At 72.9% G+C, this 54566-nt stretch carries 56 protein-coding genes and 1 pseudogene (1 of these 57 running past the window's edge); 34 read left to right on the top strand and 23 right to left on the bottom strand.

Annotated features, from left to right (window positions below; all coding sequences use genetic code 11):
• A protein-coding gene (locus QJ852_25375; GenBank protein WGX96462.1) for a crotonase/enoyl-CoA hydratase family protein crosses the window boundary here: on the top strand, window positions 1-986 show its 3' portion. It extends 52 nt beyond the left edge of the window; 986 of the gene's 1038 nt are visible here — the last part of the coding sequence; the start codon falls outside the window, past its left edge; the stop codon is at window positions 984-986.
• 4 nt (window positions 987-990) lie between these two features.
• Window positions 991-2619, top strand: coding sequence for an acyl-CoA dehydrogenase family protein (locus QJ852_25370; GenBank protein ID WGX96461.1), 1629 nt, complete (start codon window positions 991-993; stop codon window positions 2617-2619).
• A gap of 236 nt (window positions 2620-2855) precedes the next feature.
• Here QJ852_25370 and QJ852_25365 read toward each other — a convergent pair whose 3' ends face one another.
• Window positions 2856-3440: a TetR/AcrR family transcriptional regulator gene (locus QJ852_25365; protein ID WGX96460.1), complete on the bottom strand. Its 585-nt coding sequence runs from the start codon at window positions 3438-3440 to the stop codon at window positions 2856-2858.
• 118 nt (window positions 3441-3558) lie between these two features.
• Between QJ852_25365 and QJ852_25360 the strand changes: the two genes are divergently transcribed.
• Window positions 3559-4722, top strand: a complete 1164-nt coding sequence (locus QJ852_25360; protein WGX96459.1) for a ScyD/ScyE family protein — start codon at window positions 3559-3561, stop codon at window positions 4720-4722.
• 12 nt (window positions 4723-4734) lie between these two features.
• Here QJ852_25360 and QJ852_25355 read toward each other — a convergent pair whose 3' ends face one another.
• Complete coding sequence (locus tag QJ852_25355) at window positions 4735-5208, bottom strand: hypothetical protein (GenBank protein ID WGX96458.1); 474 nt, start codon at window positions 5206-5208, stop codon at window positions 4735-4737.
• 85 nt (window positions 5209-5293) lie between these two features.
• On the opposite strand from QJ852_25355, the gene QJ852_25350 reads away from it, so the two are divergent.
• The 12 genes from QJ852_25350 (at window position 5294) to QJ852_25295 (ending at window position 19106) form a co-directional block, all read left to right on the top strand.
• Complete coding sequence (locus QJ852_25350; protein WGX96457.1) at window positions 5294-6904, top strand: carboxyl transferase domain-containing protein; 1611 nt, start codon at window positions 5294-5296, stop codon at window positions 6902-6904.
• A 5-nt stretch (window positions 6905-6909) separates the two neighbouring features.
• A complete protein-coding gene (locus QJ852_25345; GenBank protein WGX96456.1) occupies window positions 6910-8754 on the top strand; it encodes a biotin carboxylase N-terminal domain-containing protein in 1845 nt (614 codons plus the stop codon).
• Window positions 8751-9704, top strand: coding sequence for a hydroxymethylglutaryl-CoA lyase (locus QJ852_25340; GenBank protein WGX96455.1), 954 nt, complete (start codon window positions 8751-8753; stop codon window positions 9702-9704). The genes QJ852_25345 and QJ852_25340 overlap by 4 nt, the downstream gene beginning before the upstream one ends.
• Window positions 9705-9724: 20 nt before the next feature.
• Window positions 9725-10912 (top strand): hypothetical protein, encoded by a 1188-nt coding sequence (locus tag QJ852_25335; GenBank protein ID WGX96454.1) that lies wholly within the window; start codon window positions 9725-9727, stop codon window positions 10910-10912.
• A 67-nt stretch (window positions 10913-10979) separates the two neighbouring features.
• A complete protein-coding gene (locus QJ852_25330) occupies window positions 10980-12212 on the top strand; it encodes a hypothetical protein (GenBank protein ID WGX96453.1) in 1233 nt (410 codons plus the stop codon).
• A 308-nt stretch (window positions 12213-12520) separates the two neighbouring features.
• Complete coding sequence (locus QJ852_25325; protein WGX96452.1) at window positions 12521-13072, top strand: HD domain-containing protein; 552 nt, start codon at window positions 12521-12523, stop codon at window positions 13070-13072.
• Window positions 13073-13092: 20 nt separating this feature from the next.
• The gene (locus QJ852_25320) at window positions 13093-14073 is read left to right on the top strand and encodes an ABC transporter substrate-binding protein (GenBank protein WGX96451.1); all 981 of its coding nucleotides are present in this window, start codon (window positions 13093-13095) and stop codon (window positions 14071-14073) included.
• A complete protein-coding gene (locus tag QJ852_25315) occupies window positions 14070-15014 on the top strand; it encodes a hypothetical protein (protein ID WGX96450.1) in 945 nt (314 codons plus the stop codon). The genes QJ852_25320 and QJ852_25315 overlap by 4 nt, the downstream gene beginning before the upstream one ends.
• A complete protein-coding gene (locus QJ852_25310; protein ID WGX96449.1) occupies window positions 14995-15837 on the top strand; it encodes an ATP-binding cassette domain-containing protein in 843 nt (280 codons plus the stop codon). The genes QJ852_25315 and QJ852_25310 overlap by 20 nt, the downstream gene beginning before the upstream one ends.
• A complete protein-coding gene (locus QJ852_25305) occupies window positions 15837-17462 on the top strand; it encodes a helix-turn-helix domain-containing protein (protein WGX99505.1) in 1626 nt (541 codons plus the stop codon). The genes QJ852_25310 and QJ852_25305 overlap by 1 nt, the downstream gene beginning before the upstream one ends.
• A complete protein-coding gene (locus tag QJ852_25300; GenBank protein WGX96448.1) occupies window positions 17446-18693 on the top strand; it encodes an FAD-dependent oxidoreductase in 1248 nt (415 codons plus the stop codon). Before QJ852_25305 ends, QJ852_25300 begins: the two co-directional genes overlap by 17 nt.
• Window positions 18694-18710: 17 nt before the next feature.
• On the top strand, window positions 18711-19106 hold the full coding sequence (locus QJ852_25295; GenBank protein WGX96447.1) for a RidA family protein: 396 nt from the start codon (window positions 18711-18713) through the stop codon (window positions 19104-19106).
• Window positions 19107-19193: 87 nt separating this feature from the next.
• Here QJ852_25295 and QJ852_25290 read toward each other — a convergent pair whose 3' ends face one another.
• Window positions 19194-19892 carry an EcsC family protein gene (locus tag QJ852_25290; protein WGX96446.1) on the bottom strand — a complete coding sequence of 233 codons (699 nt, stop codon included), beginning with the start codon at window positions 19890-19892 and terminating at the stop codon, window positions 19194-19196.
• Window positions 19893-19966: 74 nt separating this feature from the next.
• On the opposite strand from QJ852_25290, the gene aat reads away from it, so the two are divergent.
• The 3 genes from aat (at window position 19967) to QJ852_25275 (ending at window position 21988) form a co-directional block, all read left to right on the top strand.
• Window positions 19967-20722, top strand: coding sequence for a leucyl/phenylalanyl-tRNA--protein transferase (gene aat / locus QJ852_25285; GenBank protein WGX96445.1), 756 nt, complete (start codon window positions 19967-19969; stop codon window positions 20720-20722).
• A 163-nt stretch (window positions 20723-20885) separates the two neighbouring features.
• On the top strand, window positions 20886-21320 hold the full coding sequence (locus QJ852_25280) for a hypothetical protein (GenBank protein WGX96444.1): 435 nt from the start codon (window positions 20886-20888) through the stop codon (window positions 21318-21320).
• A 26-nt stretch (window positions 21321-21346) separates the two neighbouring features.
• The gene (locus QJ852_25275; protein WGX96443.1) at window positions 21347-21988 is read left to right on the top strand and encodes a hypothetical protein; all 642 of its coding nucleotides are present in this window, start codon (window positions 21347-21349) and stop codon (window positions 21986-21988) included.
• A gap of 85 nt (window positions 21989-22073) precedes the next feature.
• Here QJ852_25275 and QJ852_25270 read toward each other — a convergent pair whose 3' ends face one another.
• Complete coding sequence (locus QJ852_25270; protein WGX96442.1) at window positions 22074-22412, bottom strand: rhodanese-like domain-containing protein; 339 nt, start codon at window positions 22410-22412, stop codon at window positions 22074-22076.
• A complete protein-coding gene (locus tag QJ852_25265) occupies window positions 22409-23317 on the bottom strand; it encodes a LysR family transcriptional regulator (GenBank protein ID WGX96441.1) in 909 nt (302 codons plus the stop codon). Before QJ852_25265 ends, QJ852_25270 begins: the two co-directional genes overlap by 4 nt.
• 121 nt (window positions 23318-23438) lie before the next feature.
• On the opposite strand from QJ852_25265, the pseudogene QJ852_25260 reads away from it, so the two are divergent.
• Window positions 23439-24170, top strand: a pseudogene (locus tag QJ852_25260) (DMT family transporter).
• Between the two features lie 117 nt (window positions 24171-24287).
• Here QJ852_25260 and QJ852_25255 read toward each other — a convergent pair.
• Window positions 24288-25166, bottom strand: a complete 879-nt coding sequence (locus tag QJ852_25255) for a DNA-formamidopyrimidine glycosylase family protein (protein WGX96440.1) — start codon at window positions 25164-25166, stop codon at window positions 24288-24290.
• Window positions 25167-25332: 166 nt separating this feature from the next.
• Here QJ852_25255 and QJ852_25250 point away from each other — a divergent pair, with 166 nt between their 5' ends.
• A complete protein-coding gene (locus QJ852_25250; protein WGX96439.1) occupies window positions 25333-26565 on the top strand; it encodes a hypothetical protein in 1233 nt (410 codons plus the stop codon).
• Between the two features lie 59 nt (window positions 26566-26624).
• On the opposite strand, the gene QJ852_25245 is transcribed toward QJ852_25250, so the two are convergent.
• The gene (locus tag QJ852_25245) at window positions 26625-26831 is read right to left on the bottom strand and encodes a hypothetical protein (GenBank protein ID WGX96438.1); all 207 of its coding nucleotides are present in this window, start codon (window positions 26829-26831) and stop codon (window positions 26625-26627) included.
• Window positions 26832-26927: 96 nt separating this feature from the next.
• Between QJ852_25245 and QJ852_25240 the strand changes: the two genes are divergently transcribed.
• Window positions 26928-28148: an ATP-binding protein gene (locus QJ852_25240; protein ID WGX96437.1), complete on the top strand. Its 1221-nt coding sequence runs from the start codon at window positions 26928-26930 to the stop codon at window positions 28146-28148.
• Window positions 28149-28361: 213 nt separating this feature from the next.
• Here the strand turns inward: QJ852_25240 and QJ852_25235 are convergent, their stop codons facing one another.
• Window positions 28362-29393: an AraC family transcriptional regulator ligand-binding domain-containing protein gene (locus tag QJ852_25235; protein ID WGX96436.1), complete on the bottom strand. Its 1032-nt coding sequence runs from the start codon at window positions 29391-29393 to the stop codon at window positions 28362-28364.
• A 133-nt stretch (window positions 29394-29526) separates the two neighbouring features.
• Between QJ852_25235 and QJ852_25230 the strand changes: the two genes are divergently transcribed.
• From QJ852_25230 to QJ852_25220, 3 genes are all read left to right on the top strand, one after another.
• Window positions 29527-30495 (top strand): alpha/beta hydrolase-fold protein, encoded by a 969-nt coding sequence (locus tag QJ852_25230; GenBank protein WGX96435.1) that lies wholly within the window; start codon window positions 29527-29529, stop codon window positions 30493-30495.
• A 45-nt stretch (window positions 30496-30540) separates the two neighbouring features.
• A complete protein-coding gene (locus QJ852_25225; protein ID WGX96434.1) occupies window positions 30541-31197 on the top strand; it encodes an SHOCT domain-containing protein in 657 nt (218 codons plus the stop codon).
• Between the two features lie 251 nt (window positions 31198-31448).
• Window positions 31449-33077 carry an ABC-F family ATP-binding cassette domain-containing protein gene (locus QJ852_25220; GenBank protein WGX96433.1) on the top strand — a complete coding sequence of 543 codons (1629 nt, stop codon included), beginning with the start codon at window positions 31449-31451 and terminating at the stop codon, window positions 33075-33077.
• Window positions 33078-33187: 110 nt separating this feature from the next.
• Here QJ852_25220 and QJ852_25215 read toward each other — a convergent pair whose 3' ends face one another.
• Genes QJ852_25215 through QJ852_25195 form a run of 5 tightly spaced genes read right to left on the bottom strand, consistent with a single transcriptional unit; the run spans window position 33188 to window position 38006 of the window.
• Window positions 33188-34681 carry an NAD(P)/FAD-dependent oxidoreductase gene (locus QJ852_25215; GenBank protein ID WGX96432.1) on the bottom strand — a complete coding sequence of 498 codons (1494 nt, stop codon included), beginning with the start codon at window positions 34679-34681 and terminating at the stop codon, window positions 33188-33190.
• Complete coding sequence (locus QJ852_25210) at window positions 34678-35166, bottom strand: hypothetical protein (protein WGX96431.1); 489 nt, start codon at window positions 35164-35166, stop codon at window positions 34678-34680. Before QJ852_25210 ends, QJ852_25215 begins: the two co-directional genes overlap by 4 nt.
• Window positions 35163-36161 (bottom strand): ferritin-like domain-containing protein, encoded by a 999-nt coding sequence (locus tag QJ852_25205; GenBank protein ID WGX96430.1) that lies wholly within the window; start codon window positions 36159-36161, stop codon window positions 35163-35165. Before QJ852_25205 ends, QJ852_25210 begins: the two co-directional genes overlap by 4 nt.
• A complete protein-coding gene (locus QJ852_25200) occupies window positions 36158-36994 on the bottom strand; it encodes an SDR family NAD(P)-dependent oxidoreductase (protein WGX96429.1) in 837 nt (278 codons plus the stop codon). The genes QJ852_25205 and QJ852_25200 overlap by 4 nt, the downstream gene beginning before the upstream one ends.
• A gap of 1 nt (window position 36995) precedes the next feature.
• Window positions 36996-38006: an alpha/beta hydrolase gene (locus QJ852_25195; GenBank protein WGX96428.1), complete on the bottom strand. Its 1011-nt coding sequence runs from the start codon at window positions 38004-38006 to the stop codon at window positions 36996-36998.
• 45 nt (window positions 38007-38051) lie between these two features.
• Between QJ852_25195 and QJ852_25190 the strand changes: the two genes are divergently transcribed.
• Complete coding sequence (locus QJ852_25190; protein WGX96427.1) at window positions 38052-38693, top strand: TetR/AcrR family transcriptional regulator; 642 nt, start codon at window positions 38052-38054, stop codon at window positions 38691-38693.
• Between the two features lie 242 nt (window positions 38694-38935).
• On the opposite strand, the gene QJ852_25185 is transcribed toward QJ852_25190, so the two are convergent.
• Both QJ852_25185 and QJ852_25180 read right to left on the bottom strand, forming a co-directional pair.
• Window positions 38936-39718, bottom strand: coding sequence for a putative protein N(5)-glutamine methyltransferase (locus tag QJ852_25185; GenBank protein ID WGX96426.1), 783 nt, complete (start codon window positions 39716-39718; stop codon window positions 38936-38938).
• Between the two features lie 22 nt (window positions 39719-39740).
• Window positions 39741-39968, bottom strand: coding sequence for a PspC domain-containing protein (locus QJ852_25180; GenBank protein ID WGX96425.1), 228 nt, complete (start codon window positions 39966-39968; stop codon window positions 39741-39743).
• Between the two features lie 120 nt (window positions 39969-40088).
• On the opposite strand from QJ852_25180, the gene QJ852_25175 reads away from it, so the two are divergent.
• Complete coding sequence (locus QJ852_25175) at window positions 40089-40895, top strand: glycerophosphodiester phosphodiesterase family protein (GenBank protein ID WGX96424.1); 807 nt, start codon at window positions 40089-40091, stop codon at window positions 40893-40895.
• 10 nt (window positions 40896-40905) lie between these two features.
• Window positions 40906-41847, top strand: coding sequence for a DUF5926 family protein (locus QJ852_25170; protein WGX96423.1), 942 nt, complete (start codon window positions 40906-40908; stop codon window positions 41845-41847).
• A 65-nt stretch (window positions 41848-41912) separates the two neighbouring features.
• On the opposite strand, the gene QJ852_25165 is transcribed toward QJ852_25170, so the two are convergent.
• From QJ852_25165 to QJ852_25150, 4 genes are all read right to left on the bottom strand, one after another.
• Window positions 41913-42617 (bottom strand): hypothetical protein, encoded by a 705-nt coding sequence (locus QJ852_25165; protein WGX96422.1) that lies wholly within the window; start codon window positions 42615-42617, stop codon window positions 41913-41915.
• Window positions 42618-42722: 105 nt separating this feature from the next.
• The gene (locus QJ852_25160) at window positions 42723-43778 is read right to left on the bottom strand and encodes an adenylate/guanylate cyclase domain-containing protein (protein WGX96421.1); all 1056 of its coding nucleotides are present in this window, start codon (window positions 43776-43778) and stop codon (window positions 42723-42725) included.
• Window positions 43779-43803: 25 nt separating this feature from the next.
• On the bottom strand, window positions 43804-44178 hold the full coding sequence (locus tag QJ852_25155; GenBank protein WGX96420.1) for a cyclic nucleotide-binding domain-containing protein: 375 nt from the start codon (window positions 44176-44178) through the stop codon (window positions 43804-43806).
• 174 nt (window positions 44179-44352) lie between these two features.
• Window positions 44353-45183, bottom strand: a complete 831-nt coding sequence (locus QJ852_25150) for a prephenate dehydratase (protein WGX96419.1) — start codon at window positions 45181-45183, stop codon at window positions 44353-44355.
• 64 nt (window positions 45184-45247) lie between these two features.
• Between QJ852_25150 and QJ852_25145 the strand changes: the two genes are divergently transcribed.
• Window positions 45248-45646 carry a DUF4446 family protein gene (locus QJ852_25145; protein ID WGX96418.1) on the top strand — a complete coding sequence of 133 codons (399 nt, stop codon included), beginning with the start codon at window positions 45248-45250 and terminating at the stop codon, window positions 45644-45646.
• Window positions 45647-45731: 85 nt separating this feature from the next.
• Here QJ852_25145 and QJ852_25140 read toward each other — a convergent pair whose 3' ends face one another.
• Window positions 45732-47315, bottom strand: coding sequence for a diacylglycerol kinase family protein (locus tag QJ852_25140; GenBank protein ID WGX96417.1), 1584 nt, complete (start codon window positions 47313-47315; stop codon window positions 45732-45734).
• Between the two features lie 22 nt (window positions 47316-47337).
• Here QJ852_25140 and QJ852_25135 point away from each other — a divergent pair, with 22 nt between their 5' ends.
• The 4 genes from QJ852_25135 (at window position 47338) to QJ852_25120 (ending at window position 51338) form a co-directional block, all read left to right on the top strand.
• Window positions 47338-48351 carry an aldo/keto reductase gene (locus tag QJ852_25135; protein ID WGX96416.1) on the top strand — a complete coding sequence of 338 codons (1014 nt, stop codon included), beginning with the start codon at window positions 47338-47340 and terminating at the stop codon, window positions 48349-48351.
• Between the two features lie 178 nt (window positions 48352-48529).
• Window positions 48530-49810 (top strand): serine--tRNA ligase, encoded by a 1281-nt coding sequence (gene serS, locus QJ852_25130; protein ID WGX96415.1) that lies wholly within the window; start codon window positions 48530-48532, stop codon window positions 49808-49810.
• Window positions 49807-50670 carry an HAD family hydrolase gene (locus QJ852_25125; protein ID WGX96414.1) on the top strand — a complete coding sequence of 288 codons (864 nt, stop codon included), beginning with the start codon at window positions 49807-49809 and terminating at the stop codon, window positions 50668-50670. Before serS ends, QJ852_25125 begins: the two co-directional genes overlap by 4 nt.
• A complete protein-coding gene (locus QJ852_25120) occupies window positions 50667-51338 on the top strand; it encodes a hypothetical protein (protein WGX96413.1) in 672 nt (223 codons plus the stop codon). The genes QJ852_25125 and QJ852_25120 overlap by 4 nt, the downstream gene beginning before the upstream one ends.
• Window positions 51339-51347: 9 nt before the next feature.
• Here the strand turns inward: QJ852_25120 and QJ852_25115 are convergent, their stop codons facing one another.
• A complete protein-coding gene (locus QJ852_25115; protein ID WGX96412.1) occupies window positions 51348-51974 on the bottom strand; it encodes a bacterial proteasome activator family protein in 627 nt (208 codons plus the stop codon).
• A gap of 210 nt (window positions 51975-52184) precedes the next feature.
• Here QJ852_25115 and QJ852_25110 point away from each other — a divergent pair, with 210 nt between their 5' ends.
• Together QJ852_25110 and QJ852_25105 are read left to right on the top strand one after the other, a co-directional pair.
• Window positions 52185-52775 carry a hypothetical protein gene (locus QJ852_25110; GenBank protein ID WGX96411.1) on the top strand — a complete coding sequence of 197 codons (591 nt, stop codon included), beginning with the start codon at window positions 52185-52187 and terminating at the stop codon, window positions 52773-52775.
• A gap of 13 nt (window positions 52776-52788) precedes the next feature.
• Window positions 52789-53175 (top strand): VOC family protein, encoded by a 387-nt coding sequence (locus tag QJ852_25105; GenBank protein ID WGX96410.1) that lies wholly within the window; start codon window positions 52789-52791, stop codon window positions 53173-53175.
• On the opposite strand, the gene QJ852_25100 is transcribed toward QJ852_25105, so the two are convergent.
• Together QJ852_25100 and QJ852_25095 are read right to left on the bottom strand one after the other, a co-directional pair.
• On the bottom strand, window positions 53176-54153 hold the full coding sequence (locus QJ852_25100; GenBank protein WGX96409.1) for an NAD(P)H-quinone oxidoreductase: 978 nt from the start codon (window positions 54151-54153) through the stop codon (window positions 53176-53178). It abuts the gene before it with no gap.
• 41 nt (window positions 54154-54194) lie between these two features.
• Window positions 54195-54518 (bottom strand): DUF6457 domain-containing protein, encoded by a 324-nt coding sequence (locus tag QJ852_25095; GenBank protein WGX96408.1) that lies wholly within the window; start codon window positions 54516-54518, stop codon window positions 54195-54197.
• Window positions 54519-54566 lie beyond the last annotated feature (48 nt).

The raw sequence follows: 54566 nt of genomic DNA, 5'->3' as shown, positions 1-54566 counted from the left end.
CCTACCGTGCCGTCCCGCAGCCGGCCGATGCGGCGCCGTCGTACCGGACCCTGACCTACGAGGTGGACGGCCGGGTGGCGCGGCTGACCTTCGACCGGCCCGAGCAGGGCAACTCGATCACGCCGGACACCCCGGTCGAGCTCGCCGACGCGGTCGAGCGCGCGGACCTCGACCCGCGGGTGCACGTCATCGTCCTCAGCGGCCGCGGGAAGGGCTTCTGCGGGGGCTACGACCTCGCCGCGAGTGCCGAGCACCTGATGGACGGCGGGATGACCGGCGCCGCGCCGCGCAGCGGCACCGCGCTCGACCCGACCGTGCAGATGCTCAACCACGACCCGGCCGGCACCTGGGACCCGATGGTCGACTACGCGATGATGAGCCGGTTCACGAAGGGCTTCGCGAGCCTGCTCCACGCCGACAAGCCGACCGTGGCGAAGATCCACGGCTTCTGCGTGGCCGGGGGCACCGACATCGCGCTGCACTGCGACCAGATCGTGATCGCCGCCGACGCCAAGATCGGCTACCCGCCGACCCGGGTCTGGGGCGTGCCCTCCGCCGGGATGTGGGCCCACCGCCTCGGCGACCAGCGCGCCAAGCGGCTGCTCCTCACCGGCGACACGCTCACCGGTCGCGAGGCCGCGGAGTGGGGCCTCGCGATCGAGGCACCCGCGCCCGAGGACCTCGACGAGCGCACCGAACGGCTGGTGCAGCGGATCGCCGCGATGCCGCTGAACCAGCTGATGATGGTCAAGCTCGCCCTCAACTCCGCCCTGCTCGCCCAGGGCGTGCAGAACAGCCAGCTGATCAGCACCGTCTTCGACGGCATCTCCCGGCACACCCGTGAGGGCTACGCCTTCCAGCAGCGGGCGGCCGAGGCGGGCTTCCGGCAGGCCGTGCGCGAGCGCGACGGCGCGCCGTACGACGACCACGGCCCGCAGACCAGCAAGGTCACCGACAGCACCGACAGCACCGACAGCAAGGGGTAGCGACATGTCCACCACCCACGAGGTCCTCAACCAGGTTCCGCCGCTCCTCGGTCACGACACCTCCGCCGACCCCGCGCTGCGCGAGGGCCTCGAACGCGAGGGAGCCGGCTGGGCGCTGTCCGAGATCGCGGAGGTCGGCCGCCTGGCCGGCACCGAGCAGGCCCGGGACTGGGGGCGCCTCGCCGAGCGGGTCCCGCCGCGGCTGCACACCCACGACCGCTACGGGCGCCGGGTCGACGAGGTGGAGTACGTGCCGGCGTACCACCAGCTCATGGAGACCGCCGTCTCCCACGGCATCCACGCCGCGCCGTGGGCAGACGACCGCCCGGGCGCCCACGTCGCGCGGGCCGCGAAGTTCTACTCCTGGAACGTCGATGCCGGCCACGGGTGCCCGATCTCGATGACCTACGCCGTGGTCCCGGCTCTGCGCGCGAACCCGGAGCTCGCCGCGCGCTTCGAGCCGCTGCTCACCAACCGCGCGTACGACTTCGGGCTGCGCGACCCCGCGACCAAGCGGGGCCTGATCGCGGGCATGTCGATGACCGAGAAGCAGGGCGGGTCCGACGTACGCGCGAACACCACGACCGCCACTCCGCAGCCCGACGGCACGTACCGGATCACCGGGCACAAGTGGTTCACCTCAGCCCCGATGTCCGACCTGTTCCTCACCCTCGCCCAGGCCCCGGGTGGACTGTCCTGCTTCCTGCTCCCGCGCGTGCTGCCGGGCGGCGACGCCAATCCGATCCGCTTCCTGCGGCTCAAGGACAAGCTCGGCAACAAGTCCAACGCCTCCTCCGAGATCGAGTACGACGACGCCGTCGGCTGGCTGGTCGGCGAGGAGGGGCGCGGGGTCAAGACGATCGTGGAGATGGTCAACATGACCCGTCTCGACTGCGTGATCGGATCGGCGTCGGGGATGCGGTCCGCGCTGGTGCAGGCCGCCCACCACGCCCGCCATCGCGCCGCCTTCGGCAAGCTCCTCATCGACCAGCCGCTCATGCGCAACGTCCTCGCCGACCTCGCGGTCGAGTCCGAGGCCGCCACCACCGCGATGATGCGCTTGGCCGGTGCCAACGACCGTGCGGTCCGCGGCGATGCCGGGGAGGCCGCCCTGCGCCGCCTCGCGCTCGCGGCCACCAAGTACTACGTCTGCAAGCGCGGCCCGGTCCTCGCCAACGAGGCGTTGGAGTGCCTGGGCGGCAACGGCTACATCGAGGACTTCGACCTGGCCCGCATCTACCGTGAGTTGCCGCTGCTCTCGATCTGGGAGGGCTCCGGCAATGTCGCCGCCCTCGACGCGCTGCGCGCCATCGGTCGTGAGCCGGAGTCGCTCGACGCGTTCTTCGCCGAGGCGGAGCTCGCCGCCGGTGTGGACGCGAGGTACGACGACGCGCTCACCTCGCTCAAGAAGGAGTTCACCGACGTCGACGACATCGAGCTGCGGGCGCGCCGGCTCGTGGAGCAGATCGCGGTGATCTTCCAGGCCGGGCTGCTGATCCGCCATGCCCCGACCGCCGTCGCCGACGCGTTCTGCGCCACCCGGCTGGCCCGGGATTGGGGCAGCGCGTTCGGCACCCTGCCCGCCGGTCTCGACCTCGCACCCATCCTGGAGCGCACCGAGCCCGGCTTCTGATCCGGGTCTCGTTGCGGTTCACCTACCGAATTCGTCGTCGATCCGGCGGGTTCACGACAAATCCGGTAGGTGAACCGCAAACATCGACCCCCGCGCCCGTGCCCGGCTTCTGGTCGGCGTGCCGTGCCGTGCTGTAACACGCTGTCCACCCGACTACCTGACACTTTTCCGCGGAAATCACGCCGAAATCGCCCGATTCGCGCAGACAACCGGCGCCCAGTCGGACGGACAGCGTGTTACAGCGCCGCTTGCGCAGCCACATCGACCCCGAGCGCCGCCAGCGCCATCGACCCGAGCAGCTCGCGCAGCGCAGCGTCGGGGATGCCGTGGCCGGCGCGGGGGGTGGAGTTGAGGAGCCCGAACGTCGCCTGGGCGGCGGCGTGGGCGCGGGCCTTGTCGAGGTCAGGGCGCAGGGCGCGGAGCTGATCGGCCCAGAGCCCGACGTACGCGCGCTGCAGGCGGCGGACCTGGGCGCGCGCGTCCTCGGGCAGCGACTCCCAGTCACGGTCCTGGACGATGATCAGCGGGCGGTGGCCCAGGGCGAACTCGACATGCCAGCCGACCAGCCCGCGCAGCGCGGCGGCGGGCTCGCCACCGCTCGCGGCGACCCGCTCGCGGCCGACCTCGAGCAGCCGCTCGCTGATCGAGGTCAGCATCTCGGCGAGCATCGCCTGCTTCGACGCGAAGTGCTTGTAGAGCGCGGGTCCGGAGATGCCGCAGGCCGCGCCGAGGTCGGCGACCGAGACGCCGTGGAACCCGCGCGCGGCGAACAGCTCGGCGGCGGTGGCCAGGATCTGCTCACGGCGGGTCGGCTCGGTCACCCCCGAAGGTTAGGCCACCCGACCTGGCACGTCCCCACGATGGGGCATGACGCGCCCGGTCCGGCGCTGCTAGGCAGGGTGACGGTGCGGTGCGCGCCCACGACCCGAGGAGCAGACCATGGGCAAGGCAGCGATCAGGATCGGTACGGCGGCGGCGGCGTTCGCGCTCGCGGCGACCGGAATCCCGGCGGTGGCGGGGCAGGCGGCGGGCCAGCAGGACGGTGGCCGGGCCGCGCCCAAGACGGTGGCCTCGCTCATGGGGCCCCGCGGTGTCGACGCCCTCGGCAACGGGCGGACCCTCGTCACGGAGACGGGTGGCACCTTCAGCCTCGTGATCGAGCGCCGGCACCGGCCGGCTCGCGTGATCCCGCTCGGCAACCTGCCCACGGACTTCCCGCCCGCGATCGCGAAGGGCCCGCGCGGCACGATCTACCTGCTGACCGGAGCCTCCGGCCCGCCGCCGGAGCAGCGCCCCTCGGTCCTGCGCGGGGCTGCGGCGCCCGCGCCCGCTGCCACGCTGTTCCGCTGGAAGCGCGGCTGGCCGGCGCCCCGGGTGGTCGCCGACATCGGCGCCTACCAGAAGACCGACCCGGACCCGTGGGACCAGGAGCAGTTCCCGACCGACAGCAACCCGTTCGGGGTCGTCGCCCTCGACGACGGCACGGTGCTGGTCTCCGACGCGGCCGGCAACGACCTGCTCCGGGTCTGGCCGAGGACGGGTCGGATCAGGACGGTCGCGCGGCTGATGCCCCGCACCGTGCCGGTCCCGGCCGGCCTGCCCGACGTACCCCCGGAGATGGGCGGACCGCTCCCGCCCGCCGGGACCCCGATCCCGTCCGAGGCGGTCGCCACCTCGGTGACGGTCGGGGCCGACGGCTACTGGTACGTCGGCGAGCTGCGCGGCTTCCCGGCCACGCCGGGCACATCGCAGGTCTGGCGGATCAGGCCGGGCGCGAAGAACGCGACCTGCGACCCCGCCCGCCCGCGGACGGGGTCCTGTCAGCGGTACGCCGACGGGTTCACCTCGATCACCGACCTCGCCGCCGGCCCGAAGGGTGTCTACGCCCTGGAGCTGTCGAAGAAGAGCTGGTTCGCCTTCGAGATGGGCCTGCCCGGCGCGCAGGAGGGCGGCCTGTTCCTGATCCGGCCCCGCGGCACCACGCCCCGGGTGCGCGAGCTGGCTGCGGGTCGGCTGGTGAACCCGGGTGGGGTCGACGTCAGCGATCACGTCTACGTCGCCGGTCCGCTGTTCGGTCCCGGAGCACTGCTCCGGCTCCGCTGAGCGTCCGGGCGCTCACCTGCAGTTGGCGGACAGCCACCCGTCGAGGGCTCTGCCGGTCGCCTGGTCCGCGGCCAGGGCCGCGTCGTAGTCCTCGAGCGAGGTGCTCTGGTGCACCAGCCGGTCGATGTGGGCGAGCTCCTCGACGGCCGCGGCGGGGACGGTGGCCGGGATGCCGCTCTCGTCGATCGCGTCGAAGGCCGCGATGATCCGCGCCCACGCGTCATCCGGGTCGCCGCCGGCAGCGTAGCCCTCGTCGATCGAGGCATCGATCTCCTGCATCACGGCGCAGAAGGTCGCGGGTGCGGCGGTGTGGTGCCACTGCGGTGGGGTGGACTCCTCGTCGACCGGCTCGTCCGTACCCGGCGTCGTGGTCGGGACGTCCGACGGCCTGCCGGTCTCATCGGCGGCACCGGACCCGCAGGCTGTCAGCAGCAGGAGGGGTACGACGAGTACAGGGGCGAGGAGTCGGACGGGGGCGCGGCGCATGGGGCGACCCTAGTTCGGGTCTGCCATGGTCCCCGCTGTGGACGTCCCATTGCGCACGCGGTTAATGATCATTAACCTGACCCCTGTGTCCGAGACCTCCGAGCCCACGCTCCGCGATCTCGCTGCCGACCTGCGCGAGCGGCTCGCCCGCGTGCGCCAGGGCGGCAGCGAGGCGGCCCGCACCAAGCACACCGACCGGGGCAAGCTGCTCGCCCGCGACCGGGTCGACGGCCTGCTCGACCCGGGCAGCCCCTTCCTGGAGCTGGCGCCGCTGGCGGCGTACGGAATGTACGGCAAGCCGGGTGGCCCCGACCAGGATTTCGCGGTTCCCGCGGCCGGCGTTGTCGCCGGCATCGGCCGGGTCGAGGGGCGCAACGTCATGGTCGTCGCCAACGACGCGACCGTGAAGGGCGGCACCTACTACCCGATGACGGTCAAGAAGCACCTGCGGGCGCAGACCGTCGCCGCCGAGAACGACCTGCCGTGCGTCTACCTCGTCGACTCCGGCGGCGCCTTCCTGCCGATGCAGGACGAGGTGTTCCCCGACAAGGAGCACTTCGGCCGGATCTTCTTCAACCAGGCCACCATGTCCGCGCGCGGGATCCCGCAGCTCGCCGCCGTGATGGGCTCCTGCACGGCCGGCGGGGCCTATGTCCCGGCGATGTCGGACGAGACCGTGATCGTCAAGAACCAGGGCACCATCTTCCTCGGGGGGCCGCCGCTGGTGAAGGCCGCGACCGGTGAGGTCGTCACGGCCGAGGACCTCGGCGGCGGCGACGTGCACGCCCGCAAGTCCGGGGTCGTCGACCACCTCGCCGACGATGATGCCCACGCGCTGCGGATCCTGCGCGGCATCGTCGCCACCCTGCCGATTGGGCAGAGACCGCATGTCGGCGGCCGGGAATTGCACGGTTTGGTCCCAAACCGCAACTTTTCTGACGCGCCCGTCGACGATCCTCTGGAGTCGCCCGAGTCGATCTACGACGTCGTGCCGACGAGCACCCGCACGCCGTACGACGTCCGCGAGGTGATCCGGCGCCTGGTCGACGGCAGCCGGCTCCAGGAGTTCAAGCAGCTGTACGGCGAGACGCTGGTCTGCGGCTTCGCCCGGATCCACGGCCATCCGGTCGGCATCGTCGCCAACAATGGCATCCTCTTCTCCGAGAGCGCGCTCAAAGGCGCGCACTTCATCGAGCTGTGCAACCAGCGTGGGATCCCGCTGCTGTTCCTGCAGAACATCTCCGGCTTCATGGTCGGCCGTGAGTACGAGAACCGCGGCATCGCCCGCGACGGTGCCAAGCTCGTCACCGCCGTCGCCTGCTCGGTCGTGCCGAAGCTGACCGTCGTCATCGGCGGCTCCTTCGGCGCCGGCAACTACGGCATGTGCGGACGTGCCTACGACCCCCGCTTCCTGTGGATGTGGCCCAACGCCCGGATCTCCGTGATGGGCGGCGACCAGGCCGCCAACGTCCTGGCCACGGTCGCCGGCCGCGAGGACGACCCCGATGTCGAAGCGTTCAAACAGCCGATCAGGGAGCAGTACGAGACCCAGGGCTCGCCGTACTACGCATCCGCGCGGCTGTGGGACGACGGCGTGATCGACCCCGCCGACACCCGCCGCATCCTCGGTATGGCGCTCGAGATCACGACGGCCGTGCCGACGCCCGCCCCCCACTACGGCATCTTCAGGATGTGATCCCCGTGGAGATCAAGACCCTCCTCGTCGCCAACCGGGGCGAGATCGCCCGCCGCGTCTTCCGTACCTGCCGCGACCTCGGCATCCGCACGGTCGCGGTCCACACCGACCTCGACGCCGACGCGCTGCACGTGCGCGACGCCGACGTCGCCCTGTCCGTGCCCGGCTACCTCGACGGCGCCGCCGTTCTCGCCGCCGCCCGGGAGGCCGGTGCCGACGCGATCCACCCGGGCTACGGCTTCCTCTCCGAGAACGCCGGCTTCGCCGCGGACGTCACCGACGCCGGCATCGCCTGGATCGGGCCGAGCCCCAAGGTGATCGAGCAGATGGGCCGCAAGGACGCCGCCCGCGACCTGGCCGTCGCGGCCGGCGTGCCCGTCGTGCCGTCGTACGACGTCGACGCGGACCCCGCGTCCTTCGCCTATCCGGTCCTGGTCAAGGCCGCCGCCGGCGGCGGCGGCAAGGGGATGCGCGTGGTGCGCGCGGCCGCCGACTTCGACGCCGCCGTGGCGGCCGCGAAGCGCGAGGCCGCCGGCGCCTTCGGCGACGACACGATCCTGGTCGAGAAGTACGTCGAGCGTGGCCGCCACATCGAGGTCCAGGTGCTCGGCGACAGCCATGGCACCGTCGTCCATCTCGGCACCCGCGAGTGCTCCGTCCAGCGCCGCCACCAGAAGGTGCTCGAGGAGGCGCCCGCCCCCGCGCTCGACGCCGAGCTGCGCGAGCGGATCCACAGCTCGGCCGTCGCGCTCTCCGCGTCCGTCGGCTACGAGAACGCCGGCACCATCGAGTACCTCCTCGACGCGAGCACGGGCGACTTCTACTTCCTGGAGATGAACACCCGGCTGCAGGTCGAGCACCCGGTCACGGAGATCCACAGCGGCACGGACCTCGTGGCACTGCAGATCTCCGTCGCCGCGGGCGATCCGTTGCCCTTCGACCAGTCCGGGCTGCGCTTCTACGACCACGCGATCGAGGCGCGGATCTACGCCGAGGACGCCTTCGGCGGCTTCCTCCCGCAGGCCGGTACGGCGACCGTCGTAGCGTGGCCCGAGGGCGCGCGGGTCGACCACGCGCTCGAGTCCGGCCAGGTAGTGAGCACGTCGTACGACCCGATGCTCGGCAAGGTGATCGTGGCCGGCCGGGACCGCCGAGCCGCCCGTCGCGCGCTGGTCGCCGCGCTCGACGACACCGCGATCCTCGGGCTGACCACCAACACCGGGTTCCTGCGGATGCTGGCGGCGGGCGAGGAGTTCGCCGTGCCCGGCGGGATCGACACCGCCTGGCTGGACCGCCACGAGGTCCCGGCGCCCGACCCGGCGCCCGCCCGTGCCCTGGCCGCCCGGCTCTGGCTGGACGCCAACACCGCGCCCGACGGACCGTTCACGGGCGACGGCTTCCGGATGGGCGGCCCCGCGGCGCCGGTCGTGGTGGAGTTCACCGACGGCTCGGTGGAGCTTTCCCCCGCACAACGTCATTCGCCCCGTGGGCTAGAGCCCTCAGAACGTATGACGCAACGCGTCTCGGCCCACCGCGTCGAGCTCGCCCACCAGGGTCAGCGCTACGTATTCGACCGCCCCGACGCCGGCGCCGACCACGGCGCGGCGGCCGGTGACGGGACCATCGTCGCGCCGATGCCGGGCACCGTCCTCGACGTGAGGGTCGCGGTCGGCGACCCGGTGGCCGAGGGCGACGTGCTCGGCGTCGTCGAGGCGATGAAGATGGAGCTGGCGCTCAAGGCGCCGTACGCCGGCACGGTGACCGCCGTCGGCGCGAGCACCGGCCAGCAGGTGGCGCTCGGTGTGACGCTGTTCGTGGTCGAGTCGGTGGAGTCGGAGGAGGTGCGATGACCGGGTTGCCCATGGTCGTGCCCGAGGCCGGGCTGCCGGCGAAGGTCACCATCTACGAGGTCGGCGCGCGCGACGGCCTGCAGAACGAGAAGTCCGTCGTCCCGACCGAGGTCAAGGCGGAGTTCGTGCGGCGCCTGCTCGCTGCCGGCCTCCCGATCGTCGAGGCGACCAGCTTCGTGCACCCGCGGTGGGTGCCCCAGCTCGCCGACGCGGCCGACCTGATGACCGGCCTCACCGCCGAGCTCGGCGACACCGCCCGCGGGCTGCCGGTCCTGGTGCCCAACCAGCGTGGCCTCGACCGTGCCGTCGAGCTCGGGCTGCGCCACGTCGCGGTCTTCGCCTCCGCGACCGAGACCTTCGCGAGCAAGAACCTCAACCGCACCCTCGCGTCGCAGTTCGAGATGTTCGCGCCCACGATCGAGCAGGCTCGGGCGGCGGGCATGGACGTGCGCGGCTACGTCTCGATGTGCTTCGGCGACCCGTGGGAGGGCGCCGTGCCGATCGAGCAGGTCGTCGCCGTCGGTCGGCGACTGCTCGATCTCGGCGTCGGACAGCTCAGCCTGGGCGACACCATCGGGGTCGCCACGGCCGGTCATGTGCGGGCGCTGGTCGCCGCCTTCGCCGAGGCCGGGGTCGGCTGCGAGCGCCTCGCGCTGCACTTCCACGACACCTACGGCCAGGCGCTCACCAATGTCCACGCCGGTCTCCAGTCCGGCGTCACGACGTACGACGCGTCCGCGGGCGGCCTCGGTGGCTGCCCCTACGCCAAGAGCGCCACCGGGAACCTCGCCACTGAGGACCTGGTCTGGTTCCTCACCGGTCTCGGCATCGAGCACGGTGTCGACCTCGACGCCGTCGTCGCCGCCAGCGTCTGGATGGCCGGCCGGCTGGGCCGCCCCAGCCCGTCCGCCGTCGTACGGGCGCTGGGGGCCGGTGCCGCGGATTCCTGACGCCCCCTTAACGTTGGGCCATGAGTCGACGACGCGCCTGGGGCTGGGTGGCCGCCTTGCGGGACGGATCGACGACGCCGTGGCTGGAATGGCCGGCCGACGGCGCTGCCGCTGAGGGCGAGGCCCGCGGCGACGAGCTGCCCGGTGCCCAGCAGCTCGCCCTCCTGCGCCGGCTCAACCTCTACGCCGCCGGGGCCGGGCGCACCGTCCCCACCACCGTCGCCGACCGGGTCCTCGGCGCCGGCGTCTCCGGGCGCGGCCGCAGCGAGCTGGCGCTGGTGGGCGTCGACGATCCCGGGCCGTCCGACCCGCCGGGCCAGTTCGGCCCGCGCCCTGTCGACCCCGACGCACTCGCCGACGACGAGCTGCTGCGGGTCGCCAGCGCCCTGGTCGCCGACGACGTCGCGGTCGCCGCTGCCGTTCCCGACCCCGAGCCGGGTCTCCTCGAACGTGTCCGGTCGGTACGCCGGCCCTGGGTCCGCTCGTTCGTCGTGGTCGGCATGCCCTGGCGCGCCGACGCCGTCCGGGCCGACCTGACCGCGCGGGGCCACCGTCCGGGCGGACGCCGGCCCACGGCGTACCTCCTCGCCGACGACCTCGAGACCGTCCTGGTCCAGGCCTGGACCGCCCGCTGCTTCGACCAGGGCGGGGCGACCTGGCGCGGCTTCGTCCGCGCCAACGCCGGAGCGGGCAACCTGCCGCCGCGCGCCGACGTCGCGCGGATGGCGCGCTCGGCCGCCTACAAGTACGGCGCCGAGCGGGTCCGGGTCGTGCTCGACGACCGGCTGCTGGCCGACGAGCTCGGCGTCCCCCGCCTGGGCGCGCCGCCGCGGCTCGGGGCCCACGCCGTCGACCTGGTCCGCCGGGTGGGGGAGCCCCTCGGGCTGCTCGTGCCGTCGGAGGACCGCCCGGCGCTGCTGCGCGACACTCTCGGCGAGCGCCTCGACGGTCTCGGCGGGCCGCCGCCGAGCCTCCCGCCGCGGTGGGACGGCTGGCTGCGGACCCAGGCCGAGCGCACGCGGCACGACCTCGCCGCCGCTCGCTACCCTGTGCTCGGCGACCTGGACCAGCTGCTGCCGCGCCCGCCGCGGCGCGACCACGACGGACCGGTCGCCCCGGTCGACGCCGAGGTGCTGGCGCTCGCACTGGGCCTGCTCCTCGATCCCGTCACCGGTCGCGGAGGCGCCACGTCCAAGGAGGAAGCGTGAACCACCCGGCCCAGGTCCGCGGCTCCTCCGCCGCACTCCGCCGCCGCAGCCTTCGGTGGGGACTCCGGTGAGCAGGCGGGTCCTTCTGCACGTCGGCACGCCCAAGACCGGGACGTCGTACCTCCAGGACGTGCTCTACAAGAACCGCGGGCGCCTGCTCAAGCAGGACGTCAACTACCCGGCGGACCGGTTCGACGCCCATTTCCTCGCCGCCCTCGACCTGATGCGGCTGCGCTGGGGCGGGCTCGAGGCGCAGGCCGTCGGTGCCTGGGACAGGCTCTCCGCCGAGGTCCGGGCCCATGAGGGCACCTCCATCATCAGCCACGAGATCCTCGCCTCCGCCTCGCGCAGCCAGGTCGCGCGGGCCCTCGCCTCGCTCGGCCACCGGCCGGGCGGCGACACCAGCGACGGCGGCACCGAGATCCACCTCATCCTCTCCGTGCGCGACCTGGTCCGCCAGATCCCTGCCGAGTGGCAGGAGAACGTCAAGCACCGCGCCCGCTTCGGCTACGGCCGCTTCCTGGAGCTGATCCAGGACCCGGAGCGGGCGCACCGGGTCGGCGCCTGGTTCTGGGGCGTGCAGGAGATCCCCGACATCCTCGACCGCTGGGGTGCGGACCTGCCGCCGGAGCGGATCCACCTGGTCACCGTCCCGCCCTCGGGTGGACCGCCCGATCTGCTGTGGGAGCGGTTCAGCACGGCCTTCGGCCTCGGCGAGCTCGACCTCAAACTCACGACGCAGCGTGCCAACCCGAGCCTCGGCGTACCCGAGTCGGCGCTGATCCGGCGGATCAACCGGGTCGCCGCCCGCGACCTGCCCCCGCAGCACTACCGGCCGCTGGTGCGCGAGCTGCTCGCCCACCGCACGCTGTCCAAGCGCACCAAGTCGGCGCGCCTCGGCCTCCCGCCCGACCAGTACCCCTGGGTCACCGACCTGACCGAGCGTTGGATCGCCGAGCTCGCGCGCCGTGGGTACGACGTCGTCGGGGACCTCGAGGACCTCCGGGGCGCGCCCGCGCCGAGCGGCAAATGGGTCGACCCCGACCACCCGCCCGAGCGTCAGGTCGCCGCGGCCGCCGTCGACGCGATCAAGGCGCTGCTGCTGGACAACGCCGAGGCGCACGCCGAGAACGAGCGCCTGCGCCGCAAGCTCGAGGACGCGCGCCGCGAGCTGGTCCGCGCCCGCACCCCGCGGCTGATGCGGTCGATGGAGTGGACCGTGCACAAGCTCGAGAACAGCGGCAAGGGCCGCCAGGCGCTCGAGGTGTACCGCAAGGCCCGCAACCGCGCACCCCGGTAGCGGGAGGTCGGTGCAGGTCCGGCCGCGGATTCATCACGGTAGGCAGGTCAGTCGTTGCTTCCCGTGCGGAGTACCGCTACAGAAGCGGCGGCTCGGCCACATCCCCTGATGAATCCGCGCCGGGAGGAGTCGCCACCTCCCGCTCGGCTTGGCCGATCCGACAAGGAAGGTCGTCCCGGCGACAGCAGGACGGCAACTTGGCCGACCCCCCAAGCAGGACCGGATCGGCTTGGCGATTCGGCCAACGACACCTCCCGACGGCCGTGACTAGCCTGACGCGCACCGAGTCCGACCGTCTGGAGGAGACCATGAACGAAGGACATCTCGGCAGGGCGAGCATCGCGGAGATCCAGGGGGTGGTCCGGTTCGAGGAGGAGGTCTTCGACAACCTCACGAACCGCCTCCTCCACGAGCTGCGCGGCGCGGCCCGGCGCCGCACCCTCAACGTCTCGCAGTTGGAGCACGCCCTGCAGACCGCGACGCGGGCGATGAACGCGGGCGCGGACGACAGGTACGTCGTCGCCGCCCTGCTCCACGACATCGGCGACTCGCTGGCGCCCACGAACCACGGCGACGTCGCGGCCGCGATCCTCCGTCCCTTCGTCGACGACCGGACGTGGTGGGTGGTCAAGCACCACCCGGTCTTCCAGGCGCAGTACTACTACCCCCTGCTCGGCGAGACCTGGGACCCACCGGCAGCCATCGTCGAGCACGAGTTCGCCGCCGCCACGCAGGAGTTCTGCGAGCGGTACGACGAGCCGGCCTTCAGCGAGACCTACACGGCCAAGCCCCTGGAGTACTTCGAGCCCGTGCTGAAGCGGGTCCTCGCCCATCCCATCAATGTGCCGCCCGGCATGTGACGACTGAGAGGTCACCCGGAATGAAGAAGTCAGTCCTGATCACCGTCTCGGCCGCCCTCGCCGTCACCGGCCTCGCCGCGTGCGGCGGTTCGGGCGGTGGCGACGCCGACGGCGTCAAGGTGTGCGTCAACGAGTACGTGACCCTCCCCATCTTCAAGGAGGGGCTCGAGGGTCTGAAGGAGGGGATGGCGGCCTCCGGCTACGGCGAGGACGAGGTCACCTACGACATCCGCAACCCCGAGGGCGATGCCGCGACCCAGCAGACGATCGTCAGCCAGTTCCTGCGCGACGCCGACTGCGACGTGCTGTTCGGCCTGGCGACGCCCGGATCGCAGGCCTTCCTGCAGCCGGGCAGGAAGGCGCCGCTGGTCTTCTTCGCCTCCTCGGCGCCGGTCGAGGCGAAGCTGGTGTCCTCGCTGGAGGAGCCCGGCAACAACACGACCGGGGTCAGCGACCCGCTTCCGGTCGAGCTCGAGCTCGACGCCATGCTGGCGATCGCGCCGGACGTCACGCGGGTGGGCCTGATCTGGAAGAACGGCGACTCGTCGGGCGACGCCCTGGCCGCCCGCGCGATCGCCGCGGCGAAGAAGGCCGGGATCGAGATCGTCGAGTCGCCGATCGCCAATCCGTCCGAGACGACGCAGGCGGCTCGCCTCCTCGTGGGCAAGGTCGACGCGATCCAGGTGGCCGGCGACGGCCCGACGGTCAGCGGCGTCGCCGGCATCCTGAAGGTCGCCGAGGACGCCGGCCTGCCGGTGTTCGGCGGGACGACCGAGTCCGTCGAGCAGGGCGCCCTGGTGGCCGGGATGTACGACTACGGCGCCCTCGGCGTCGAGGCCGGCAAGCTGGTCGCCAAGGTGCTCGACAGCGACGACGCGGGCAGGATCCCGGTCTACGTGCCCGACGCCAGCGCCATGTCGGTCAACGAGGCCGTCCTCGAGCGGCTCGGCCTGCAGGTCCCCGACGGCCTCGAGGTCGAGTACGTCGGGACGTCCTCGTGACGGCGGCGCTCACCGCCCTGGAGATCGGGGCCCAGTACATCCCGTTGGCGCTGGGCATCTACCTCAGCCTGATCGTGCTGAGCCTGCCCGACCTCACGATCGAGGGCTCCTTCGGGCTGGGCGGCGCGACCTGTGCGGCGGTGCTCCAATCGGGCGGGTCGCCGTGGATCGCGGTCGCCGCAGCCATGGCGGCCGGCGGCGCGGCCGGGCTCACGACCGGGTCGCTGCACGTCTTCCTGCGGATGAACACCCTGCTGGCGTCGATCCTGGTCACCGCCGCCTGCTGGTCGATCTGCCTGTTCGTGATGGGCGGTGCGAATGTCGCGCTGATCGGGGTGGAGACGCTGTTCACCCAGGCGCAGGGACTCGACCTCGGGCTGACCGAGGCCAACATCCTGGTCGGCGGGCTCGCCTCGCTCGCGTGCGTCGCCTTCCTCCTGTGGCTGCTCTCGACCAGCTTCGGCGTGTCCATCCGCGCCACGGGACTGAACATCCAGACCAGCAGGGCCATGGGCGTGCGCACCGAGATGCGGCAGTTGGCCGGCCTCGGGGTCGCCAACGCCCTGGTGGGCCTGTCGGGCGCCCTGGTCGTCCAGCAGCAGGGCTTCATGGACGTCTCGATCCAGGTCGGCACGCTCGTCGTCGGCATCGCCGCCCTGGTCCTGGGCAGGACCATCATCCGCAGCGACCGCCCGGTGCTCGCGCTGGCCGCCGTCGTCCTGGGCGTGCTGGTCTACCGCTTCATCGTCGCCTGGACGCTGGAGAACGGCGGCTCGGCGAACAGCCTGCGGCTGGTCACCAGCATCGCGGTGATCGTCGTCCTGGTGGCCCGCAGCCACGGGTCGTCCTGGGCGCGCGGCATCTCGGCATCCGCGCGGGCCCAGCGGCGCCGGATCCAAACCGACTACCTGGAGGCCGATCGTGTCAGCCCCATCCTCTGACTCCCCGCCCAGCCTCGACGTCCGCGGCTGCAGCAAGTCGTTCAGCGGCTCGGGCCGCGACACCATCCGTGCGCTCCGGGGTGCGAGCCTGAGCGTCCAGCCCGGCGAGCTGGTCGCGATCCTCGGATCGAACGGCGCGGGCAAGTCGACCCTGATGAACGTGGTGGCCGGCGGTCTCGTGCCCGACGAGGGCAGCGTGTGGGTGGCGGGACGCGACGTGACCCGCTGGCCCTCGTGGAAGCGGGCCCGCCAGCTGTGGACCATCCGCCAGGATCCCGAGGTCAACGTCATGGGCCGGCTGACCCTCGAGGAGAACCTCGCCCTCGCCCAGGCCTTCACCGGACGGCGTCGGCCCCTGGGGCGACTGCTCACCCGGGAGCGCCGGGAGCGGGGACGAGCGGCGCTCGCCGGGCTGGGCATGGGCCTGGAGGATCGCCTGTCGTCGCTGGGCGCCGAGCTGTCCGGCGGACAGCGCCAGGCGGTGGCCGTGGCGATGGCGAGTGTCGCCGCGCCGACCGTGCTGCTCGTGGACGAGCACGCCGCCGCCCTCGACCCGCGCAGCGGGCGCACGGTGATCGCGGCCACCGGTCGCCTGGTCGCCGAGAACCGGCTGGCCTGCCTGATGATCACCCACAACCTCGATCAGGCCGTGGAGCTGGCCGACCGGGTGGTGATCATGCACCAGGGCAGCATCGCCGCGGACCTGCGCAACCCCGGCCGGGCGCTGACCGCCGGCGATCTCCTCGCGCACTTCGAGGAGGCGACGGGCGGCGACGTACCGGACGTGGTGAAGCTCGCCACCGACGGCGCCGGTCAACGGTGATGCAGCCAGGGGTCTCCGGTGTCCGCCTCGCCCAGCTGGTCCGTGACCTCGGGCCGCTGGTCCGCGACGTCGTGTCCGGCGCGGAGGACCGCGATCCGCTGATCCGCTTCGCCGAGATCGCCGACGGCTCCCTCGCTGCGGTCGAGCCGGCGACGGTGCTGCTCGACGTGGGCGACGGCGCGGCCGACGATCCGTCCGTCGCCGAGACCCTCGGGGTCGCGGCCATCATCGCCAAGCACAGCGCCGAGCTGCGCCGGCGGCTGCTCGCCTCGCCGCGGCTCGGCCGGGCCCATGTCGTGCTCATCGAGCCGCAGGCGTCGTGGTTCCACGTCGCCGGCCTGGTCCGCGAGCGACTGGGTCTGGGGACGTTCGCGGGGACTGCCGGCGGGGACAGCGAAGCCTTCGGCACCGACCTGTTCGAGGTCGCCAACGCCGTCAGCGAGCTCGTCGCCGGTCCGGTGACGATCGAGGATCGCGACTTCACCGTCATCGCGTTCTCCCAGCGCAACCAGGAGGTCGACCCGGCGCGTGCCGCCACCGTGCTCGGCCGCGCCGTACCCCAGGAGTATCGCGACCTGCTCGACGCCGCCGGTGTCCACGAGCGCCTCGCGGAGGCGGAGTCGCCGCTGTACCTCGAGCTCGACGGTCTCCGGCCGCGGCTGGCCATGCCGGTCTGGTCGGGCGGTGTGCTCCTGGGGTCGATGTGGGCCGTCGTCGACGGCCCGGTCGGCCCCGACCGCGAGGCGGCCTTCGCCGACGCGGCCCGCGTGGTGGCGCTGGCCCTCCTGCGTCGGCGGGCGGAGGGGCGCGGTGGCCGCCGGCTGCGCGCGGAGCTCCTGGCCGATCTCCTCTCACGCACGCCCGACGCCGCCGAGGCCCGGACCCGGCTGGGCCTGGCGGACCGCGAGTCCCGGGTCCTCGCCGTCGACCTGACGGGCATCGACGAGGAGGGCCGCTATCGGATCGCCGACGCGGTCGCGCTCCAGCTGACCGCGGCCAGCCCCACGTCGGCCGTGACGACCATGGACGACCAGCTGTACGCCGTCGTACTGACCGAGCAGTCCGCCGTGCGCATCGACGCGCTCGCGTCGCGCATGCTGCGCAGCATCGCGATCCCGGCGGGCTACGTGGCGGTGGGCCGCAGCGCTCGCACCCTGGACGAGCTGATCTACTCCCGCAGGGACGTGGACCGCTCGATCCGGGTCCGGCGCCGGATGGGATCGGGCAGCGAGGTGATGTTCCCCGAGGAGAGCACCCTGGGGGCGGTCCTGATCGCGGCCGAGGACTACCTCCAGTCGGAAGGGGTGGATCCGGTCGACGGCGTCCTCGGCCGGCTGCTGTCCTACGACCGCGACAACGCGACCGATCTGCTGGTCTCGCTGGAGGCCTACCTGGCGGCGATCGGGGATGTCGCGACCGCCGCCCGGCGGCTGCACGTGCACCCCAACACCGTGCGCTACCGCCTGCGGCGAGCTGCCGAGGTGGGCGAGTTCGACCTGCAGGACCCCGACACCGTGCTGCTCACGTGGCTGGGCATCCGCAGGCTGCAGATGACCGGTCCGCCGTCGCTCGCCCGAGGCGTGGGCGGCGCGGCCGAGAGGAGGAATGATGAGGATGGGCAGTGACCGGATCGAACGGGTGGGCGTGGTCGGTGCCGGAAGCACGGGGCTGGCGATCGCATGGTTCCTGCAGCGGGCCGGCGTCCAGGTCGAGGTCCTCGACCGCTCCGGGGTCGCCGCGGGCTCGTCGTGGGGCAATGCCGGCTGGCTGACCCCGGCTCTGGCCGGGCCGCTGCCGGAGCCGGGCATCCTGCGCTACGGCGCCCGGGCGGTCCTGGACCGTCGCTCGCCGCTGCACGTGTCACTGCGCCCGTCGCGGGACCTGTGGTCCTTCCTCGCCCGGTTCGCCCGGAGCTCGACCCGGGCCCGCTGGGCCGACGCGATGGGGCATCTGGCGTCGATCAACGCGGTCGCGCTCGACGCGTTCGACGAGCTCGCCGATGCCGGGGTGAAGGTCGGCGCCAGCGATGTCGACATCCTCGCCGTGGGCCGCACCACCGACGACCTGCATCATCTGGCCGCCGAGGTCGCTGCTGCCGCCGAGGCGGGACTGGACGCGAAGGCGGACGTGCTCACCGGCGCTGCCGCCCGGGAGCTGGAGCCACAGCTGACCGACGAGGTCGGTGCCGGCCTGCTGCTCCGGTCGCAGCGCACGCTCGATCCGGGCGACTTCTGCGAGCAGCTTGCCCACGACATCGTCCGGCGCGGCGGGACGATCCGCCCCGGGGTCGATGTCGTCGCCGTCCATGACGACGGCCGCGGGGTCGAGGTGCGCGACCGGCTCGGACCACCACGGCGCTTCGACGCGGTCGTCGTCGCGACCGGAGCCTGGCTCAGCCGCCTGGTCCGGCCCTACGGCGTCCGGGTCCCCGTGCAGGCGGGGCGCGGCTACAGCTTCACGATGCCCGACCGGCCCGCCGTGGGCCGCCCCGTCTACCTGCCGGCCCAACGGGTGGTCTGCACACCGCTGGCGAACGGGACCAGGGTGGCGGGAACGATGGAGCTCCGCGCGCCCGACGCGCCCTTCCGGGAGGACCGGATCCAGCAGATCGCCGCCGCGGTCGCGCCCTATCTCGCGGGCGAGCTCGGCAGCCGGTCGGACGAGTGGTGCGGGTCGCGGCCCTGCTCGGCCGACGGTCTCCCACTGGTGGGCGCCACCAGGTCGTCGCGGGTGTTCGTCCACGGCGGCCACGGCATGTGGGGCATCACCCAGGGGCCCGCGACGGCCCGGCTGCTCGCCGAGCAGATCCTGGGCCGGCCCTCCGAGATCCTGCGTCCGCTGAGCCCGACGCGATGACCGGGGGAGCGGAGATCATGAGGACCGTGGACCTGCCCGCGCTCGCGGTTCCCGGTGCGCCATTGAGCCATGCCGTCGTCGTGGCGGGCCTGGTCCACTGCTCCGGGCAGGTGCCGCTGGCGCCCGACGGGAGCCTGGTGAGCGACGACGTGGCCGCGATGACCCGCCAGGCGTTGGCGAACCTCGACGCGGTGCTCCGCGCCGCCGGCAGCGCACTGGACCGGGTCGTGCGGACGACGGTGTACCTGACCGACTTCGCCGACTACCAGGAGATGAACCTCGCCTACGCGGAGCTCCTGGCGCATCGGCCCGCGCGTACCTGCGTCCGGGTCGCCGGGCTGCCGTTGGGCGCACGGCTCGAGATCGACTGTGTCGCGGTGGCGGGGCGTGCGGCCGCGGATTCATCACGGTAGGTAGGTCGATCGCCGCTTCCCGTGCGGAGCACCGCTACAGAAGCGGCGGCTCGGCTACATCCCGTGATGAATCCGCGCCCGGCGGGGTCAGGCCTGCGACCGCAACGGCCGGAACTCCCGCCCCGCATAGCGCCCGACCCGGTAGGTGCTCCAGCCGTCGGCGACCGCGCCGACGGCGCCGCCGACGAGCGGTACCCGCTTGCCGACCGTCGTCGCGACCCGCTTGCCGATCACCCGGCCGACCAGCTCGCCCGCCAGCACCGTCGACACGGTCCGGTCCAGGGTCGGGTCGTGCTGGGGCGCGGTCGCGATCGCCATCGGCGGCGCGGGCAGCTGGTGCCGCTTGACCATCGTCTGCACGGTGTCCTCGCCCAGGATGCAGACCAGGATCGCGTTGCGGACCCGGGGGTCGTCGAGGTCGTAGCCGCGGAGGTGGGCGATGCCCGCCACCATCCGGCACTGGATGATCGCGAGCCCGGTGATGCTCGCCGGCGCCACGATGGCAGCCGTGATCAGGCCGCCCAGGTTGGTGGCGAGGCCCTCCACGCCGGCGTACGCGACGTGGTTCTCGATCAGCTCCCGCACCGCCTTGTCGACGTTGCCGTGCTGCTCCTCGAGCTGGATCCGCGCGGCGTGCGCGGCCGGTGGCAGGGGGCCGATGCCCACGAGGGCGCGGTGCAGGGACTCGCGCACGAAGGACTGCGTCAGCCCCGGGGCCAACTGCGTGACCTTCGGGGCGAGCGCCCGCGCCGTCTGCAGCGCCAGACCCTTCTTGAGCGAAGCCATGTCCCGAGACTAGGAGACGCGTCCTAGTCCCCGCGCCCGCCGGCCCTCCCCGCCCGCCCTCCTAGGATCAGCGGGTGCCCGTCGAGCCCGAGCCCAGCCCCTGGGTCTTCCCGAGCCGCGCCGACCTGGCCGCGCTGCCGGTGCTGGACGAGCCCGACGACGAGGACGGCCGGGACGACGCGGCGGACGGTGACCGCGACGGCACCCACGACGGCAGCGACCTCGTGGCGGTGGGTGCCGACCTGGCGCCGGGCACCCTGCTGGCGGCGTACCGGCACGGCCTGTTCCCGATGCCCGAGGGCCGCGGGATCGGCTGGTGGAGCCCGGCCCATCGGGGTGTGCTCCACCTCGACGAGCTGCGCGTCTCCCGCTCGCTGCGGCGCTCGGCGCGCGACTTCGAGGTCCGCGTCGACACCGCCTTCGACGAGGTCGTCGCCGCCTGCGCCGATCCGCGCCGGCCGCACGGGTGGATCGACGGCCGGATCGCCCGCGCGTACGGCGACCTGCACCGGCTGGGCTGGGCGCACTCGGTGGAGGCCTGGCGGGACGACCGCCTGGTCGGCGGTCTGTACGGCGTGGCGATCGGCGGCCTGTTCGCGGGGGAGTCGATGTTCCACCACGTCACCGACGCGTCGAAGGTCGCGCTGCTCGGGCTCGTCGAGGGGCTCCGTGCGGACGCCGACGGAGCCGCCGGGAACCGGCTGATCGACGTCCAGTGGGCCACCCGGCACCTGGCGAGCCTCGGTGTGCGCGAGGTGGCGCGGGCGTCGTACCTGGCGGCGCTGGGCGGGCTGCTCGAGGTGCCGACGGCGGCGTTCTGGCAGCGGTGAGCCTCGGCGCACCGCGCCGGTCATGGATCGGCAACCTGCCGTTCGCCGTCCCGGTGAATAGTCTGAACCGGTGGGGGCAGGGTGACCGCGTGGTCGCCCGCTCGGCCGTGCCCTGTGCGCAGGCGACGCCGAGGCGCCCCGGCTCCCTAGGAAAGGAAACGACATGACCCCGATCAAGCGCCCGCTGGCCGCCGCCGGCGCGGCCGTGCTGCTGGGCCTGACCCTGACCGCCTGCGGTGGCAGCTATCCGACCGACGCGTCGAAGGACAAGTTCTGTGGCGGCGTCGAGGACGTCGTCACGGCCACCACCTCCGTCGCCGGCGAGGAGCCCACGGAGGAGGAGTGGAAGGACCTCCAGAAGGCCTACGGGGACCTCGGCGACATCGGCACGCCCAAGGACATCGGCGACACCGAGCGCAACGGGTTCGAGGTCATCGTCGACACCATCACCGACCTCGACTACGACGAGGCGAAGAAGTCCTTCGGTGACGAGGACGGCGACGACTCCATCCCCGGCGTCTCCAAGGACGACGAGAAGGACGCCGAGAAGTTCTTCACCTACGTCCAGTCCGCCTGCGCCGACCAGTCCGGCAGCTGACCCACATCCCCCGGAAAGGGACCCCGATGACTCTCATGAAGCGCCCGTTGGCCACGGCCGGCGCCACCGTCCTGCTCGCCCTCTCGCTCACCGCCTGCGGCGGGGGAGCGCCGAGCGACGCGTCCGTCGACGACTTCTGCAACGCCGCGGCCGACACCCTCGGCAAGGAGTTCATGACGGCCTTCCAGGAGAAGGACTACGACAAGCTCGAGGACATCTTCAAGAAGGCGGCGGAGAAGGCGGCCGACATCGGCACGCCCAAGGACATCCCGGACGACGCGCGCGAGGGATTCGAGCTCCAGCTCGACGCGTACGAGGACCTCGACGCCGACGACATCAAGAAGGGCCTCGAGGCCGAGGCGGGCGAGGACCCGTTCGCCGACGAGTTCTCCAAGGAGGAGATGAAGAAGGTCGAGGCGTTCACGACGTACCAGGCCGAGACCTGCGCCGACGTCGACGCGCCGGACAGCGAGGACCTGCCGGACTCCGAGGACCTTCCGGACGTCGACGATCTCCCGACGGACGGCCTGCCGACCGACGGGCTGCCGAGCGGGTTCCCGTCCGACCTGCCCACGACCCCGGAGGATCTCGAGAGCATGATGTCGGAGTTGGGCACCGGGCTCCCGAGCGAGCTGCAGAGCCTGCTCGAGGAGCAGCAGGGCCAGTGACGCCCTGACCCGGTACGACGCACGGCCCCGCCGACCAGGTACGCCTGGGCAGCGGGGCCGTGCGCTGTGTCGGGGGAGAGAGCGGTCAGACGACGTACGGCGGCTGGTCGCCGTCGGCGACCATGGGCCGTCCGGCGCGCTCCCAGCCGAGCATCCCGTCGGCGAGGTTGACCACGTCGTAGCCCTGTTGCGCGAGATAGGCGACCGCGCGCGCGGAGCGGCCGCCGCCCTTGCAGACGACCAGCGTCTGGGGCGCCTCGAGCTCGACGAACTCCCCGAGCCGCGCGGGCAGCTCCATCAGCGGGATGTGCACCGCGCCGTCGATGTGCCCGGCGGCCCATTCGTCGTCCTCGCGGACGTCGAGCACCACGAGGCCCGCGGGCAGCGGGTCCGGCACGCTGTCGATCTCAGTCGTCGGGATCATGCGTCCAGCCTAGGCGTGGCGGCGTGGAGGGCGGCGGCGACCGCCTCGACGGCGGGGGTGCGGGCCGGCCGGGTCAGCAGGAACACCTCGCGGCCGAGGGGTCCCTCGGCCAGCGGGCGCGCGGCGAGGCCGGTGTCGCGCCGGTCGAGGGCGAGGTCCGGCAGCAGTGCACCCGCCCCGGCGGTGCGGGCCATCTCCAGCAGGATGCGGAAGTCGTCGGAGCTGTAGCGCACGTCGGGCTCGAAGCCGCCGAACTGCCGGCACACCCGCAGGTGCATCGCCCGCTGGCCGGTCCCCGGCTGGCACGCGGCCCAGGCCAGCCCGGCGAGCCGTCCGATGGACACCCGCGCCGCGCGTGCCTCGGGGTGGCCGGCGGGGAGGACGACCTGCAGCCGCTCGCGGAGCAGCCGCTCACGGCGCAGGTCGGGATGCAGGACCCGCGGCTGGTCGTCGTACTCGTCGCCGATGACGAGGTCGAACTGGTGCAGGCGCAGGCCCGGCGCGGTCACCTCGACCTCGGCCTCGGTCACCTCGACGCGGATGTCGGGGTGGCTGGCCGCGAGGTCGCGCACCGCCGGTGCCACGATCCGCAGCATCGCCGACTGGAACGCCGAGACCCGCACCGGCCCGGCGGCGCGGCCCGCGGCGAGCGTCGCCAGGTCGGCCTCGGCCGCCTCGACACCCTCGAGCAGGGTGATCGCGTGTGTCACGAGCACCTCGCCCGCCGCGGTCAGCCGGACGTTGCGGCCGGTGCGTTCGAGCAGCGGCGTGCCGGCCTCGCGTTCGAGGACGGCGAGCTGCTGCGAGACGGCGCTGGGGGAGTACCCGAGCGCGGCGGCGGCCGCGTGGACGGTGCCGCGGCCGTGGACCTCACGGAGCAGGCGGAGGCGGTGCAGGTCCAGCATCTGTTCACGATATCTGAACAATCAGGGCCACGAAGACGTGATGGACGTGAACGATCGACGCCCGGACGATGGAGCCGTGGGTGCCCTGTACTGCTTGCTCTCCGCCGTCGGCTTCGGCCTGATGGCGGTCTTCGCCAAGTCCGCGTACGACGAGGGCGTCTCGGTCCCGGCGCTGCTCCTGGTGCGCTTCGGGCTGGCCGCCGCGGTCCTGCTCGTGCTCGCCGCCGGCACCGGCGCGCTGCGCGGCCTGACCCGGCGCGCGGTGCTGGTCGGGCTGGCCATGGGCGTCTTCGGGTACGCCGTGCAGGCGTCCTTCTACTTCTCGGCCCTGCGCCACCTCGACGCCTCGCTGGTCGCGCTGGTCTTCTACGTCTACCCGGTCACGGTGATGGTGGCCTCGATCGCGATCGGCCGGGAGCGGCCCTCCGCCCGCCGGGGCGGGGCTCTGCTGGTCGCCCTCGGCGGCATCGGCCTGGTCCTCGTCGGAGCCGCGACCGGGCAGTTCGACGGACTCGGCGTCCTGCTGTCGCTGGGCGCCGCCGCGACGTACACCGGCTACATCGTGATCGGCGACCGGATCACCGCCGGCACCCCGCCGCTGGCCCTCGCTGCTCTGGTCTGCACCGGCGCGACCGGTGCGCTGCTGGGTGTCGGCACCGTGCGCGGCCTCCCCGACCTCGGCTTCGGGGCGGCCGGCTGGGGGTGGCTGACCGCCCTGGTGCTGATCAGCACCGTCGCCTCGGTGCTGCTGTTCTTCGCCGGCCTCGCCCGGGTCGGCCCCTCGACCGCGGCCATCCTGTCCATCCTGGAGCCGGTCGTGACCGTGCTCAGCGCCGCGGTCGTGTTCGGGGAGGTGCTGACCGCGCCGCAGTGGCTCGGCGGCCTGCTCGTGCTCGGCGCGGTGGTGCTCGTCCAACTCCCGGGCCGACGACCCGGCCGGCGACCCGGCCGACGACCCGGCCGGCCGGAGCTACTTCAAGAGCTTGCTCATCCGGCGGTCGGCGAGGGGCTTGCCGCCGGTCTGGCAGGTGGGGCAGTACTGGAGGCTGGAGTCGGCGAAGGAGACCTCGCGCACGATGTCGCCGCAGACCGGGCACGGCTTGCCGGTCTGGCCGTGCACCGCGAGATGTGACTTCTTCTCCTTCTTCAGCTCGCTGGCCGCGAGCCCGCGGGAGCGCTCGACCGCGTCGCCGAGGGTGTCGCGGACGGCGGCGTAGAGCGTCGCCAGCTCCTCCTCGGAGAGGCTGTCGGCCGGCTTGAACGGCGACATCCGCGCGGCGTGCAGGATCTCGTCGGAGTAGGCGTTGCCGATGCCCGCGATGGTGCCCTGGTGGCGCAGCACGCCCTTGAGCTGCTTGCGGCCGGCATCGGCGAGGATGCCGGCGAGCCGCTCGGGTGTGAAGTCGTCGGTGAGCGGGTCGGGACCGAGGCTGGCGACGCCGGGGACGTCCCCGGGCTCGCGGACGAGGTAGAGCGCGAGCGACTTCTTGGTGCCGGCCTCGGTGATGTCGAGGCCCGGCGTGACGCCGTCCTGCTCGTCGAGCACGATCCGCACCGCCAGCGTCGACTTGGTGCTCGGCCGCGGCGGCAGCGCGGGGACCTCGTCCTTCCACCGCACCCAGCCGGCGCGGGCCAGGTGGAGCACGAGGTGCAGGCCGCTCGCCTCGATGTCGAGGAACTTGCCGTGCCGGCGGACGTCGTCGACCAGCGCGCCCTCGATCGCCGTCAGCGGCGGATCGTAGGTCTTGAGTGCGCTGAACGCCGCGATGTGGACGCGGGCGAGCGCACGTCCGGCCAGCCGGCCCCGCAGGTCGAGGGCCAGGGCTTCCACCTCGGGCAGCTCGGGCACAGGTGCCAGCCTAGGGCGCGTCTCCCAAATCCCCGCCTGCTACGCGACGTGATCCGGGACTTCGTCCTGTTTCCGGCCGCGTGCCATGACCCGCTCCGCGCCGCTGCGTTGGTCGGTCGTCGGCGCCGCTCGGGGCCCTCCACCCGCTACCTAGAAGGGCTTTCCCATGCACAGCAGGCACCTGACCCTGGGTTCGCTCGCCCTCATGGCGGTCCTCGGCACCGGTACGGGGCTCCTCGCGCCCGTGGCCACCGCAGCCGCCCCCGGCGTCCCGTCGCCGTCCGGTGACCCGCGCGGCTGCGGCCAGCCGGAGGTCCCCGCGCAGTGGGCCAGCGTCGAGCACCCCGCCGTCACCCGGACCGTCGACGCCGTCACCCGCACCGAGTGGCGCTGGCAGCGTGCGGTCGGGACGCTCGAGCGGGAGTACGCCCGCGAGACCGTCGCCGCCGTCCTCCTCGTGCACTGGAGCCGTACGGTCGAGGGCGTCGAGCACGAGCACGCCTGGACGGTGATCGACCGCCCCGCGCGGGCGGGCTCGCCGGAGGAGGGCCATCACGAGACCCGGGTGGTCGCGCCGGCCGTCGTCGAGGAGCAGGCGGAGTACGTCCAGCAGCAGACCGGGCGCACCCGATGGGAGCGCGCGGGCTGGAACGCGGGGGAGAACGGCAACGGCTGGTCGCCGACCGGCCGCACCCGCAGCGTCGAGACCACCCCGGCGGTCACCGAGGACGTGTGGGTGGTCGACCGCGCCGCCGTCCCGGCCGAGCCCGAGGCGTCCCACGAGGAGACCGGCTGGTTCGCCACCGGTACGACGCCGCCCGCCGGCGCGGCGCCGACCGGCCGCACCCGCGCCGTACCGTCCGCGACCGAGGAGAGCGACCTGCCGGTCGGCGAGCAGCCGGAGGGCGAGGGCTGGGTCGAGGGCGCCACCGCCGAGATCTCGGCCGCCGAGGAGGAGCGGGTCTGGCTGCCCGACGGCACCGCCCCCGACCCGGGGTTCGTGGCGACCGGCGCGACCCGTACCGGGACCCCGCGCGTCGAGAGCACCGCCGCCACCTCGGCACTCCCGCCGGCCGGCGGCGGCTGGACCGTGCTGCCCGGCTCGGCCGTCGACGTCGTGGCGGCGGCCGCCGGCGAGGTCGTGGTCGAGCCCGCCTGGGTCGAGGACTTCGTCCTGGTCCCCGGTCAGCCCGCGACGCCGCCCTGCGCCGATCCGGGCGCGCCCACCACGCCCACGGAGTCCGCCGTGCCCACCGGGCTCCCGGTCGTCGTACTCCCCGCCGGCGTGGCGGTGCCGGACGGCGCCGTGGCCCCGGCCACCGCGCTCGCTCCCGGCGCCCACCCGGCCCCCGCGTCGGCGGTGACTCCCGGCAGCGCGTTGCCCGCCAGCGGCGCCTGAGCCCGCCTGAGCCCGCCGAGCCGGTGCTCCGCCGCGATCAGGCCGCGATCAGGCCGCGATCAGGCCGCGATCAGCGCGACGCTCAGCGAGACGAGGCAGACCAGGCCGACGAGGCCGATCCCGAGGACGACCAGCGCCACCGTCCGCATGCCCGGCGTGTGGTCGACCGAGCCGGATCGGTAGGCGAGGGCGCGGATCACCCCGGCCGGGAGGGTGCCGGCGGTCACGATCAGCGCGACCGACCAGGCGAAGAGCACCGGATCCATGTCTCCGCGGTGCCCACCGGCGCCGGTCCCAGACCGATGATCCGACACGCTAGCGATGTATAAGGAACCCGCTAGAGAGGCCGATACCGTCGGATCATGGACCCGATCCGCAACCCGTACGCACCCGGCGCCGGGCAGCGCCCGCCCGAGCTCGCGGGCCGCGACGAGCAGCTGGCGGCCTTCGAGGTCGTCCTCGAGCGGGTCGCCCGTGGCCGTCCGGAGCGCTCGCTCGTGCTCACCGGGCTGCGCGGCGTCGGCAAGACGGTCCTGCTCAACGCACTGCGCTCGGCGGCGGTCCGCAAGGGCTGGGGCACCGGCAAGCTGGAGGCCCGGCCCGACCAGTCACTGCGCCGGCCGCTCTCCTCGGCGCTGCACCAGGCCGTGCGCGAGCTCGGGCCGGCCGCCCAGGAGCCCGGGGACGACGGCGCCACCCACGTGCTCGGAGTGATCCGCTCGTTCGCCCAGCGCGAGGCCGGCGCGGATGCCAAGCTGCGCGACCGGTGGTCGCCGGGGATCTCCGTCCCCGCCGTCCGCGGCCGCGCCGACTCCGGCGACGTCGAGATCGACCTGGTCGAGCTGCTCACCGACGTGGGCGGGCTCGCGGCCGACGCCGGCAAGGGCGTCGCGGTGTTCATCGACGAGATGCAGGACCTCGGCGCCACCGACGTGTCCGCGCTCTGCGCCGCGTGTCACGAGCTCAGCCAAAACGGCCTGCCCGTCATCGTGGTCGGCGCCGGACTGCCGCACCTGCCGGCGGTGCTCTCGGCGAGCAAGTCCTACTCCGAGCGGCTGTTCTCCTACCAGCGCATCGACCGTCTCTCGCGCGAGGCCGCCGACCGGGCCCTCGTCGCGCCGGCCGCCGAGGAGGAGGCGGCGTTCACGCCCGAGGCCCTGGCCGCCATGTACGACGCCACGCGCGGCTACCCGTACTTCATCCAGGCCTACGGCCGCTCCGTGTGGGACCTCGCGCCCCGCACCCCGATCACCGCCGACGACGTCGCCGTCGCCGGCCCGGAGGCGGAGGCCGAGCTGGCGGTCGGCTTCTTCGGCTCCCGCTACGAGCGCGCGACGCCGGCCGAGCGCGACTATCTGCGGGCGATGGCCGACGCCGCGGTGGCCTCCTCCGACGACGGCGTCGAGGACCCGGTCGGCTCGGTGGCCACCGCCGACGTCGCCGGGGTGCTCGGCAAGAAGCCCCAGTCGCTCTCGCCGGCCCGCGACGCACTGCTCAAGAAGGGCCTGATCTACTCCGGCGAGCGCGGCCGGATCGCGTTCACGGTCCCCCACTTCGGGCGCTACCTCCGCACCCAGGCTTAGGGCGCGTCTCCCCGATCCCCGCCTGCTACGCGACGCTTCCGACTCGATCCGGCTGCGTTGGCGTCGCTCGAAGGGCGATCCGGCACGACGTCGCTCCGCCGCCTTGCCAGATCGGCCGGAAACGCCGCTCGCGACGGCGCCGATGTGAGAGACACACCTAGATGACTGATTCCGTGGGATCGTGCGAGCGAGCGTGCGAGACCTCGGAATCACTCAGCGGTCGGGTCCGTCCTCCGCCGCCTGCTCCGCGCGGCGGTATGCGCCCGGGGTCCGCCCCGTCCAACGCTTGAACGCGCGCACGAAGTTGCTGGGGTCGGCGTACCCGAGGAGCCGGGCGATGTCCTCGACGCCCATGGCCGAGCCGCGCAGCAGCCGCAGCGCCTCGGCGCGCCGGGCCTCGGTCGAGAGGTCGTGGAAGGTGGTGCCGGTGGCGTGCAGGCGGCGCTTGAGGGTGCGCGTGGACATGTGCATCGCCGCAGCGACGGCCTCCAACCCGAAGCCGGCGCCGCGGGCGCCGAGCAGTGCCTGCACCCGCGCGACGACGTCGTCGGTCAGGCCGATCCGGTCGCGCTCCCCGGAGAGCTCCTCCTGCGCCAGCCGGGCGGCGACGGCGTTGGCCGTGTCGAGCCGCTCGTCGAGGCGTTCGACGGGGAAGCGCACCTGGTGCACGCCGGTGCCGAACCGGGCGGGCGGCAGACGGTCGCGGTAGCGCGCGAAGTGATCCGGCTCGGCGCCCTCGAACCACAGCTCGACGTCGCCCTGAGGGCGCCCGGTCAGCGCCGGGGTCATCCGGGCGAGACCGGTGAGGAAGAGGTCGAACATGCACTGGCGCACGTCGCCGAGCGGACGCGTCTCGCGGACGTCGACCGCGGCCTGGCCGCCGTCCAGGACGAGGCCGAGTGTCAGCATCGGCAGTCGGACACCGCTGTACTCCACCCCCAGCTCGATCGCGTCGCGCAGGGTCGCGGAGGTCAGCAGCCCGAACCCCATGATGCCGTGCGAGGTCAGGCTGCTGCGGAGCCCGATCTCGTAGCCCAGCCCGGGCTCCCGGGTGAGGTTCATACCGTGCAGCAGCAGGTGGCCGGCCTGGAGCGGGGTGAGCCGGCCCTGAGGGTCCGCGAACGCCGTCGCGGACAGGCCGGCCGCGGCCAGGAGCTCGGTCCCGACGCCGAAGGAGGCGGCCACCTCCTCGATGAGCAACCCGTAGCCGACCGGCACCACGGGCTGGTCGAACCACTCGGTCATGGGCCACTTCCTACCTCCGCTGGCCCCGAATGACAACGACCTTGGCCTCCTCGGCCCTGGTCGCGTGCGGTTCCTCGCGCGGATATTGGTCCCACCCCGCATGACTCGACATGACCCCGAATCGGAGGACCCGATGGACGCCAACCGGACACTGGATCGACGCCGCCTGCTCAAGCTCGCCGGAGGGGCGGCCGCCGTCGGCGCGATGGCCCCCATCGGCCTTCCCGGCCTCGCCTCGCCCGCGAGCGCCGCGGGCAACGGCTTCGGCCTCACCATCACCGATCAGGGCGTGTTCGGGCGGCTGAACTACTTCCGCTTCGCGACCGCCCAGATCGGCTGGCAGCCAGGGGTCAACGTCCTGCTCCCCGACGACTACTACAGCACCAACTGGCGCCGCTACCCGGTCCTCTACCTGCTCCACGGCGGTCTGCAGGACTTCCGCAAGTTCCACATGGAGGACGACATCATCGGGCTCACCGCCGGTCGCAAGCTGATCGTGGTCATGCCCGACGGCGGCGGCGCGGGCTGGTACAGCAACCCGGTGAGCTCCTTCAGCGGACCCCGCAACTGGGAGAGCTTCCACATGAACCAGCTCATCCCCTGGGTGGACGCGAACTTCCGCACCTACGCCGAGTACGACGGCCGTGCGGTCTCCGGCTTCTCGATGGGCGGCTTCGGCGCGCTGAAGTACACCGCGAAGTACTACGGGCACTTCGCCTCCGTCAGCTCCCACTCCGGCCCGGCGAGCCTGCGCCGCGATGCCGGCCTGGTCGTGCACTGGGCGAACACCAGCTCGGCTGCCGTCGAGCTGGCCGGTGGCACGGTCTACGGCGCGCCCTTCTGGGACGAGGCGCGCGTCACTGCCGACAACCCGGTGCAGCGGCTCAACAGCTATCTCAACAAGCGGATCTTCCTGGTCTGCGGCCTCGACGAGGACATCAACGAGACCCCGGTCCGGGCCGGGCAGCGGGAGTTCCGCAGCCTGCTCGCCGCGCAGGGCATCCCGCACGAGTGGCACGAGCTGCCCGGCGCCCACTTCGTGCGCCGCGACATGCTGCAGCGCGACATCGACGGCGTCATCGCGCGGCTGAAGAAGGCCTGACCGCGTCGTCCCGCGAGCGGCGCGATCAGCTCTACGCTGGGCGCCATGACCGTCGCTCCGCGGGACGCCCCCAAGCCGCCGTCGCTGGTGGGCAGCGTGCTGCCTCCCGTGCTGTTCTTGCTCGTCGCCGGTGTCGTCGGACCGATCTTCCTCGTGATGGGTCTGGTCTCCGACGGTCCCGAGACGAGTTGGCTCCTGCCCACCGGCGTCGGCATCACCGCGCTCGACGTGGTGATCGGCCTCCTCCTCGGCCGCGGCCGCTACCGCTCCGCACAGAAGCTCTACCGGCTGCGCACCCGGGGGCGCCCCGCCCGGGCCCGGGTGCTGTCGTTCGAGCAGACCAATGTGCGCGTCAACGACCAGCCACTGGTCAAGCTGCGCCTCCAGCTCCACGGCGACGACCTCACCCCGTTCGAGGTGGAGAGCCGGACCGTGGTGCCCGACATCCGGCTGCCGCTCCTATACGCCGGCGACCTCCCGGCACTGGTCGACCCGGAGAGCGGGGAGTGGCAGATCGACTGGGACGCCGCCCCGATCGTCCCGGCGGCTCCGTCGTCACTGACGGCACCCGCGGCCGCCGTACCGGTGGACGAGCGGACGCCTGCCGAGCGGCTCGCCGAGCTCGACGACCTGCTGCGGCGCGACCTCGTCAGCCGCGAGGAGTACGACGCCACGCGGGCGCGGATCCTCGACGGGATCTGATCCGACCTCTCCTCCCCCACCTGGCCCCCGTCGTACCCGGCAATCGGGTCGTCGGACCGGACGCTTCGCGACCCGAATGCCGGGTACGACCCCGGTCGGGATATCGGCTCGCTTCCCCGACCACCCGGGACGTAGGCTTGTCCCATCATGCTGATCCTCGCCTGACCCGACTCGCGACCGCGGCCGTCCGGAGACCTCAGCGTCCCGGCCTGCGCCCGGCGAGTCCGACCCCGTCACCGATCGGATCAGCCATGTCAGCGCTCACCACCTCGTCGCTCGCCCCGCTCGTCGTCCGCGACCTCACCGTCGCCTACGGTCGCCGGACCGTCCTCGACGGGATCGACCTGGTCGCCCCGCCGGGGCGGCGGATCGGTCTGATCGGCGAGAACGGCGCGGGCAAGTCCACGCTGCTGCGCGCGGTCACCGGCGACCTGCCCGCGATCGCGCAGGTGACCGGCACGATCGAGCCGCCGGCCGACCTGGCGTTCCTCACCCAGGAGCCACCGTTCGCCGACGCGGACACGATCGCCGACGTCCTCGCCACCGCGCTGCTGCCGTTGCGCGAGGCGGTGGCCGCGGTCGAGCGACTGGCCGACCGGCTCGACGATCCGGCGGTCGCCGACCAGTACGCCGCCGCGCTCGAGCTCGCCCTCGCCCACGACGCCTGGGACGCCGACCGGCGCGCGCTCCTGGCCGCGGAGCAGCTCGGCCTCGACCATCTCGCCCCGGACCGGCGGGTGGGCAGTCTGTCCGGTGGCCAGCGCACCCGGCTCGCGCTGGCCACGCTGATGACCCGGCGGCCGCAGTGCCTGCTGCTCGACGAGCCCACGAACCATCTCGACGACGAGGCGGTCGCCCTGCTCGCGGCCTTCCTACGCGAGCTGCCCGGCGTCGTCGTGCTCACCAGCCACGACCGGGTGCTGCTCGACGAGGTCTGCACCGACCTGGTCGATCTCGACCCGGTCGGGATGGGCACCGACGGTCGCGGCGGGCGCAGGCACGGCGGTGGCTGGACGGCGTACGCCGCGGCGCGGGCCGCCGCGCGCCGCCGCTGGGAGGAGACCTACGCCCAGCAGCAGGAGGAGCTGGAGCGACTGCGCGAGGCCGCCCGGATCGACAAGGGCGCCGTCGCTCCCGGTCGCGGCCCGCGCGACAACGACAAGTTCATCCACGCCTTCAAGGGCGCCAACGTCGACCGCGCACTGGCCCGGCGCAAGCGCGACGCCGAGCGACGGCTCGAGGAGGCCGAGCGCAGCCAGGTCCGCAGGCCGCCGGTGCCGTTGCGCCTGGCGACCGGGCTGACGGCCGGGGGTGCCGGCAGCGCCCGGGCGGTCACCGTGCGCGACCTGGCCGTGGCGGGACGGCTCCGGCTGCCGGTGCTGGACCTCGCGGCTGGCGAGCACCTGCTGGTGACCGGTGCCAACGGGTCGGGCAAGTCGACCCTGCTCGGCGTACTCTCCGGCCGGATCGCGCCGACGAGCGGCGACGTGTGGATCGGCGCGCAGCGGGTCGCCGAGCTCACCCAGGATCCGCTGTTCCCGGATCTCACGGCCACCGCGCAGGCGACCTACGAGCGGTCGGTCGGCCCCGACCTCGCCGTACGCCGCCCGCTGCGCGACCTCGGCCTGCTCCACCCGCGGGAGCATCCGAAGCCTGTGGTCCTCCTGTCGGTGGGCCAGCGACGCCGGCTGGCGCTGGCGATCGCCGTCGCCACCGAGCCGGACCTGCTGCTGCTCGACGAGCCCACCAACCACCTCTCGCTCGCGCTCGTCACCGAGCTGGAGGAGGCGATCGGCACCAGCCCCGGCACCATCGTCCTCGCCTCCCACGACCGGTGGCTGCGCCGTCGCTGGGCCGCCGCGACGCTCGCGCTCGGCTGATCCGGGGCGGGCTCGTGGTGCACCGCGCAACTACCGAGTTCGTCGTGAATCCGCCGGATCGGCGACGAATTCGGTAGTTGAACCGGACCGCCGGAGTCGCCCGTACGAGGTCAGCCGGTGAACGCGTAGGCGTCGAGCGGGTACCTCCGCGCCGCCCACATCGTCTCCAGTGTGGTCGCCGGCCGGAAGGGCACGTCCCCATGGGCGTCGAAGTAGTAGCTGTTGGCCAGCCCGCACGACTCCTGGAAGAACACCTGGTGGCGCCGGCGCCCCAGCGCGCTCGCGAGATAGGCGGCGTTGGCCTCGGGAGTCACCTCGACCCGGGTGGCGCCGACCTGCCGCGCGCGGCGCAGGGCGCGCACGATGTGGGCGCTCTGGGTCTCGATCAGGTTGAAGTACGACGAGCCGTTGTAGCCGTACGGCCCCAGGATCGTGAAGAAGTTCGGGAAGCCGGGCACGCTCACGCCCTGGTAGGCCTGGAAGTGGTTCTCCTCCCACCATTTCTCCAGGTCGAGCCCGTCGGCGCCGCGCACCGCGAACGGCGGCATGTTGCCCTTCTCGAACACCTTGAAGCCGGTCGCCAGCACCAGTACGTCGGCCGCGTGCTCGCCGCCGTCGACCGTCCGCACGCCCGTGGTGGTGACGCTCGCGATGCCCGCCGTCTCCAGGGTCACGTTCGCGCGGTTGAAGGTCGGCAGGTACGCATTGGAGAAGCTCGGCCGCTTGCAGCCGAGGGCGTACGCCGGCGTCAGCTTCGCCCGCGTCCCGGGATCGCGGACGGCGCGGCGCAGATAGGCATGGCCGATCCGCTCGCCCACCGCGGCGACCGGCACCAGACCGGCGAAGTGGGCGGCCACCGGGAAGGTGGCCTCCACGAAGCTCTGGCTGGCCAGCCGGCTCATCCGGCGTGCGCCGGGCACCATCCGCAGCGCCATCCGGGCCGGCGTGGGCAGGGGCGCGTCGGGCTTGGGCAGGCACCAGATCGGCGTGCGCTGGAAGACGGTGAGGTGCCGCGCGGCGGCGGCGAGGTGGGGGATCGCCTGCACGGCCGAGGCCCCGGTGCCGATCACCGCCACCCGCCGGTCGGTCAGGTCGACGCTGTGGTCCCAGCGGGCGGTGTGCATGACCGTCCCGGCGAAGTCGGCGATCCCGTCGATGTCGGGCAGTTTCGGCTGGGTGAGCACCCCGGTCGCGCCGATGACGTAGCGGGCCGTGATGGGGGCGCCGCCCTCGATCTCCAGCCGCCACAGATGGGCCTCGTCGTCGAAGGACGCGGCGGTGACCGTGGTGCGCAGCCGGGTGCGCCGGCGCACGTCGTACCTGTCGACGCAGTGCTCGGCGTACGCCTTGAGCTCCCGCCCCGGGGCGTAGACCCGCGACCAGCCGGCGACCTGCTCGAAGGAGAACTGGTAGCTGAAGGAGGGGATGTCGACGGCCACGCCGGGATAGGTGTTCCAGTGCCACGCGCCGCCGAGGCCGTCGCCGGCCTCGAGGAGCAGGTAGTCGTCGAAGCCCGCCCGGGACAGCAGGATCGCGGCGCCGATGCCGGAGAATCCGCCCCCGACGATGACGACCTCGTGGTCGGGCGTGGTGGTGGTGCTCATGCGCAGAGGTCCTCTCGCCGGGCGGCGCTCTCGCCGAGGACGATGCAGTCGACGTGGTGCTCGATGCCCTCGGCGCTGCGGACCCCGCCGGGCACCAGCGCGTAGACCGGCCAGGAGACCAGCGTGCAGTGCGGTTCCTGCAGCGCGGCGTAGTAGCGGCCGTCGACCCGCGGGCGGTGCCGGTTGAACCGGGCGTCCGGGGTGAGCCGGCGCCGCGTCCACGGGTCGCGGACGGCGAGCCGCAGGCCGATCCGCGCCGCCGGGCGGGCGAGCCGGCCGGGCAGCGGGAGCGGCAGGGGCAGCAGCCAGTCCGGCTCCTCCTGGAACACCTTGACCGCGCGGGCGGTGCGGACCAGCTCCGGGACGATCACCGCCGCCTCACGCCCCGGCGCGATCACGGCCACCGCCAGGCCGGTGAAGGCGCGGCCGCGCCAGGCGTCGCCGCGGATCAGCTCCCCGGCGTACCCGCCGGCCGGGGCGGTCACGAGGCCACCGGCTCGTGGGTGAGCTCGTCCACCCAGGACTGCGGACGACCGAGCACCTTCGCGGGGACGAAGGAGGTCAGCTTCACCATCGGGTCCGCGAGCAGCCGGTGGTACGGCGAGGTGCGGTCGACCACCATCGCGGCCTGCGCCTTGAGCACGTGGTACGCCGGGATCCGGCCGGTGTGCGCGCCGCGGGAGCCGATCGTGACGAACCTCCTCACGGCGTGGTAGAGCTTCTGCTCGGGCAGGCCCATCGCCACGATGTTGTCGCGCATCTTGTTGATCAGCGGCGTGAACACGACAATCAGGCCGAGCACCACCTGTGGCTGCAGCAGCGCGATCGACTCGATGAGCAGCTTGTGCAGGGGGCCGGCGCCGATCAGCTCCAGCACCTGGAAGTCGACGGTGATGTGCCGGGCCTCGTCGGAGTTGATGTGCCGGAAGACCTCGTGGCAGACCGGGTCGGTGACCTCGTCGAGCAGGAACTTCACCAGCGCCCCGTCGAGCGCGCACTCCAGCAGCGGGATCAGGGTGGCCAGGCCGGTCAGCGGCAGCGTGTCGCCGTAGTCGTCGAGGACCTTGATGGCGAGCTTGACGTTGATATTCGGCTCGGGCGGGTTGCCGTCGGCGTCGAGCATGCCCCAGCGCTTCATCAGCGCCAGCTCGGCGTTCGCGTGCTTCTGCTCCTCGGCGTGGAAGTACTCGTAGATCCGCTGGATCGTCGGCGTGGGCGCCTTCTTCGCCAGCGACGCGAAGCCCCGGGCGCCGACGTGCTCGATCCACACCAGGTCGGCCATGAAGGGCTGCATCTTGGCGCGCAGCTCGTCGGTCATCGTCTCGGCGCCGGGCGCGTCCCAGTCGATGTCGGCCAGCGACCACTGCTTGTCCTTGATGGTCTGCAGCATCCGGTCGAAGTCGAAGGTCGTGCGTGTGGCCGCGGATGTTGCCGCGGATGTGGTCGCGGACGTGGTCGTGCTCGTGGTCGTGCTGGTCATCGGTCGGCACCTTCCTCGTCGGGAGCGAACCGGCCCAGCAGGCCGGCGACGCGGGTGTAGGGGGCGGGGAGCAGGCGCTTGGTGCGCCAGAGCAGCTGCGCGTCGAGCTGCGGGACGACGTACAGCCGGCCCTTGTCGTGGGCGTCGAGTGTGGTGCGAGCGACCCGTTCGGCGGAGAAGCCCACCAGCTTGGCGATGCGGCGGGCGAGGCCGGCAGCGGCGGGGTCGATCAGGTCGCCGTCGAAGATGTTGGTCCTGACGAAGGTCGGGCAGAGCACGGTGACCGCGATGCCGGTGCCCGCCAGCTCGGCGGCCAGGGTCTCGGACAGGCTGACGACGCCTGCCTTGCTGACGTTGTAGGCGCCCATCCGGGGTGCGGCGGTGAAGCCCGCGGCGGACGCGACGTTGATGACGCCGCCGCGGCCCGCCGCCCGCAGGGTCGGCACGAAGACGTGACAGCCGTGGATGACACCCCACAGGTTCACGCCGAGGGTCCGTTGCCAGTCGGCCAGGGGAGCGTCGCCGACCGTCCGGCCACCGGCGCCGATGCCGGCGTTGTTGACCACCAGGCGCGGGGCCCGGCCGAGCCAGTCGAGCGCGGTGTCGTGGAGACGCTGGACCTGGGCGATCTCGGCGACGTCGCAGGCGACCGGGAGCGCCTCGCCGCCGGCCGCCGCGATCGCGGCCACGGTCTCCTTGGCGTGGGTCTCGTCGAGGTCGGCGCAGATCACGCGCCCGCCGCGGCGGGCGAGCTCGCGGGCGAAGGCGCGGCCGATGCCGCTGCCCGCCCCGGTCACGACGGCGTCGGCGTCCCGGGTGCGGCGGTGTCCCATGTCAGGCCTCCTGGGCGGGTCGGACGAGGGTCAGTGCGCTGCGGCGCCGCTGGACCTCGAGCTGGTCGTCGACGAAGGCGGCGGCGACGTCGAGCGCGCGATCGGCCTCCGGCACGATCCGGGGCAGCGCCTGGAAGACGTGCATCTGGTCGGGCCAGATCTCCAGGCGGCAGTCGGCGCCGCTGGACGACAGGCCGCGGGCGAGCTCGATCGCGTCGGCTGCGAGCATCTCCGCACCGCCGGCCTGCACCAGCGTCGGCGGGAACCGGTCGGCGCCGTCGAAGGTGAACGCCAGCCGGGCGGCCCTCGGGTCGTGGCCGGCGACGTACAGGTCGAGCATCCGCGCCGCCTTGGCCGCGGAGATCATCGGGTCCGGGCGCATCCGCTCCCGGGCCGCGGCCAGCGACATCGAGAGGTCGAGCACCGGCGAGAACGCGACGAGGGCCGCGGGCGGCGTACGACCCTCGCGGATCAGCTCGAGAGCCAGGTCGACGGCGAGGTGTCCGCCGGCGGAGTCGGCCGCGAGCACGATCCGGGCCGGGTCGTGGCCCTCCCCGAGCAGCCAGTCGTACGCCGCTCGGACGTCGTCGGCAGCGCTGGGGAAGCGGTGGGAGGGCGCCAGCCGGTAGTCGCAGGCGAAGACCGGGAGGCCGGTGCGGGCGGACAGCCGGGTGGTGAGGCCGCGGTGGGTGCGGGCCGAGCAGATCGTGAAGGCGCTGCCGTGGACGTAGAGCAGCACGGCGTCCTCGCGCTCGGCCCCGGGGCCGCGGACCCACTCGCCGCGGACGGACGGGCCGCTCGCCGCGGGCCGGGTGACCCGGACCGTCCGGCTGCCGCGCAGCGGGGGCCCGAACGCGGCGAGACTGCCGGCGACGAGCCGGCGGGAGAACCGGATGCCCGCGCGGTTGAGCGGGATCGCCGTGGTCAGCGGGCGCAGGGTCCGGGCGGTCACCGTGGCCGCCAACCGGCTGCGCGCGGAGCCGCGGGACGAGCCCGAATTCTGAAGGCGCATGCCCTCACATTGCATTCTGAGGGCGCCTGCCGTCAAGATGCTCGGGTGGAAGCTGCAGCTCGCGCCCCGCGCCGTCGGTACGCCGGCAAGTCGGCCGACGAGCGCCGTGCCGAGCGCCGCGCGGCCCTGGTCGCCGCTGCCCTGGAGATCTGGCAGGAGAGTGGCTGGGCGGCGGTCACCATGCGCGGCGTGTGCGCCCGGGCGAGCCTGACCGACCGGTACTTCTACGAGAGCTTCGCCGATCGCGACGCCCTGCTCGCGGCGTTGTGGGACCAGGTGCGCGACGAGACCCTCGCCATGCTGCTGGGCGCCATCGAGCCGCACGCCGACGACGACCCGCTGGTCCAGCTGCGCGCCGCGCTGTTCGTCGTGGTGCACCACATCGGCGATGAGCCGCAGCGCGCGCAGATCATCTTCGGCGACCACGCCGGCAGCGCGGTCCTCGAGCAGCGCCGCCGCGAGACCATCCAGATGGCGGTCGACCTGCTCATCGACCTCGCGCGTCCCCACCTGCGTCCCGACGCCGACGAGACCGGCCTGCGGGTCAGTGTGCTGCTGGGCATCGGCGGCTTCGTCGAGACCGTCCTCGCCTGGCGCTCGGGCCTGGTCGAGGTCGACGCCGATGCCCTGGTCGAGCACCTCACCGCCGTCGGCGCCGCGCTCGCGCCCCGCTTCCTCCTCAGCTGACGCCCCGCACTTGTAACTAAGGGTTACAGCACAAAAAACGGTGCAACAGCGCCCGGGTAGTAGCCACAGCGCCCGGGTAGATGGCTCGGGGCGCGTGTGGACTCGCCGCGGATGCGCCATCGGCTGGGTGCACAAGTGGGTCGGGGGCCGCGTCGGCCCGAGGCCGCCTGCCGTTCGACTACCTCGGTGCTGTGGCTACTACCCGGGTGCTGGTGCACTGAAATTCGTGATGTAACACTTAGTTACAAGGACCTTCGGCCGGACACCACGGTCGCTTCCCGCTCCTCGTCGTGATGGACGGTGGCGGCCAGACCGGCGTCGGCGAAGGCGGCGCGGGCGGAGGGGGTCTGGGCGCGGGAGACCTCGGAGAGCACGGTGCCTCCGGGGCGCAGCCAGCCGGGCGCGAGAGCCGCGACCCGGCGGAGCAGGTCGAGCCCGTCCGGGCCGCCGTCGACCGTGCCGCGCGGCTCGTGGTCACGGGACTCGGGCGGCATCAGGGCCACGGCGTGGGTCGGGACATAGGGGACGTTGGCGACGATCACGGCGACGGTGCCGCGCAGGACGGGCGAGAATGCCGAGGCCAGGTCGCCGACTGCCGCGGTCCCACGGACCTCCGCGAGGTTGCGCGCCGCGCAGGCGACCGCGGCGGGGTCGATGTCGCCGGCGTGCACGACCAGGCCGGGCACCCGTCGGGCGAGCGCGAGGCCCAGCGCTCCGGTGCCGCAGCACAGGTCGAGGACGGTGTCGCCGCGGGCGAGGGGCGGGGCCGCCAGCTCGACGAGGTACGCCGTGCGCTGGCGGGGGACGAACACGCCCGGCTCGACGGCGACCCGGCCGCCGTCGAAGGCGACCCAGCCGACGACGTACTCCAGGGGCTCGCCGGCGATCCGGCGCCGGACCAGGTCCTCGAGGTGCGCGGGCGAGGAGGCGGAGGTCCGCAGCACCTCGGCCTCCTCCTCGGCGAACACGCACCCCGCGGCACGGAGCCGGGCGACGAGCGCGTGGTCGGGTGCGGGCGCGGACACCTGGTCAGGGTAGGCGCCTCGCTCAGCCGCGGGGCATCAGCCACCAGCCGGCGAGGTAGAGCAGGATGCCGGCGCCGCCGGTGAAGACCGTGGCGGCGACCATCAGCAGCCGAACGACGGTGATGTCGATGCCGACGTGCGCGGCGACGCCGGCGCACACGCCGGCGACCATCTTGTCCTGCTCGCGTCGGGTCAGCCGGCGCGGCGCGGACGGACCGTGGGGGGCGGGGTAGCTCTCGTAGTTGCTCATGACCCCAGCGTGCCTCGCCGGCGCGGGCCGGACATCGGGGAACGACCCCGGTCCGACCCGGATCCGACCCTGAGGCCACGCCTCGGGACCGGGGGCCGCCGGACCTGCCACAATCGGGGCGTGCCCACCGTCCGACCGCAGGTGGTCGCCCACCGCGGCGCCAGTCACGAGCTCGCCGAGCACACCCTGGGTGCCTATCTGGAGGCGCTGGACGCCGGCGCCGACGGCCTGGAGTGCGACGTCCGGCTCACCGCCGACGGCCACCTGGTCTGCGTGCACGACCGTGACCTGCGCCGCACCGCCGCCAACAAGGGCATCGTGTCGACGATGGACCTCGCGGACCTCTCCGAGCTCGACTTCGCCGCCTGGAAGAACCCGTGGGCGGACCTCGACGACGAGGCGCCCGAGGAGGACGAGAATCTGCGTGGCGTCCTCACCCTGCGCAAGCTCCTGGAGACCGTCGCGGACTACGACCGCCGGGTCGAGGTGGCGATCGAGACCAAGCACCCGACGCGGTACGGCGGCCTGGTGGAGAAGCGGCTCGTCGAGATGCTGCGGGACTTCGGCTGGGACCAGGCCGGCGCGCCGGTGCGGGTGATGAGCTTCTCCTTCACCGCGCTGCAGCGCGTCGAGCGGCTCGCGCCCGAGATCCAGCTGGTCCAACTGCTCGACAAGCCCAACTACTGGCAGATGGTCCGGCGGGTGATCGGCGGCGACTGGACCGTCGGTCCCGGCATCAAGATGCTGCGCGAGCACCCGCGGGTCGGCGAGTCGATCGCCCGTAGCGGTCGCGACATCCACGTCTGGACGGTCAACGAGGAGGAGGACCTCGAGCGCTGTCTCGACCTCGGGGTGACGGCCGTGATCAGCGACCGGCCGAGATACATGATCGACCTGCTGGAGCAGCGGTTCGGGCCCGACCAGTAGGTTTCCGCGCATGGCGAAGAAGAACCGCACCAAGGCCTCGGCCGTCACGGACACCCCCGCGGGCGAGGTCGGCCCCAGGCAACCCTGCCCGTGCGGCTCGGGCAAGCGCTACAAGGCCTGTCACGGCGCCCCCGGCGGCGGCCAGGTCTTCGTCAAGCGCCCCTTCGAGGGCCTCGCGTCCGAGTGCGACATCGTCGCGCTGCGCGAGCTGGTGCCCGCCGCGACCGCGACCCTCACCCTCCAGGGCGAGTACGCCGACCGCGTGGTCAAGCTCTGCACGCTGCTGCCGATGGCGGCGCCCGCCCTCGTCCGCGACAGCGGCGAGGTCTGGCTCGGCCTCCAGGTCCAGCACAACTTCGGCGACCCCGCCCGCGACCTCGGTGCGGTGCTGGTCGAGGCGCTGGCCGCCGAGCCCGGCGCCGGCATGGTCGGCCTGACCGCGCCGCCGGGCCCGGGCCCGCGGCTGCAGGACCTGGTCGCCGACGCGCCGCTCGCGGTCGAGGTGCACGAGGGGTTCGACTACTGGGTCTCCGACATGGAGGCCAGCTCGGAGCTCGCGCAGGCGCTGGAGCAGGCGGAGGGGGCCGCGGCGCCCACGGCCCGGCTGGGTGAGGTGGCGGCGGCGTACTGGACCCGGATGGGTGCCAAGGAGCACCTGCGCTGGGTGATGCCGGAGCCCGAAGACGCGCTGCTCGACGCGCTGGCCCGGCTGCACGTCTCCGGTGACGACGTGATCGTCCCGGACGCCCGCTTCGTCGGCATGTTCCGCGCCCACGGCCTCCTCACCCCCGTCTGGGACCTGCCGGTCGGCACCGGCGCCGAGCCGCTGGAGGCGGCCGCGACGGTGTTCAAGGCGAAGCTCGACGACGCCCTCGCGGACGGCGCCGACCTCACCACCGAGCAGCGCTCGGCCCGCAACGGGCTGGCGAACCGCCAGGTCACCATCCGCTGACGACGCGCGAGGGGCGGGACCGGCGTCGTGCCGGTCCCGCCCCTCGTCGGTGGAGCAGGCGTCGATCAGTACGTGTAGTGCTGGATGTCGACGTACTTCTTCATGCCGCCGGACTTCACGAAGACGGTCTTCGAGGCCTTGAGCTTGGGACCCTTGGGGACCTTCACGCCCTTCGGGGCCTTGGTCTTGGTGACCTTGTAGCAGTGCTGCGACTTCTTGTTGGTGCGGAAGGTGTAGCCCTTCTGCCAGCCCTTCTTCTTGGCGACCTTGTAGGAGGTCGTCACGGGCTTGTTCTTGTACGGCGCGGAGAGCGGGCCGACCTCGGCGCAGACCTTCTTCGGGCTCTTCTCGATGTACTTGATGCCGCGCTGCACGTTGACGGTGAACACCGGGGACGTCGCCGGCGTGTAGGTGTTGCTACCGCTGGTGCCGCCGGCGTAGACGGCCTGGTACTCGAACGACTCCGACAGCTGGAAGCCCTCGATGACGTAGGCGCTGGTGTTGCTGGCCAGCGGAGTCCAGGTGGTGCCACCGATCGGGCGCGAGTTCAGCGTCAGGCCGCCGGCGTACACCTTGGTGCTGGTGCCCGCCTCGTAGACGTAGGCGTAGATGCTGTAGTAGTCGCCGTAGCCGGTGCCGGTCGCCGCAGGCGACTCGAACCGGATCTCGGTGGTCTTGGTGGCCTTGGCCGATGCCGGACCGGTCGCGCCGGCGAGGCCGGCGACCGCGATCAGCACCGCGGTCACGACGACGGCGAATGCTCGGGACATGCGCATGAAGCGGAACTCCTGTCTCAACGGATCAGACACGCCCCATGGCGCGCCGTCCACGACCTTCCCATGTACCCGCCGCCGGAAACCGGACGGGGTCGAGGATCAGTGCGGCGTCGTGGCCTGGAGCACCCAGACCTTGAGCCGGGAGTAGCCCTTGACCGAGATGCGGCGCAGCCGGCGGAACCGGTACGCGCCGGTGTGCTCGTCGGCGTCGTCGCCCTCGTCGTCGGGGCGGCCGGTGAGCGCCGCGTAGGTGCCGAGGTCGACGAGCACGGAGTTCGGTCGGGCCACGGAGGTGAGTCGCGCGGCGATGTTGACGACGGGACCGAACACATCGCCGAGGCGGGTCACCACCTCGCCGTACGCGATGCCGGCGCGGACGGCGGGGAAGGGGTCCGCGGGATCGGCGCCCCGGCGGGTGAGCTCGAGGGCGATGTCGGCCATCGCCTCGGCGGAGTCGGCGACGATGAGCAGCTCGTCGCCGATGTTCTTGATGATCCGGCCGCCACGGTCGACGGTGAGGCCGAGCACCGTGGACTCGAAGGACTCCAGCCAGCTCACCAGCTCGCGGTCGGTGAGGGTGCGCGAGCGCGAGGTGTAGCCCACGATGTCGACGAAGCAGACCGCCCGGGTGGCGGACGGGCCGGCGGACCGCTCGGCCAGCAGCCGGGAGCCGGCGCTGAGCAGGTGGCGCCGCCAGACGTAGCTCTGCAGCTCCTGGACTCGCGGCAGGGCCTCGTCGGAGATCGCGAGCAGGCCCTCGGTCGGGTCGGCGCCGACCTCGGCCGCCACGGAGGCGAGCAGGGCGACCTGCCAGTCGGCGAGCCGGGCGAAGCTGCGGCCCCAGGTCCGGACCAGCCCGTCCTGTCGCTCCTGGCTGAGGATCCCGAGCCGGATCAGGTCGCTGGTCAGCTGCAGCGCCCGGACGTCCGCGGTGGTGAACGCCGCCTCGTCGTCGGGCACGTGGGCGAAGCCCAGCAGGTGCCACAGCTCGTTGGCGGTCGCGAGCGGTACGCCGGCCCGCTCGGCCACCTGTCGCTGGGTGAGCCAGGGCGTCTCGCCGAGCAGGTGCTCCTCGAGCGCGCCGACGACCCCGCCGACGACCCCGCCGACGACCCCGCCGTCCGGCGGGGCGGCGGGGTCGTCGGATGCGGTCACGGCCGGAGCGCCCGGAGAGGCAGGATCAGCCCTGGTCGCCGATGCGCGACTGGGCGACCTCGACCAGCGCCTCGTGGAACGCCGGCCACTCGGCGTCGAGCTCGCGCAGGGTGTCGTCGGTCAGGTGGATGGTGTCCAGCGGGGTGAGGGCCACGACGGTGGCGTTGCGCAGTCGCTGTCCGACGATCGCGGCCTCGCCGACGATGTCGCCGGGGCCGAGCTGGGCGATCTCGGCGCCGTCACGACGCACCGAGACGGTGCCGTCGAGGATGATGTACGCCTTGTCGGCGGGAGTGTCCTCCCAGATCGGCGACCAGCCCTCGGGGAGCTTCACGCGGCGCCCCGTCGCGCTGATCCGCGCGATCTCCTGGGGTGAGAAGTGCTCGAAGAACGTTGCCATGCTGACCCTTTCGCTGTCCGGACGAAGGCCCGCCCGGCTCGCCCGCTCTCCCCGGATTGTCATCGCCGACCCTAGTGCGCACCGGGCCGGCGCGGGAGACAACTGTCACAACGTGTCCGGGGCGGGTGCGTTACCCCGGGGTACGCCGGCCGCCCGGCCGTCGTACCGGAGGGCTCAGCCGCGGAACGGGTCGGCCGGGTAGACCCCGAGCACCTTGATGTCGGTGGTGAAGAAGGTGAGCTCCTCCAGGGCCCGCTTGAGGCCCGGGTCGTCAGGGTGTCCGTCGACCTCGGCGAGGAACTGGGTGGCGGCGAAGTGGCCGCCGACCATGTAGCTCTCCAGCTTGGTCATGTTGATGCCGTTGGTGGCGAACCCGCCCAGCGCCTTGTACAGCGCGGAGGGCAGGTTGCGGACGTTGAAGACGAAGCTGGTGACCACCGGGCCGTTGCCCTGCGGGGCCATCACGTAGTCGGGGGAGAGCAGCACGAAGCGGGTCGTGTTGTGGTCCTCGTCCTCGACGTCCTCGCGGAGGATCTCGAGGCCGTAGATCTCGGCGGCGAGCGGCGGCGCGATCGCGGCCTGGGTCGGGTCGGCGGCCTCGGCGATCTCGCGGGCGGCGCCGGCGGTGTCGCCGGAGATGATCGGCGTCAGCCCGAGCTCGCGGATCACCTTGCGGCACTGCCCGAGGGCGTGGACGTGGCTGTGCACCGTACGCAGGGTGTCGACCGACGCGCCGGGGACCACCATCAGGTGGAACTGGATGCGCAGGAAGTGCTCGGCGATGATGTGCAGACCCGAGTCGGGCAGGAAGTGGTGGATGTCGGCCACCCGGCCGGCGATCGAGTTGTCGATCGGGATGAGCGCGAGGTCGCAGTCGCCGCTGGCCACGGCCGCGAAGACGTCCTCGAAGGAGGCGCAGGCCACCGCCTCCGCCTCCGGGTAGTGCTGCTTGCACACGATGTGCGAGTTGGCGCCGGGTTCTCCCTGGTACGCGATGCGGGCCATGGCGCCAGCGTAGTGGCGGCGCGTGGCCGCTCGGCATGCCGTCTCGCCGACTACGGTCGCTCCCATGGCCGTCGTCCTCGCCCTCCTCGCCCTGCTCGTGGCCGCCGCAGCCCTGGTGGTGGCGCTCCGCAACGGACGGTCGAGCGGTACGACGGGCGCCGACGACCTCCCTGCCGACGCCGCCGGGCTGCGCCGCGAGGTCGCCGCGCTGCGGGCCGAGGCCGTCGGCGCGCTGCGGCACCTCGCCGTCGTCCGCTATGACGCCTTCGACGAGATGGGCGGGCGGCTGTCCTGGTCGCTGGCGCTGCTCGACGACACCGGCGACGGCGTCGTCCTCACCTCGATCCGGGGCCGCAACGAGGCCCGGACCTATGCCAAGTCGGTCGCCGGGTGGAGCAGCGAGCAGGAGCTCTCGCCCGAGGAGGCCGAGGCGGTCGCCCACGCGCGCCTCGCCCGCAGCTGACGTGTCGGCCCGGTGGACGGTTCAACGACCGAATTCGTCCTCGATGGCTCGATCGGGCGACGAATCCGGTCGTTGAACCGTTCGCTCACACCGTCCGCGGCACCCGCACCAGCACTCGGCCGTGGATGCACTCCATCCGCAGCTCCGAGCCCAGGCCGATGGTGTCGCCGTCGAGCTGGCGCGGCACCTCGCCCGCCGCGCGTACGACGACCTTGCGGCCGGTCATCCGGGCGACCGACTCGCCGGCGTTGTGCTCGCGCCGGGTGAGCACGCGCAGCACCAGCGGGATCCAGCTCAAGAAGCGCCGGGGATAGAGCAGGACGACGTCGAGCTGGCCGTCGTCGATGGCGGCGTCGGGCAGCAGGTTCATCCCGCCCTGGAGGCTGCCGACGTTGCCGATCACGCAGGTGCGGGCGCGGTGCTTGGTGAAGGGGCCGTCGTCGACCGAGATCTCCAGCTTCATCGCCGGGAACATCAGGCCCTTGAAGGCGGACAGCACGTAGGCGAGCCAGCCGACCTTCTTCTTCAGGTCCTCGTTGACGCCCTCCATGATCGCGGCGTCGAAGCCCATGCCGGCCATCACCATGAAGTGCGAGGGCTCGATGCCGTCGCCCTCGACCTCGACCATGTCGATGGCCCGGTCCTGGCCGGTGAGCGCGATGTCGATCGCGGCCCGGATGAACAGCGGGATCTCGAGGTTGCGAGCCAGCAGGTTGCCGGTGCCGGCAGGCACCACGCCCACGGGGATCCCGGTGCCGGCGAGTTCGGCGCACACCTCGCGCACGGTGCCGTCGCCGCCGCAGACGATGACCAGGTCGGCGCCCTCGACCGAGGCCTGCTCGGCCTGCCCGGTGCCGGAGTCCTCGACGGTCGTGAGGTACCAGCGCGGCTCGCTCCAGCCGGAGTCCCGGGCCAGCTGGGTCACCATGGCCTGGAACTGCTCGACCGACTCGACCTTGATCGGGTTCAGGACGACGGCCAGCCGGCGGGCGGAGGGGAACGGCTGGGGCAGGGGCTCGGCCTTGAGCGCATGGCTGCGGGGGAGCGGGTTGTAGAGCGCCACCCCGAGCAGCAGGAGACCGAGGCCGAGCAGGGTGCCGCCGACGACGTCGCTGGGGAAGTGGCGCCCGAGCAGGATCCGGTCGGCGCAGACGAGCAGCCAGACCAGGACGGCGAGGGTCGAGAGCAGCCGCCGGATCCCCGCCCGTCGGACCAGCATCACGGCGAGCAGGACCACCAGCCCGCTGAACGCCGCGGCCGCGGACGTGTGCCCGGAGGGGAAGGCGTTGGAGTGCAGGAAGTACTCCGGGTCCTGCCAGACCGGCCGGCCGCGGCCGACCAGCACCTTGGCGCCGTACGTCGCGAGGGCGGTAGCCGCCATCACCGCGGCGACCAGGATCCCGGCCCGACGGTGGCCCTTGACGAACAGTGCCACCGCGAGCACCGCGGTGATGGCCGTCATGCAGGCGGTGCCGAAGACGATCTCGACGGCCCGGAGCGGGTGCGCGAGCCAGCCCTGGTCGGCGGCCCACTCGCGCGCCGTCTGGCCGCGGTCGTCGAGGTCCAGCACCCACGACCACTCGGCGGCGACGGCACCGGCCACCGCCGCGAACAGCGCGAGCAGGATCAGCGAGGCCAGCAGCGGGGTCCGGCGGGGTCGGTCGAGCACTCCCGGAGGATAACGTCGAGCCATGACCGCGCCCTCCTCCACGACACCGTCCTCCACGACACCGTCCGCCGCGACCCTGGGCCGCTCGGGTCTCGTCGTCTCCCGCGTCGGCCTCGGTTGCAACAACCTCGGCCGCCCGGGCGCCGCCACCGAGTCGCAGGAGGGGAGCGATCGCGTGGTGGGCGCCTCGCTCGACGCCGGGATCACCCTGTTCGACGTCGCCGACACGTACGGCGCCACGCCGGGTCTCGCCGAGGAGCGGCTCGGCCGGGCGCTGGGCGCCCGCCGCTCCGAGGTGATCGTCGCCACGAAGTTCGGCATGGACATGGGCGGGGTCAACGGGCCGGACTTCGGTGCTCGCGGCTCCCGCCGCTACATCCGCACCGCCGTCGAGGCCTCGCTGCGGCGCCTCGGCACGGACTGGATCGACCTCTACCAGTTCCACACCCCCGACCCGCGTACCCCGATCGAGGAGACGATGGCCGCCCTCGACGACCTGGTCCGCGAGGGCAAGGTGCGCTACCTCGGGCACTCGAACCGGGCCGGCTGGCAGATCGCCCAGGCGGAGTACGTCGCGCGCGAGCTCGGCATCGAGCGCTTCGTGTCCGCCCAGAACCACTACAACCTCACCGACCGGCGTGCGGAGCTCGAGGTGCTGCCCGCCGCCCGTGCGTTCGGGATCGGCGTCCTGCCCTACTTCCCGCTGGCCAACGGGCTGCTCACCGGGAAGTACGCCTCCGGCAGCGCGCCCGAGGGCACCCGGTTGGCCCGCACCCGCAAGCACCTGCTGGAGGACGCGGTGTCGCCGACCCTCCGCGCGTACTCGGCGTTCGCCGCCGCCCGGGGGATCTCGGAGGTCACGGTCGCCATCGGCTGGCTGCTCGCCCAGTCGCCCGTCGCGTCGGTCATCGCGGGCGCCACCTCGACCGAGCAGGTCGCGGCCAATGCGTCCGCCGACGCCTGGATCCCCACCGCCGAGGATCTGGCCGAGCTGGACCTGCTCTTCCCTGCTCCTGCTCCCATCGCGTTGTACTGAGGGTGCAGGAATCGCCGGTCGACCGGCGATTCCTGCACTTGTCGCGCGTTTCTGTCACTTGTCGGGCGTTGCAACGCCCGACAAGTGACAGAACAACCGGTCGACCGGTTGTTCCGCCGCCGCATCGCCGACGAAACCGATGCACGGCACATAGGCCCCGACGGCTAGCCTGAGCCGCATGATCGACCCCCGCCTCCTCCGCGACGAGCCCGACCGCATCCGCGCCTCGCAGGCCAAGCGCGGGGGCTCTCCCGACGTGGTCGACCGCGCACTCGCCGCCGACACCGCCCGCCGTGCCGCCATCGCCGCCTTCGAGGAGAAGCGCTCGGCGCAGAAGACCTTCGGCAAGCAGGTCGCGCAGGCGAGTGGCGACGAGAAGCAGGCGCTGCTGGCCCAGGTCAAGCAGCTCGCGGCCGAGGTCAAGGACCTCGAGGCGGCGCAGACCGCGGCCGACGAGGCCTGGACGACGGCGCTCAAGGCGATCCCCAACGTGGTCTCCGACGAGACCCCCGCGGGCGGCGAGGACGACTTCGTGGTCCTCGAGGAGATCGGTACGCCGCGTGACTTCGCCGCCGAGGGCTTCGAGCCCCGCGACCACATCGAGCTCGGCCGGATGCTGGGCGCGATCGACCTCGAGCGCGGCGCGAAGGTCAGCGGGAGCCGGTTCTACTTCCTCACCGGCGTCGGCGCCCAGCTCGAGCTGGCGCTGGTCAACCTGGCGATGGAGCAGGCACGCGGCGCGGGCTTCACCCAGGTGATCGCACCGTCGCTGGTCCGCACCGAGGCGATGGAGGGCACCGGCTACCTCGACCAGGGCGGCGGCGAGGACATCTACCGGATCGAGGGCGAGGACCTCTACCTCGTCGGCACCTCGGAGGTGCCGATGGCGGCGTACCACTCCCAGGAGATCCTCGACGCCGACAGCCTGCCCCGCCGCTACGCGAGCTTCAGCCCCTGCTTCCGCAAGGAGGCCGGCTCGCACGGCAAGGACACCAAGGGGATCATCCGGGTCCACTGGTTCGACAAGGTCGAGATGTTCGTCTACGCCACGCTCGAGGACGCCGCGGCCGAGCATCAGCGGCTGCTCGCGTGGGAGAAGGAGTTCCTCGACAAGCTCGAGCTGGCCTACCGCGTCGTCGACATCGCCGCGGGTGACCTGGGCGGCAGCGCGATCCGCAAGTTCGACTGCGAGGCGTGGATCCCGACCCAGGGCAAGTACCGCGAGCTGACCTCGACGTCCAACTGCACCGACTTCCAGACCCGGCGCCTCGACACCCGTGGCCGGTTCGGCGAGAGGACGGGTCCGATCGCCACGCTCAACGGCACGCTGACCGCGATCACCCGCGCGATCGTCGCCGTCCTCGAGACCCACCAGCAGGCCGACGGGTCGGTCCGGGTCCCGGCGGCGCTGCGGCCCTATCTCGGCGGCCTCGAGGTGCTCGAGCCGGTGACCCGATGACCGATCCGGGTCAGCCCGGCTGGCAGCCCCGCCTCGTCGCGCTCGACATCGACGGCACCCTGCTCAAGTGGGTGGCGGGCCTCGGGATGAGCCACGAGGAGGTCACGCCGGCGGTGCACGACGCGGTCCAGCGGGTCCTCGACTCGGGCGGGCACATCGTGCTCTCGTCGGGGCGCGCCCCCCACAACATGACGGTCGTCGCCGACAAGCTCGACCTCCACGGCCACGGCGAGAAGCTGTGGATCGTCGCCGCCAACGGCGCGGTCGTGCTGCGCTACCCGCCCGCCGAGGTGGTCCACGAGGTCACCTTCGACGCCCGCCCGGCGGTCGCCGCCGTCCTCGCCCAGCACCCGGAGGCCCTCGTCGCGGTCGAGGAGCGCGGGGTCGGCTACCGGGTCTCGGGTGCCTTCCCCGAGGGCGAGCTCGGCGGTACGACGATCGTGGCCGCCGTCGAGGACATGGTCGCCGAGCCGGTCAGCCGTGTGATCATCCGCGACCCGAAGGCCACGGCCGAGGACTTCGTCGCGCTCGCGGCCAATCTCGGTCTGCACGGCACCGACTACATCGTCGGCTGGACCGCCTGGCTCGACCTGGCGCCGGTCGGGGTCTCCAAGGCGTCCGGCCTCGAGTACGTCGCCCAACAGCTCGGCATCGACCGGGGCGACGTGCTCGCGATCGGCGACGGCCGCAACGACATCGAGATGCTGCAGTGGGCGGGCCGCGGCGTGGCCATGGGCCAGGCCGTCGACGAGGTGAAGGCGGTCGCCGATGCGGTGACCGACTCCGTCGACGAGGACGGCGCGGCCGTCGAGATCGGCCGCTGGTTCCCCGTCCCCGGATCTGGTGGGATGGAGGGGTGACCCCCCGTCTGCGCCGTGCTGCCCTGCTCGCGGCGACCGTGCTCCTGGTCGCCCTGCCGGGTGTCGCTGCGGGCTTCCCGGGAGCGGCCGGCGCCGCACGGGTCGTGGGCGCGGTGGGCGGACTGCCCGCCGAGTGCCCTCCGGTCGACCTCACCGACGAGGTCGCCGTCGATCAGCGCGCGGCCGCCTCGAACGACGTCTTCGTCGGCCGGGTCGACGTCGCCACGCCGACGGCCGGCTCGGGTCGGGTCTCCTATGTCGTCGCCGTGCAGCGGACCTGGCGCGGCGACGTCGCCAAGGACCAGCCGGCGACGGTCATCGTCGACTGGCCGGTCGGCGCGCAGCCCGGCGTGGCGCAGGGGTCGGCGTACCTCTTCTTCACCCGTGACACCGCCGAGGGGATCGTGGCCGACGCGTGCGGCGGCACGGTGCTGCTGCCCGGTGGCCTGACGCCGAAGATCGCGGCGACGCTCAAGGCCTATCTCGCCTCCGTCGAGCCGCCGCCCGCGCCGGAGCCGCAGCCGGTCCCGGTGACCTTCCACCAGCCCGACGAGCCGCTGGGCGACCCGCCGCAGATCGGGCGGGTGCTCGCATCGGGCGGGGCGATCAGCCTGATCGGCCTCCTCGGCCTGCTGCTGGTCTCCCGCCTGGGCCGCCGCCGTCCCTAGGTCGTCGGCTCAGAGGTACATCCCGCCGGAGGACGACGACGGGTCGCCGCCCTGCTGGTCCGGTGCACTCTGCTCCTGCGGGTGGGCGCCCGGTGCGCCGCCGGGACCGCCCGGGCCGCCGAGGCTCATGCCGGGCGGCAGGGCGCGACGGATCTGCTCGAACTGCGCCCGCGCGGCCATCTGCTGGGCGTAGATCGCGGTCTGGATGCCGTGGAAGAGGCCCTCGAGCCAGCCGACCAGCTGCGCCTGGGCGATCCGCAGCTCCGACTCCGAGGGGGTGGCGTTCTCGGAGAACGGCAGCGAGAGCCGCTCCAGCTCCTCCACCAGCTCGGGCGCCAGGCCCTGCTCGAGCTCGGCGATCGAGGAGCGGTGGATGTCGGCGAGACGGCTCCGGCTCGCCTCGTCGAGTGGGGCGGCCTTCACCTCCTCGAGGAGCTGGCGGATCATGCTGCCGATCCGCATCACCTTGGCCGGCTGCTCGACCAGGTCGGTCAGCGCGCGCTCGCCGTCGTCGTCGCGGTCGTCGCCGGAGGCCTCGGCCTGCTCGACGGCGGACGCGGGGACGGTGCCGATCGGCTGGCCGTCGGGTCCGATGACGACGATCTGCTCTTCGCTCCCGGAGGCGTTCTCGCTCATGCCCCCAACCTACCGGCACGCCCGCGCCCATCCGGCGCGACGATCCCCCCGTTTGGGTGATGGCGCCGGCGCCGGGCGGGCGTAGGTTGCGAGCGGGGCCCGGCCGGGGCCCGGTGTGACCTGCCTCGACCGGTCCCGTGGACAGCACGACGACAGCACGACAACAGCACGACGACATCCGCGACGGATCGATGACCGAGGAGGCAGCACATGTTCATCCAGATGATCCAGGGCCCCTGCACCCGGCAGGACGAGGCCCACGCACTGCTCGACGAGTGGCGCCGCGACCTGGCGCCCGGCGCGGCCGGCTGGCTGGGCGGCACCTATGGCTTCACCGACGACGACCAACTGGTCGCGGTCGTCCGCTTCGCCTCACGCGACGCCGCGATGGCCAACTCGGACCGTCCCGAGCAGAGTGCGTGGGCCGAGCGGTTCGGTGAGCTGATGGACGGCCCGCCCGTGTTCCACGACTGCGACGACGTCACCCTGTTCCTCGACGGCGGCTCCGACGAAGCCGGCTTCGTGCAGATCATCACGGGCCGGGTCGACGACCCCGGTCGCCTCAAGGCGATGCTGGCGGACACCACCGCGCTGCACGAGGCACGCCCGGAGATCGTCGGCGGGACCCTGGCGATCGAGCCCGACGGCTCCTTCGTCGAGACGGTCGCCTTCACCTCGGAGGAGGCGGCGCGGGAGGGCGAACGGGTCGAGCCGCCCGCCGACGTACGCCGGGAGCTGGAGTACGCCCTGCGCGGAGCCACCTTCCACGACCTCCACCATCCGCGCTTCCAGAGCGCGTGAGGAGGGCCGTCCGATGCTGCTGGAGGGCTGCACCGTCACCGCGAACATCCCGGCCGCCGACCTGACCCGCGCCCGACGCTTCTACTCCGACACCCTCGGGCTGGAGCCGGTCGACGAGAACCCGGGCGGGCTGGTCTACCGCACGGGCGGGACGGACTTCTTCCTCTACGAGACGCAGGAGGCGGGCAAGGCCGGGCACACCATCGCCCAGCTGCACGTGCCCGACGTCCGCCCGGTGGTCGAGGAGCTCCGGGCGTCCGGGCTGAGCTTCGAGCACTACGACCTGCCCGGGGTGACCTGGGACGGCGACGTGGCCGCTATGGCGGGCATGGGTCACGCCGCCTGGTTCAAGGACAGCGAGGACAACATCCTGTGCCTGGACGACAGCCGGCCCGCCTGATCAGGGGGTGAGCAGGACCTTGCCGACGGCGTCGCCCGACTCGATCATCCGGTGCGCCTCGGCGACCTCGTCGAGGGGGAGCACGGCCGAGACGACGGGGCGGATCGAGCCGTCGGCGACGTGCGGCCACACGTGCTCGACGACCGACGCGCAGATCCGCGCCTTCGCCTCGACGGGGCGGGTGCGGAGCGCCGTCGCGATGACGGCGCCCCGCTTCGAGAGCAGCTTGCCGATGTTCAGCTCGGCCTTCGCCCCGCCCTGCATGCCGATGATGACGAGCCGGCCCTCGTCGGCGAGCGCGTCGATGTTGCGGTCGAGGTACTTGGCTCCCATGTTGTCGAGCACGACGTCCGCCCCGGTGCCGTCCGTCGCCTGCCGGACCACGGCGACGAAGTCCTCGTCGCGGTAGTTGATCGCCCCCTCGGCACCGAGCTCGCGGCACCGGGCGAGCTTCTCCTCGCTGCCCGCGGTCGTGAACACCCGGGCCCCGGAGGCCGCGGCCAGCTGGATCGCGAACGTGCCGATCCCGCCACCGCCGCCGTGGACGAGGAAGACGTCGCCGGGCCGCAGCCCCGCGACCATGAAGACGTTCGACCACACCGTGCAGGCGACCTCGGGCAGGGCGGCCGCGCTCACCAGGTCGATGCCGTCGGGGACGGGCATCAGCTGCCCCTCCGGTACGACGACGCGGCTCGCGTAGCCGCCGCCGGCCAGCAGCGCGCACACCTGGTCGCCCACGGTCCACGCGGTGACCCCCTCGCCGAGCGCGGCGACCGTGCCGCTGCACTCCAGGCCGATCACATCCGAGGCGCCCGGCGGCGGTGGGTAGAAGCCCTGCCGCTGCAGCAGGTCCGCCCGGTTGACCGCGGTCGCGGCCACGTCGAGCAGCACCTCGCCCGGACCCGGCACGGGGTCGGGCAGCTCGGTGACGACGAGGGTCTCGGGCCCGCCCGGGGCGGCCTGGGTGACAGCGCGCATGCAGGCAGTCTGTCAGCCGGGGGTCACTGCTCGGCAGCCACTCAGACCAGGGAGTCCTCGTCGGCGTAGTCGGCGTCCGCCAGCTCCTCGAAGTCGACGTCCTCGTCCTCCGCCGCGGGAGCGCCCGCCGGCCGGTCCCACGACTCGGCGAGGGCCTGCGCCCTCGCGGCGAGCCGCTCGACGGCGTCGGGGTCGGCGCCCTGCTCTCCGGCGGCGAAGCCGAGCAGGAAGGAGGTCACGAATCCGGCAGCGGGGTGGACGTTCTCGTGGGTGATCCCGGCGAGGTCGACCAGCAGGCCCTCGTCGGCCTCGGCCTCGATGTCCAGGACGTCGCACAGCTCGTCGATCCAGTCATGGAGGTTCACCCGACCAGAGTGATACGGGGGCCCGTCCGGTGACAAGGGGTTCGGACA

It is taken from the genome of Nocardioides sp. L-11A, assembly GCA_029961745.1.
Taxonomy (GTDB): Bacteria; Actinomycetota; Actinomycetes; order Propionibacteriales; family Nocardioidaceae; genus Nocardioides.
The sequence above is the reverse complement of the archived record's forward strand: the minus strand, read 5'-3'. Positions and strand labels throughout refer to the sequence as shown.

What these genes read in the sequence shown, in the direction of transcription:
- QJ852_25115 (WGX96412.1), bottom strand. Translation starts at nt 51,974, where the DNA reads ATGAGCGAGAACGCCTCCGGGAGCGAAGAGCAGATCGTCGTCATCGGA.
- QJ852_25200 (WGX96429.1), bottom strand. Translation starts at nt 36,994, where the DNA reads ATGGGACACCGCCGCACCCGGGACGCCGACGCCGTCGTGACCGGGGCG.
- QJ852_25335 (WGX96454.1), top strand. Translation starts at nt 9,725, where the DNA reads ATGAGTCGACGACGCGCCTGGGGCTGGGTGGCCGCCTTGCGGGACGGA.
- QJ852_25290 (WGX96446.1), bottom strand. Translation starts at nt 19,892, where the DNA reads ATGGCTTCGCTCAAGAAGGGTCTGGCGCTGCAGACGGCGCGGGCGCTC.
- QJ852_25135 (WGX96416.1), top strand. Translation starts at nt 47,338, where the DNA reads ATGACCGCGCCCTCCTCCACGACACCGTCCTCCACGACACCGTCCGCC.
- QJ852_25265 (WGX96441.1), bottom strand. Translation starts at nt 23,317, where the DNA reads ATGCTGGACCTGCACCGCCTCCGCCTGCTCCGTGAGGTCCACGGCCGC.
- QJ852_25355 (WGX96458.1), bottom strand. Translation starts at nt 5,208, where the DNA reads ATGCGCCGCGCCCCCGTCCGACTCCTCGCCCCTGTACTCGTCGTACCC.
- QJ852_25370 (WGX96461.1), top strand. Translation starts at nt 991, where the DNA reads ATGTCCACCACCCACGAGGTCCTCAACCAGGTTCCGCCGCTCCTCGGT.
- QJ852_25280 (WGX96444.1), top strand. Translation starts at nt 20,886, where the DNA reads ATGACCCCGATCAAGCGCCCGCTGGCCGCCGCCGGCGCGGCCGTGCTG.
- QJ852_25275 (WGX96443.1), top strand. Translation starts at nt 21,347, where the DNA reads ATGACTCTCATGAAGCGCCCGTTGGCCACGGCCGGCGCCACCGTCCTG.
- QJ852_25235 (WGX96436.1), bottom strand. Translation starts at nt 29,393, where the DNA reads ATGACCGAGTGGTTCGACCAGCCCGTGGTGCCGGTCGGCTACGGGTTG.
- QJ852_25105 (WGX96410.1), top strand. Translation starts at nt 52,789, where the DNA reads ATGCTGCTGGAGGGCTGCACCGTCACCGCGAACATCCCGGCCGCCGAC.
- QJ852_25320 (WGX96451.1), top strand. Translation starts at nt 13,093, where the DNA reads ATGAAGAAGTCAGTCCTGATCACCGTCTCGGCCGCCCTCGCCGTCACC.
- QJ852_25170 (WGX96423.1), top strand. Translation starts at nt 40,906, where the DNA reads ATGGCGAAGAAGAACCGCACCAAGGCCTCGGCCGTCACGGACACCCCC.
- QJ852_25340 (WGX96455.1), top strand. Translation starts at nt 8,751, where the DNA reads ATGACCGGGTTGCCCATGGTCGTGCCCGAGGCCGGGCTGCCGGCGAAG.
- QJ852_25300 (WGX96448.1), top strand. Translation starts at nt 17,446, where the DNA reads ATGAGGATGGGCAGTGACCGGATCGAACGGGTGGGCGTGGTCGGTGCC.
- QJ852_25225 (WGX96434.1), top strand. Translation starts at nt 30,541, where the DNA reads ATGACCGTCGCTCCGCGGGACGCCCCCAAGCCGCCGTCGCTGGTGGGC.
- QJ852_25195 (WGX96428.1), bottom strand. Translation starts at nt 38,006, where the DNA reads ATGCGCCTTCAGAATTCGGGCTCGTCCCGCGGCTCCGCGCGCAGCCGG.
- QJ852_25100 (WGX96409.1), bottom strand. Translation starts at nt 54,153, where the DNA reads ATGCGCGCTGTCACCCAGGCCGCCCCGGGCGGGCCCGAGACCCTCGTC.
- QJ852_25230 (WGX96435.1), top strand. Translation starts at nt 29,527, where the DNA reads ATGGACGCCAACCGGACACTGGATCGACGCCGCCTGCTCAAGCTCGCC.
- QJ852_25215 (WGX96432.1), bottom strand. Translation starts at nt 34,681, where the DNA reads ATGAGCACCACCACCACGCCCGACCACGAGGTCGTCATCGTCGGGGGC.
- QJ852_25150 (WGX96419.1), bottom strand. Translation starts at nt 45,183, where the DNA reads ATGGCCCGCATCGCGTACCAGGGAGAACCCGGCGCCAACTCGCACATC.
- QJ852_25165 (WGX96422.1), bottom strand. Translation starts at nt 42,617, where the DNA reads ATGTCCCGAGCATTCGCCGTCGTCGTGACCGCGGTGCTGATCGCGGTC.
- QJ852_25205 (WGX96430.1), bottom strand. Translation starts at nt 36,161, where the DNA reads ATGACCAGCACGACCACGAGCACGACCACGTCCGCGACCACATCCGCG.
- serS (WGX96415.1), top strand. Translation starts at nt 48,530, where the DNA reads ATGATCGACCCCCGCCTCCTCCGCGACGAGCCCGACCGCATCCGCGCC.
- QJ852_25220 (WGX96433.1), top strand. Translation starts at nt 31,449, where the DNA reads ATGTCAGCGCTCACCACCTCGTCGCTCGCCCCGCTCGTCGTCCGCGAC.
- QJ852_25245 (WGX96438.1), bottom strand. Translation starts at nt 26,831, where the DNA reads ATGGATCCGGTGCTCTTCGCCTGGTCGGTCGCGCTGATCGTGACCGCC.
- QJ852_25325 (WGX96452.1), top strand. Translation starts at nt 12,521, where the DNA reads ATGAACGAAGGACATCTCGGCAGGGCGAGCATCGCGGAGATCCAGGGG.
- QJ852_25180 (WGX96425.1), bottom strand. Translation starts at nt 39,968, where the DNA reads ATGAGCAACTACGAGAGCTACCCCGCCCCCCACGGTCCGTCCGCGCCG.
- QJ852_25295 (WGX96447.1), top strand. Translation starts at nt 18,711, where the DNA reads ATGAGGACCGTGGACCTGCCCGCGCTCGCGGTTCCCGGTGCGCCATTG.
- QJ852_25110 (WGX96411.1), top strand. Translation starts at nt 52,185, where the DNA reads ATGTTCATCCAGATGATCCAGGGCCCCTGCACCCGGCAGGACGAGGCC.
- QJ852_25360 (WGX96459.1), top strand. Translation starts at nt 3,559, where the DNA reads ATGGGCAAGGCAGCGATCAGGATCGGTACGGCGGCGGCGGCGTTCGCG.
- QJ852_25155 (WGX96420.1), bottom strand. Translation starts at nt 44,178, where the DNA reads ATGGCAACGTTCTTCGAGCACTTCTCACCCCAGGAGATCGCGCGGATC.
- QJ852_25240 (WGX96437.1), top strand. Translation starts at nt 26,928, where the DNA reads ATGGACCCGATCCGCAACCCGTACGCACCCGGCGCCGGGCAGCGCCCG.
- QJ852_25125 (WGX96414.1), top strand. Translation starts at nt 49,807, where the DNA reads ATGACCGATCCGGGTCAGCCCGGCTGGCAGCCCCGCCTCGTCGCGCTC.
- QJ852_25270 (WGX96442.1), bottom strand. Translation starts at nt 22,412, where the DNA reads ATGATCCCGACGACTGAGATCGACAGCGTGCCGGACCCGCTGCCCGCG.
- QJ852_25145 (WGX96418.1), top strand. Translation starts at nt 45,248, where the DNA reads ATGGCCGTCGTCCTCGCCCTCCTCGCCCTGCTCGTGGCCGCCGCAGCC.
- QJ852_25250 (WGX96439.1), top strand. Translation starts at nt 25,333, where the DNA reads ATGCACAGCAGGCACCTGACCCTGGGTTCGCTCGCCCTCATGGCGGTC.
- QJ852_25305 (WGX99505.1), top strand. Translation starts at nt 15,837, where the DNA reads ATGCAGCCAGGGGTCTCCGGTGTCCGCCTCGCCCAGCTGGTCCGTGAC.